This window comes from Eubacterium sp. BIOML-A2, assembly GCF_009680135.1.
GTDB lineage: Bacteria > Bacillota > Clostridia > Lachnospirales > Lachnospiraceae > Faecalicatena > Faecalicatena contortus_B.
Window position 1 is genome coordinate 1 of record NZ_WKZK01000042.1, and the last position, 57,671, is coordinate 57,671.

The 57,671-nt window shown below is 47.1% G+C and carries 57 protein-coding genes and 1 tRNA gene (1 of these 58 running past the window's edge); 16 read left to right on the top strand and 42 right to left on the bottom strand.

Going from position 1 to position 57,671, the window contains the following annotated elements; genetic code table 11:
- Positions 1-175: 175 nt before the first annotated feature.
- The 6 genes from GKG43_RS14585 to GKG43_RS14610 all read right to left on the bottom strand — a co-directional run bounded on the left by GKG43_RS14585 (position 176) and on the right by GKG43_RS14610 (position 5,666).
- Positions 176-1,069, bottom strand: coding sequence for an ROK family protein (locus GKG43_RS14585; RefSeq protein WP_050640405.1), 894 nt, complete (start codon positions 1,067-1,069; stop codon positions 176-178).
- 58 nt (positions 1,070-1,127) lie between these two features.
- Positions 1,128-1,817, bottom strand: coding sequence for an N-acetylmannosamine-6-phosphate 2-epimerase (locus tag GKG43_RS14590; protein WP_129879782.1), 690 nt, complete (start codon positions 1,815-1,817; stop codon positions 1,128-1,130).
- A gap of 2 nt (positions 1,818-1,819) precedes the next feature.
- Positions 1,820-2,449 (bottom strand): SGNH/GDSL hydrolase family protein, encoded by a 630-nt coding sequence (locus tag GKG43_RS14595; protein WP_050640407.1) that lies wholly within the window; start codon positions 2,447-2,449, stop codon positions 1,820-1,822.
- A gap of 21 nt (positions 2,450-2,470) precedes the next feature.
- Complete coding sequence (locus GKG43_RS14600; RefSeq protein ID WP_025656143.1) at positions 2,471-3,346, bottom strand: carbohydrate ABC transporter permease; 876 nt, start codon at positions 3,344-3,346, stop codon at positions 2,471-2,473.
- On the bottom strand, positions 3,346-4,260 hold the full coding sequence (locus tag GKG43_RS14605; RefSeq protein WP_050640408.1) for a sugar ABC transporter permease: 915 nt from the start codon (positions 4,258-4,260) through the stop codon (positions 3,346-3,348). Before GKG43_RS14605 ends, GKG43_RS14600 begins: the two co-directional genes overlap by 1 nt.
- Positions 4,261-4,352: 92 nt before the next feature.
- Complete coding sequence (locus GKG43_RS14610) at positions 4,353-5,666, bottom strand: sugar ABC transporter substrate-binding protein (protein ID WP_050640409.1); 1,314 nt, start codon at positions 5,664-5,666, stop codon at positions 4,353-4,355.
- A 564-nt stretch (positions 5,667-6,230) separates the two neighbouring features.
- Between GKG43_RS14610 and GKG43_RS14615 the strand changes: the two genes are divergently transcribed.
- On the top strand, positions 6,231-7,088 hold the full coding sequence (locus tag GKG43_RS14615; protein WP_025656140.1) for a MurR/RpiR family transcriptional regulator: 858 nt from the start codon (positions 6,231-6,233) through the stop codon (positions 7,086-7,088).
- 35 nt (positions 7,089-7,123) lie between these two features.
- Here the strand turns inward: GKG43_RS14615 and truA are convergent, their stop codons facing one another.
- The 4 genes from truA to GKG43_RS14635 form a co-directional block, all read right to left on the bottom strand.
- Positions 7,124-7,900 carry a tRNA pseudouridine(38-40) synthase TruA gene (gene truA / locus GKG43_RS14620; protein ID WP_050640410.1) on the bottom strand — a complete coding sequence of 259 codons (777 nt, stop codon included), beginning with the start codon at positions 7,898-7,900 and terminating at the stop codon, positions 7,124-7,126.
- Positions 7,901-8,036: 136 nt separating this feature from the next.
- Positions 8,037-8,861, bottom strand: coding sequence for an energy-coupling factor transporter transmembrane component T (locus tag GKG43_RS14625; RefSeq protein ID WP_129879780.1), 825 nt, complete (start codon positions 8,859-8,861; stop codon positions 8,037-8,039).
- On the bottom strand, positions 8,854-9,702 hold the full coding sequence (locus tag GKG43_RS14630) for an energy-coupling factor transporter ATPase (RefSeq protein WP_050640412.1): 849 nt from the start codon (positions 9,700-9,702) through the stop codon (positions 8,854-8,856). Before GKG43_RS14630 ends, GKG43_RS14625 begins: the two co-directional genes overlap by 8 nt.
- A complete protein-coding gene (locus GKG43_RS14635) occupies positions 9,687-10,538 on the bottom strand; it encodes an energy-coupling factor transporter ATPase (RefSeq protein ID WP_050640413.1) in 852 nt (283 codons plus the stop codon). Before GKG43_RS14635 ends, GKG43_RS14630 begins: the two co-directional genes overlap by 16 nt.
- 302 nt (positions 10,539-10,840) lie before the next feature.
- On the opposite strand from GKG43_RS14635, the gene GKG43_RS14640 reads away from it, so the two are divergent.
- Positions 10,841-11,548: a GntR family transcriptional regulator gene (locus GKG43_RS14640; RefSeq protein ID WP_050640414.1), complete on the top strand. Its 708-nt coding sequence runs from the start codon at positions 10,841-10,843 to the stop codon at positions 11,546-11,548.
- Here the strand turns inward: GKG43_RS14640 and GKG43_RS14645 are convergent.
- The 4 genes from GKG43_RS14645 to GKG43_RS14660 form a co-directional block, all read right to left on the bottom strand.
- Positions 11,505-12,470 (bottom strand): DMT family transporter, encoded by a 966-nt coding sequence (locus GKG43_RS14645; RefSeq protein ID WP_129879778.1) that lies wholly within the window; start codon positions 12,468-12,470, stop codon positions 11,505-11,507. The genes GKG43_RS14640 and GKG43_RS14645 overlap by 44 nt on opposite strands.
- A 6-nt stretch (positions 12,471-12,476) precedes the next feature.
- A complete protein-coding gene (locus tag GKG43_RS14650; protein ID WP_129879776.1) occupies positions 12,477-12,995 on the bottom strand; it encodes a peptidylprolyl isomerase in 519 nt (172 codons plus the stop codon).
- Positions 12,996-13,078: 83 nt separating this feature from the next.
- Positions 13,079-13,678, bottom strand: a complete 600-nt coding sequence (locus tag GKG43_RS14655; protein ID WP_050640417.1) for a hypothetical protein — start codon at positions 13,676-13,678, stop codon at positions 13,079-13,081.
- 46 nt (positions 13,679-13,724) lie between these two features.
- Entirely contained in the window at positions 13,725-14,597 is an 873-nt protein-coding gene (locus GKG43_RS14660) for a DMT family transporter (protein ID WP_202976927.1), read from the bottom strand.
- Between the two features lie 214 nt (positions 14,598-14,811).
- Between GKG43_RS14660 and GKG43_RS14665 the strand changes: the two genes are divergently transcribed.
- The 5 genes from GKG43_RS14665 (at position 14,812) to GKG43_RS14685 (ending at position 18,758) form a co-directional block, all read left to right on the top strand.
- Entirely contained in the window at positions 14,812-15,696 is an 885-nt protein-coding gene (locus GKG43_RS14665) for a hypothetical protein (RefSeq protein ID WP_055154687.1), read from the top strand.
- Between the two features lie 36 nt (positions 15,697-15,732).
- Positions 15,733-15,993, top strand: a complete 261-nt coding sequence (locus GKG43_RS14670; RefSeq protein ID WP_050640419.1) for a helix-turn-helix domain-containing protein — start codon at positions 15,733-15,735, stop codon at positions 15,991-15,993.
- A 154-nt stretch (positions 15,994-16,147) separates the two neighbouring features.
- Entirely contained in the window at positions 16,148-17,260 is a 1,113-nt protein-coding gene (gene ugpC / locus GKG43_RS14675; RefSeq protein ID WP_050640420.1) for a sn-glycerol-3-phosphate ABC transporter ATP-binding protein UgpC, read from the top strand.
- Between the two features lie 87 nt (positions 17,261-17,347).
- On the top strand, positions 17,348-18,256 hold the full coding sequence (locus GKG43_RS14680; RefSeq protein ID WP_050640421.1) for a helix-turn-helix domain-containing protein: 909 nt from the start codon (positions 17,348-17,350) through the stop codon (positions 18,254-18,256).
- A gap of 1 nt (position 18,257) precedes the next feature.
- A complete protein-coding gene (locus GKG43_RS14685) occupies positions 18,258-18,758 on the top strand; it encodes a DUF6106 family protein (protein ID WP_050640422.1) in 501 nt (166 codons plus the stop codon).
- Positions 18,759-19,236: 478 nt separating this feature from the next.
- Here GKG43_RS14685 and trxB read toward each other — a convergent pair whose 3' ends face one another.
- The 9 genes from trxB to GKG43_RS14730 form a co-directional block, all read right to left on the bottom strand.
- Positions 19,237-20,139, bottom strand: a complete 903-nt coding sequence (trxB, locus tag GKG43_RS14690; protein WP_050640424.1) for a thioredoxin-disulfide reductase — start codon at positions 20,137-20,139, stop codon at positions 19,237-19,239.
- Positions 20,140-20,443: 304 nt separating this feature from the next.
- Entirely contained in the window at positions 20,444-22,810 is a 2,367-nt protein-coding gene (locus GKG43_RS14695; RefSeq protein WP_050640425.1) for a ribonucleoside triphosphate reductase, read from the bottom strand.
- 253 nt (positions 22,811-23,063) lie between these two features.
- On the bottom strand, positions 23,064-23,759 hold the full coding sequence (locus tag GKG43_RS14700) for an anaerobic ribonucleoside-triphosphate reductase activating protein (protein ID WP_050640426.1): 696 nt from the start codon (positions 23,757-23,759) through the stop codon (positions 23,064-23,066).
- Positions 23,760-23,770: 11 nt separating this feature from the next.
- Entirely contained in the window at positions 23,771-24,358 is a 588-nt protein-coding gene (locus tag GKG43_RS14705; RefSeq protein ID WP_129879774.1) for a TetR/AcrR family transcriptional regulator, read from the bottom strand.
- Between the two features lie 660 nt (positions 24,359-25,018).
- The gene (gene proC / locus GKG43_RS14710) at positions 25,019-25,813 is read right to left on the bottom strand and encodes a pyrroline-5-carboxylate reductase (RefSeq protein WP_129879257.1); all 795 of its coding nucleotides are present in this window, start codon (positions 25,811-25,813) and stop codon (positions 25,019-25,021) included.
- Positions 25,814-25,873: 60 nt separating this feature from the next.
- Entirely contained in the window at positions 25,874-26,143 is a 270-nt protein-coding gene (locus GKG43_RS14715; RefSeq protein ID WP_129879258.1) for an acylphosphatase, read from the bottom strand.
- A 120-nt stretch (positions 26,144-26,263) separates the two neighbouring features.
- The gene (locus tag GKG43_RS14720) at positions 26,264-26,746 is read right to left on the bottom strand and encodes an ureidoglycolate lyase (protein ID WP_129879259.1); all 483 of its coding nucleotides are present in this window, start codon (positions 26,744-26,746) and stop codon (positions 26,264-26,266) included.
- Between the two features lie 81 nt (positions 26,747-26,827).
- On the bottom strand, positions 26,828-29,203 hold the full coding sequence (gene hypD / locus GKG43_RS14725; protein ID WP_055153623.1) for a trans-4-hydroxy-L-proline dehydratase: 2,376 nt from the start codon (positions 29,201-29,203) through the stop codon (positions 26,828-26,830).
- 2 nt (positions 29,204-29,205) lie between these two features.
- Positions 29,206-30,114: a trans-4-hydroxy-L-proline dehydratase activase gene (locus tag GKG43_RS14730; protein ID WP_050640432.1), complete on the bottom strand. Its 909-nt coding sequence runs from the start codon at positions 30,112-30,114 to the stop codon at positions 29,206-29,208.
- Between the two features lie 384 nt (positions 30,115-30,498).
- On the opposite strand from GKG43_RS14730, the gene GKG43_RS14735 reads away from it, so the two are divergent.
- From GKG43_RS14735 to hydF, 4 genes are all read left to right on the top strand, one after another.
- Positions 30,499-30,747 carry a TM1266 family iron-only hydrogenase system putative regulator gene (locus GKG43_RS14735; RefSeq protein WP_025656119.1) on the top strand — a complete coding sequence of 83 codons (249 nt, stop codon included), beginning with the start codon at positions 30,499-30,501 and terminating at the stop codon, positions 30,745-30,747.
- Between the two features lie 308 nt (positions 30,748-31,055).
- Entirely contained in the window at positions 31,056-32,138 is a 1,083-nt protein-coding gene (gene hydE / locus GKG43_RS14740) for a [FeFe] hydrogenase H-cluster radical SAM maturase HydE (RefSeq protein WP_129879260.1), read from the top strand.
- A gap of 57 nt (positions 32,139-32,195) precedes the next feature.
- Positions 32,196-33,617, top strand: coding sequence for a [FeFe] hydrogenase H-cluster radical SAM maturase HydG (gene hydG / locus GKG43_RS14745; RefSeq protein WP_050640434.1), 1,422 nt, complete (start codon positions 32,196-32,198; stop codon positions 33,615-33,617).
- A gap of 23 nt (positions 33,618-33,640) precedes the next feature.
- A complete protein-coding gene (hydF, locus tag GKG43_RS14750; RefSeq protein WP_129879261.1) occupies positions 33,641-34,852 on the top strand; it encodes a [FeFe] hydrogenase H-cluster maturation GTPase HydF in 1,212 nt (403 codons plus the stop codon).
- Positions 34,853-34,927: 75 nt separating this feature from the next.
- Here the strand turns inward: hydF and GKG43_RS14755 are convergent, their stop codons facing one another.
- From GKG43_RS14755 to GKG43_RS14820, 15 genes are all read right to left on the bottom strand, one after another.
- A complete protein-coding gene (locus GKG43_RS14755; protein WP_129879262.1) occupies positions 34,928-35,860 on the bottom strand; it encodes a type II CAAX endopeptidase family protein in 933 nt (310 codons plus the stop codon).
- A 123-nt stretch (positions 35,861-35,983) separates the two neighbouring features.
- Positions 35,984-38,188, bottom strand: coding sequence for a HAMP domain-containing sensor histidine kinase (locus GKG43_RS14760; RefSeq protein ID WP_050640437.1), 2,205 nt, complete (start codon positions 38,186-38,188; stop codon positions 35,984-35,986).
- Positions 38,160-38,858 carry a response regulator transcription factor gene (locus GKG43_RS14765; RefSeq protein WP_050640438.1) on the bottom strand — a complete coding sequence of 233 codons (699 nt, stop codon included), beginning with the start codon at positions 38,856-38,858 and terminating at the stop codon, positions 38,160-38,162. The genes GKG43_RS14760 and GKG43_RS14765 overlap by 29 nt, the downstream gene beginning before the upstream one ends.
- 60 nt (positions 38,859-38,918) lie before the next feature.
- Positions 38,919-39,545: a hypothetical protein gene (locus tag GKG43_RS14770; RefSeq protein WP_173020112.1), complete on the bottom strand. Its 627-nt coding sequence runs from the start codon at positions 39,543-39,545 to the stop codon at positions 38,919-38,921.
- Positions 39,478-40,788: a glycosyltransferase gene (locus GKG43_RS14775; RefSeq protein WP_050640439.1), complete on the bottom strand. Its 1,311-nt coding sequence runs from the start codon at positions 40,786-40,788 to the stop codon at positions 39,478-39,480. Before GKG43_RS14775 ends, GKG43_RS14770 begins: the two co-directional genes overlap by 68 nt.
- Before the next feature lie 62 nt (positions 40,789-40,850).
- The gene (locus GKG43_RS14780) at positions 40,851-41,360 is read right to left on the bottom strand and encodes a DedA family protein (RefSeq protein WP_050640440.1); all 510 of its coding nucleotides are present in this window, start codon (positions 41,358-41,360) and stop codon (positions 40,851-40,853) included.
- 95 nt (positions 41,361-41,455) lie between these two features.
- Entirely contained in the window at positions 41,456-42,022 is a 567-nt protein-coding gene (locus GKG43_RS14785) for a CDP-alcohol phosphatidyltransferase family protein (RefSeq protein WP_129879263.1), read from the bottom strand.
- A gap of 67 nt (positions 42,023-42,089) precedes the next feature.
- A complete protein-coding gene (locus GKG43_RS14790) occupies positions 42,090-43,496 on the bottom strand; it encodes a glutamate synthase-related protein (protein WP_129879264.1) in 1,407 nt (468 codons plus the stop codon).
- Positions 43,497-43,683: 187 nt separating this feature from the next.
- The gene (locus GKG43_RS14795) at positions 43,684-44,385 is read right to left on the bottom strand and encodes a 3'-5' exonuclease (protein WP_050640443.1); all 702 of its coding nucleotides are present in this window, start codon (positions 44,383-44,385) and stop codon (positions 43,684-43,686) included.
- A 16-nt stretch (positions 44,386-44,401) separates the two neighbouring features.
- The gene (locus GKG43_RS14800) at positions 44,402-45,073 is read right to left on the bottom strand and encodes an HAD family phosphatase (protein WP_347562060.1); all 672 of its coding nucleotides are present in this window, start codon (positions 45,071-45,073) and stop codon (positions 44,402-44,404) included.
- Positions 45,066-45,239, bottom strand: coding sequence for a hypothetical protein (locus GKG43_RS22935; protein WP_167702498.1), 174 nt, complete (start codon positions 45,237-45,239; stop codon positions 45,066-45,068). Before GKG43_RS22935 ends, GKG43_RS14800 begins: the two co-directional genes overlap by 8 nt.
- Before the next feature lie 76 nt (positions 45,240-45,315).
- On the bottom strand, positions 45,316-45,897 hold the full coding sequence (locus tag GKG43_RS14805; protein ID WP_055153646.1) for a xanthine phosphoribosyltransferase: 582 nt from the start codon (positions 45,895-45,897) through the stop codon (positions 45,316-45,318).
- A 52-nt stretch (positions 45,898-45,949) separates the two neighbouring features.
- Complete coding sequence (locus tag GKG43_RS14810; protein WP_050640446.1) at positions 45,950-46,573, bottom strand: DUF624 domain-containing protein; 624 nt, start codon at positions 46,571-46,573, stop codon at positions 45,950-45,952.
- 248 nt (positions 46,574-46,821) lie between these two features.
- Positions 46,822-46,892: transfer RNA gene (locus tag GKG43_RS14815), tRNA-Gly, on the bottom strand.
- A 145-nt stretch (positions 46,893-47,037) separates the two neighbouring features.
- Entirely contained in the window at positions 47,038-49,194 is a 2,157-nt protein-coding gene (locus GKG43_RS14820; protein WP_129879266.1) for an EAL domain-containing protein, read from the bottom strand.
- A 353-nt stretch (positions 49,195-49,547) separates the two neighbouring features.
- On the opposite strand from GKG43_RS14820, the gene GKG43_RS14825 reads away from it, so the two are divergent.
- Both GKG43_RS14825 and GKG43_RS14830 read left to right on the top strand, forming a co-directional pair.
- Positions 49,548-50,111, top strand: a complete 564-nt coding sequence (locus GKG43_RS14825) for an NAD(P)H-dependent oxidoreductase (RefSeq protein WP_129879267.1) — start codon at positions 49,548-49,550, stop codon at positions 50,109-50,111.
- Positions 50,112-50,196: 85 nt separating this feature from the next.
- Entirely contained in the window at positions 50,197-50,460 is a 264-nt protein-coding gene (locus tag GKG43_RS14830) for a DUF6465 family protein (protein WP_050640449.1), read from the top strand.
- 43 nt (positions 50,461-50,503) lie between these two features.
- Here the strand turns inward: GKG43_RS14830 and GKG43_RS14835 are convergent, their stop codons facing one another.
- Entirely contained in the window at positions 50,504-51,418 is a 915-nt protein-coding gene (locus GKG43_RS14835; protein ID WP_050640450.1) for an AraC family transcriptional regulator, read from the bottom strand.
- Between the two features lie 200 nt (positions 51,419-51,618).
- Here GKG43_RS14835 and GKG43_RS14840 point away from each other — a divergent pair, with 200 nt between their 5' ends.
- Positions 51,619-52,758, top strand: coding sequence for a PTS transporter subunit EIIC (locus tag GKG43_RS14840; RefSeq protein ID WP_129879268.1), 1,140 nt, complete (start codon positions 51,619-51,621; stop codon positions 52,756-52,758).
- Between the two features lie 170 nt (positions 52,759-52,928).
- Here GKG43_RS14840 and GKG43_RS14845 read toward each other — a convergent pair whose 3' ends face one another.
- From GKG43_RS14845 to GKG43_RS14855, 3 genes are all read right to left on the bottom strand, one after another.
- Positions 52,929-54,338, bottom strand: coding sequence for an amidophosphoribosyltransferase (locus GKG43_RS14845; protein ID WP_050640452.1), 1,410 nt, complete (start codon positions 54,336-54,338; stop codon positions 52,929-52,931).
- Positions 54,339-54,465: 127 nt separating this feature from the next.
- The gene (locus GKG43_RS14850; protein WP_050640453.1) at positions 54,466-55,257 is read right to left on the bottom strand and encodes a tyrosine-protein phosphatase; all 792 of its coding nucleotides are present in this window, start codon (positions 55,255-55,257) and stop codon (positions 54,466-54,468) included.
- Positions 55,258-55,359: 102 nt separating this feature from the next.
- Positions 55,360-56,022 carry a Crp/Fnr family transcriptional regulator gene (locus tag GKG43_RS14855; RefSeq protein ID WP_050640454.1) on the bottom strand — a complete coding sequence of 221 codons (663 nt, stop codon included), beginning with the start codon at positions 56,020-56,022 and terminating at the stop codon, positions 55,360-55,362.
- A 132-nt stretch (positions 56,023-56,154) separates the two neighbouring features.
- Between GKG43_RS14855 and GKG43_RS14860 the strand changes: the two genes are divergently transcribed.
- Positions 56,155-56,856, top strand: coding sequence for a 4Fe-4S binding protein (locus tag GKG43_RS14860; RefSeq protein WP_129879269.1), 702 nt, complete (start codon positions 56,155-56,157; stop codon positions 56,854-56,856).
- A 141-nt stretch (positions 56,857-56,997) separates the two neighbouring features.
- Positions 56,998-57,671: the 5' portion of a histidine kinase gene (locus GKG43_RS14865; RefSeq protein ID WP_129879270.1), read on the top strand. 1,093 nt of this gene lie beyond the right edge of the window; only the first 674 of its 1,767 coding nucleotides appear in the window; its start codon is at positions 56,998-57,000; the stop codon falls past the right edge of the window.

Consider the following 57,671-nt stretch of genomic DNA (forward strand, 5'->3'; position numbering starts at 1 on the left):
TTGGTTGCAAGCCATAAATACTTTATCACAAAGTGGTGTCCTCTTTTCATTTAATCCGAATAAAATTTTACGCTAGCATCGTGAACTTTTTGACAGTATAACGGTATCACTGTGATTAAACCTTTACCAAAATATTCTGCCGCCATAAGGCAAAATCTCGGCCGCCCTGACAGGTTTAACTGCATTCCAGCCTCCGCATTTGAAAGTGATAAAACGCGCCCAGCATCCCAGCGTCATTGCGCTGTTTTGCGAATTCCAGCCTGGTTTTTTCAAAGATAACCGGTTTCAAAAATCTCCGGAGCTGATCCGTAACCAATGGTTTCAGATATGCTTCCTGGGCCGCAATGCCGCCGCCCAGAACCACCACCTCGGGATTGATTACATAACAGATATTGGCTATCCCTTCCCCGAGAATCTCTGCCATCTGTTCAATTGCGGCTATACAGGCCGCATCCCCGCGCCCGGCCTCTTCAAAAATCCGGATTCCCGGCCAGGCTTTCGGATCCTCCTGTTTTTTCTCCGCTACATTTTTACTCAGTATACTGCTGGCTCCCAGCGTCTGGAAGTCGCTGCCGTACATATTCATATATCCAATCTCGCAGGCACTGCTGCTAAACCCATGGAAGACCTTCCCGTCAATCAGAATACAGCCGCCGATGCCTGTTCCCAGCGTCAGGCAGACTGCCACCCGGCTGCCGGAAGCCGCTCCGTTCTTGTACTCCGCAAGGCCCGCACAGTTCACATCGTTCTCAACCTCACAGGGGATGCCGTATGTTTCTTCGAGCACCTTTTTAAACTGTGTTCCCGTATAGTGGGGAATGAGTTCTCCCGAATAGAAGATCTCTCCTTTTTCACAGTCCACCATACCTGCCGTGGAAATGCAGATACCGGATATCTCCTGTTTCTCCCGGTACAGATCGATGATCTGCCCCGCCTTCTCCAATATTGCAGCCGCGCCCCGGTGAGCTTCCGTATCCATGCTGCTCTTTTCCAATATTCTGCCTTCTTCATCCAGCAGACCATATTTGATAGATGTACCGCCTATATCAATGCTTATGTAGTATCTCATGCTCTCACCCCGCAGTACCAGTACAGCGTTTCCAAAATAACAAAAACCCTATACCTGTCTATTTTTTTAATGCTTCCACGAACTGCTTTGTAATGATCTGCGGCCTGGTAATGGCGCTGCCTACTACCACACTGTAGACCCCCAGATCCATCACTCTGCGCACCTTTTCCGGCGTATTGATATTGCCTTCCGCTATAACCTCATGGGAAACACTGCGCATAATCTCTTTGATAATCGCAAAGTCATCAGACTCGATCTTCAGGCCCCGGCTCTGCTTTGTATATCCTACCAGGGTTGTACCGATAAAGTCAAATCCCATCCGGTCAGCATGGAGTGCTTCCTCCACCGTGGAACAGTCTGCCATCAGCAGCTGGCTTGGATAGGCACTGCGTACTTCCTGATAGAATTCCTCCAGAGTCTTCCCCTGCGGCCTCAGCGAACTTGTCGCGTCCAGTGCTATAATCTCGGGCCCCACTGCCATCAATTCTTCGATCTCACGCATCGTAGGCGTAATATACACTTCACTGTCCGCATAGTCTCTCTTCACGATTCCTATGATCGGCAGGTCAACACTCTTTTTTATCTCCGTGATATCTTCCTTCGTATTCGCCCGGATTCCTGCTGCGCCGCCTTCTTTCGCCGCCGCGGCCATCCGGCCCATAATATAGGAGGAGTGCAGCGGTTCTTCAGGAAGAGCCTGACACGAAACGATCAGCCTTCCCTTCATTTGTTCAATTCCCTTATTCAATGTCACACCTTCTCTCTGATAAATTCCGCCAGCATTTCAGCCAGTCTGTTATGGCTTTGGGCGTCCAGATGCATGTAATCAATCTGATTCATCGTGACGATATCCGCAGTATCTATAAAATCACATCCGCATGATTCTGCGCAGATTTTATATTCCGCCGCCAGCTTCTCCGACTTTTCACTGCATATTCCCATCTCCCCTGCCACGGGTGAAGTCTCACAAGCCTTTTCGATCGGCCCGGGAGCCAGCAGGAGGATCTGCGGATTATCACGCCACGCATCCGTCTGTTTTGCTTTCATAATGAGACGCTTCATCCCGTCTGCAATATTCTTTGGTGTCGCCGAAAAACGCTCTTTACAGTCATTTGTCCCCAGCATAATTATCAAATAATCTATGGGAGAATGGGACATCAGGCACGGATTCAGATAAGCCAGTCCATTCATTCCCTCATTGAGCGGATCATCAAACACCGCAGTCCTTCCGCAAAGTCCTTCTTCTATTACCGTATATTCCTCTCCCAACAGTTCCCGGAGCCGACCGGTCCATCGGATCTCATCCGGAAACCTTCCATCCGACACCGCATCATATCCCCAGGTGTTCGAATCTCCAAAACAAACAATTCTTTTCCTCATGGTTTTGCCCTTCCAATCTCGTTATCCTTTTACCGCTCCCATTGCAAGGCCCTGCACGAAATTCTTCTGTGCCGCCCATACGATCAGCAATACCGGAACCAGCGTGATGACAGCTGTAACCGCCATTGGCCCCCATTCCAGCCCGCGGTCCGTAATAAAACCGGCAATGACTACTGGCAGTGTCTTGGATTTATTGACACTCAGGATTACGGCAAACAAAAATTCATTCCACGCTCCAATAAATGCCAGGATCCCGGATGCAATGATTCCCGGTTTGGTAATCGGAAAAATGATATAGAAAAATCGTTTTGTGAATCCGCACCCGTCCAGCATGGCTGATTCCTCCAATTCATTGGGCAGCTGTTCAAAGAATCCCATCATCAGCCAGATAACAAGAGGAAGGTTAAAGCTTGTGTTCATAATAATCAGTGCAGTTTTCGTATCAATCAGATGCAGCGTCCTCATTACCAGATACACCGGTATGGCCGTCGCAATAGCGGGGTACATCTTCTGGATCATAAACCACAGGCCAAAATACTTTCTCGCCTTTTTACCGATTGACCCGCGCGCAACGGAGTATGCAGCCATACTGCCAAGAAGCACGGATATAACTGTGGATACTGCCGCAACAACAAATGTATTTAAAAAGTGCATTGCAAGCTGGTCTTTTCCAAAGACACTCTCATAGCTCTCCATCGTCAGCTGATTCGGGATCAGTACGGGAGGGCTGGCCAGATAGTCTGCCTTCACTTTAAATGAACTGGTCAGAAGCCAGTATAATGGAAAGAGGATCAGTATCATGCTGACGACAATTAAAACCACCCGAACCGGCTTTCCGGCAAAATTTCCAATAATATTGTCAATGGTTGGCAGCTTTCTGTGTTTTTTTCTGTTCATCACAAATTCTCCTCCATTCTGTCTCTTAACCTCAGGAATCCCATTGTTACCACTGTCATCACAACTACAAATATGATGGCAAGAGATGCGGAGTATCCTGCATCAAAGAATTTGAGCCCCTGCTTGTATATGTAGTTCGGCAGCATCTCTGTTGCACTGCCGGGGCCTCCGTTTGTCATAACATAAACCGTGTCAAATACTTTGAATGCATCTACGAATCTGAGCATTACGACAACAGTCAGTACCGGGCTCATCATCGGCAGGACAATCTTTCTGAAAATCTGGCCGTTGGTCGCACCGTCCACAGAAGCAGCCTCCAGACAGTCTGACGGCAGGGCTTTCAGTCCGGCTGCACAGATAATCGTTACCCAGGGAACCAGCTGCCAGACATTGACCAGTATTACAGAGAGCATCGCCGTGTTCGGACTGCTCAGCCAGGTAATACTGGGAACCCCAAGAAAGCTCAGGAAATAGTTAATAATACCGGTGGAGGAATCCAGCATCATACGCCACAGAGTACCGACAGCCACCGGAGCCATAATCATGGGGATCAGAAAAATAGAGGTACAGATCCTTGCCCACATCTTGTCGGAGCAGAGAGCCATGGCCAGAAACAGACCGATCACTACCTCCAGTGCCACCGATACAACTGCGAACAGCAGAGTATTTCCAGTGCTTGTAAGCAATGTAGGGTCACTGAACATCTTGATATAGTTGCCGAATCCGATGAATTCCGGCACCGCATTCGGCAGGTTCAGTTTCAACCTGAAAAAACTCAGATACAGGGAATACAGCAGGGGAAGCAGCGCAGTAATCCCCAGAAAAATCATGGTAGGAACCAGGAACATCCATGATGCAAACTTATCGCCTCTGCTCTTTCGGATCACAGGAGCGGCACTTTTCGTTCTTTTCATCTTAGCCATGCTTTATTTTCAGTCCTTTCTTGAAAGAAGATTACCTGCAGGTTATAAATCCGCAGGTAATCTATTCCGCAATTTTATAGTAATTACAGATTATAGTTCTTTGTACCTTCTTCAGGCGGTGCATTCTTCAATGCATCTTCTATACCTTTTTTCATTTTGCTGACAGCCGTTTCAAGATCTATCTGATCTGACATATATTCACTGACAACGGTGTTGAGCATAGTATCTACTTCTGTTGAAGCCGGAATTCTCCACCACAGGTTTGCTGTATCCAGAGCTTCTCTTACAGTATCCATATAGGTGCCTTTGATGCCGTCCTGCTCCCAGAATGCTTTTCTCGGTGACAGAATACCATAGTCTTCATAGAATTGATTCTGCTTTTCAGCACTCGTGTACATCTTGACCCACTCCCAGGCAAGTTCCTGATTCTTGGAGCTTGCAGGTATCGATAAATCCCATGCACTCAGCAGAGTAGTTCCGGTCTTGTCATAAGGAATGGTTCCCAGCGCCCATTTCCCAACTACCTTGGACTGTGACTCATCATCAGCTGCCTGTACAAGTCCCAGGGTAGGCCATGTCTCGCACACAGCTGCTTTGCCGTCCAGGAATGCCTTGATCGACTCTTCTGTTCCCCAGGATAAGATAGCGGGATCCGCATAGTCCTGAATCTCTTTCAGATGTTCCAGCGCCTCTCTTGTCTCTGGTGAGTCGATGGTTACGTTCCAGTCCTCATCCGCCCAGGATCCGCCCATGGACCAGAGCACATAGTCAAACACACCGCCAAGCTGTCCGGTCGTAGCTGATACGGAAATACCATATATGCCCTCATCCGGTTTGGTCTGTGCTTTTGCAGCTTCTCTGTACTTCTCCCATGTATCCGGGATGCCGTCCGGCATCAGATCTGTCCTGTAAGCAAAAAGCTGCGGAGTACTTGCGTTTGGAATTCCTGTAATTTTCCCCTGCCAGGTACCGGAGTTCTCCAGAACCTTTTCGATAAATTCATCCATATCGTAGTTGTCTTTTTCTATAAAATCAGTGAGTTCCGTCAGGTATGGTGCAAATTCTCCGTCCCACTGGCTGGCAACATCGATTACATCGTATGAGCCTGTTCCGCTGGTCAGATCCAGCAGCGCCTTTTCATGCAGTGTGGTATAAGGGAAGTCAACCACCTCTACCGTTGCGCCCGTCTGCTCTTCGAATTCATCCACCATGGACTTGGCTGCATCCGCATATACACTTGACATATACAGAACCGTCAGCTTTTCTCCTGCGTATGGCTTGCCGCTGTCATCCTTTGAAGCGGAAGTATCTTCCTTCGCTTTTCCTCCTCCGCAGCCTGCCAGCATCCCTGCAACCATTGCCGTACACAATAAGACACTTACAATCTTCTTTTTCATGTTTTTCCTCCTTCACCCTTTGATATCGCAGATATTTTTGAAAGAAATTTTTTTATTTTATTTTTTATGAACTATTTTTTTCAAATCTGCGATATTGTTTTTACTTGTTGAAATAATTTTATCATTCACCTTTCTTAATGTCAACAGTACATAATCAACAGTTTTTAAGGTGTTTTTTTGGTTCTTTTAACCAATAAATTATTTTTTAACTGTTTTATTACTTTAAAAATAAAATAAAAATTTTTTCTTTTTTATCTTTTTTAATATGGTTTTCAATTTTATTTTGACATCTTTTTAACCATTCTTGACGATTGACAGGAAATTTTTTTTACTGTAAAATATTACTATACCCAAAGGGCATCCCGTAACTCATGCCCTGCAGGCGGATCTGCAGCTAAGCTGCAGAATAAGGTATACCCAAAGGGCATCCCGTAACTCATGCCCTGCGGACGGATCTGCAGTCAAGCTGCAGAACAGGGTTTAAAAATACGCAGATTACTGCATACCTGCCCCGGGGACGTATATAAAGATGCCCTCGGGTATCACTATGAGGGAGGTTTCACAATGGCTACCACGAATCTTATGACCGAAATCACAAGCAGATATTCCAAAATGACTAAAGCAGAAAAGAAAGTCGCTGATTTTGTACTTTCTTCCCCCCAGACCGCTCTGAGCTCAACGATCACCGACCTGTCCAAGCTCTGCGATGTCGGGGAGACCAGTGTATTCCGTTTCTGCCGTACACTGTCATTGAAAGGGTATCAGGATTTCAAACTCTCATTGGCGCTCAGCACCTCCACCCCCGAATCCCTCTCTAAAAAGGAACTGATCGACGTGGCGGACACTGACAATTGCAAGGATACTGCCGCCAGAGTTCTCCAGGCTTACAATGTTGCACTGGACCAGGCATTTGAGACTCTGAACTTCAACGCAATCCCGAAGGTCGTGGATCTCATGTTGTCTGCCAGGAGCATCAACCTGTTTGGATTCGGCGGTTCCGGGACAAGCGCCAGCGAGGCCCGCAACAAGTTTATGAAGATACTGCCCAATGTCATCTACAACTCAGACGCACATATGCAGCTGACACAGGCCGCCCTTCTTGGAGAAGGGGATCTTGCCGTCATTTTCTGTAATTCCGGTATCACCAAGGATTGTATTGAGATTGCAAGGATATGCCACAGCGCCAGGGCATCCGTCGTGTTTATTACCATGTTTCTTAAGACGCCCGCAGCCCAGTATTCCAATATCCTGCTGCTATGCGGAGCCAACGAAGGGCCAATGGAAGGTGGTTCGATTGCAGCAAAGACGGCCCAGCTCTTTTTAATCGATATCTTATATGCCGAAGTTTACAAAAAACTGGGCGATAAAGCGTTGGAAAATAAGAAAAAGACATCTCAGATCATTACAGAAAAGATGATGTAGACACAAAAACGGCGTTATTCCATAAAGCATCTCTATTATGGAATAACGCCATTTTTATTTTTACGGGATTCCCTTTGGGTATACTCTATCCCCACCAGGACCAGCCCGTGAGGCGGGGCAGTAACTCCAGCCGCCTGCCGGTCCCTCGCTTCCAGAATATCCTTCACCTGCTCCGGCGTGTAGAATCCACGCCCGACTCTCAGCAGCGTCCCCACTATAATCCGCACCATGTTATAGAGAAATCCATTTCCGCGGATCCTTATCGTAAGTTCTTCCCCATTTTCCAGAATATCCAGATCATATACGGTACGTACAGTATCCTCTGCGTTGGTCCTGACGTTGCAGAAACTTGCAAAGTCGTGTTCACCTAGCAGATATCCCGCCGCCCTGCGCATGTTTTCCAGATCCAGGCTGTAGGACACAAAATATGTCGTCCGTCTTCTGATGGGGTCCGGCACCCTTGTATTGAGAATATGGTACTCATAAGTTTTCACAGTATCGCAGTACCTCGGATGCCAGTCAGCTGGTACTTCCTCGGATTTTACAATCACGATGTCCTCCGGCATACGCCGGTTCAGTGCGTAAGCCAGCCTGTCGGGCGGAATCGTCGTATCCGTATCAAAAACGGCCACATTCCCCCGCGCATGCACTCCCGAATCCGTCCGGCTGGCACCGATGACCCGGATCTCCTCGCCTGTCAGCTTTGATAGTTTTTTATTCAATACTTCCTCTATCGTAATTCCGTTCGGCTGAATCTGCCAGCCGCAGTAATTTGTGCCGTCATAGGCAACTGTCAGTTTGATTCGTTTCATAATCCCTCACCGAATCCCCGGAAGAACTGCCCTGTATATTGATCCATATCCGCGAACCGTACAAGAGCCCTCTGCCTCTCGTGCCGCGGCGCGCATTGCACCAAACCACTTTCTATCCGGGAACCGCATTTATTTGTTAAAATATCCATATGTGGAACGGCACATAGCGCCCCACAATAAATACCAACACCATATACAAAAGTGTGATGATATATCCCGCCCGGTCTCTGCCTTTGTATACCAGGGGCTTCATCTTGGTTCTTCCTTCCCCGCCATGGTAGCATCTGGATTCCATGGCCATAGCCAGATCGTTTGCCCGCCTGAATGCGGACACAAACAAAGGAACCAGAATGGGAATCATGGCTTTTGCTTTCTGGATCATATTGCCGCTGTCCAAGTCCGCCCCCCTGGCGATCTGCGCCTTCATAATCTTATCCGTCTCCTCCAGAAGAATGGGAATGAAACGAAGGGCAATCGACATCATCATCGCCACCTCGTGAACCGGCACCCTGATCTTATTCAGCGGATGCAGCAGCTTTTCAATCCCGTCTGTCAGGAAGTTTGGCGTTGTGGTAAACGTCATAATGGACGATCCCATGATCAGGTAAATCAGGCGGATCGCCGTATACACAGAGGTTTCAAGCCCCTTTTCCGTAATATGGAAAATCCAGAAATGCACAAGCTCCGCACCGCCCCTTGTCAGAAAAAGGTTAAACAGTACCGTAATCAAAAGCAGAATCATGATAGGTTTCAAGCCTTTCACAATAAATTTGAACGGTACCCTGCTCATGTAAATAACCGCGCCTAAAAATAAGGTTGCAACCACATACCCCAGAATACTCCTCTGTATAAAAAGGGATATCAGAAATAAAAGCGTACATACAATCTTCACCCTTGGATCCAGTCTGTGGATCACACTTTTAGCCGGATAATATTGTCCGATTGTAATATCTCTAACCATGAATACTCCTCATTATCTCTTCTGCTGCTTCTTCCACCGTTGTTGCATCCGTACGCACGTTCATACCTTTCGCCTTCAGGGCGTGCATAATATAGGTTACCTGGGGGGCCGCAAGCCCGACTTCTTCCAGTTCCCGGTAATGGGCAAACACCTCTTTCGGCTTCCCGTCAAACATTTTTGCGCCCTCATTCATCACAATAATCCGGCTCACGTATCTGGCGATATCCTCCATGCTGTGAGACACGAGAATTACGGTCATATTGGTATTCTTGTGCAGATAGTCGATCTGATCCAGAATGTCGTCCCGCCCTTTTGGATCCAGACCTGCCGTCGGCTCATCCAGCACCAGGACACTGGGCCGCATAGCCAGTACGCCTGCTATGGCCGCCCGGCGCTTCTGTCCCCCGGAGAGCTCGAAGGGAGACTGATGGTAGTATTCCTCCGGAAAGCCAACCAGCTCCAGGGCTTCTTTTGCGCGCTCCTCACAGACTTCTTTCGCCAGCCCCTGGTTCTTGGGGCCAAAGCATACATCGCTGAGAACATCCACCTCAAATAGCTGATGCTCCGGATACTGGAATACCAGCCCCACCTGATTCCGAAGCTCCTTCATGTTGTATCCTTCGTCATAGATATTCTTCCCGTCAAAATACAGTGCACCGCTGCTTGCTTTTATCAGACCGTTAAAATGCTGAATCAGTGTGGATTTGCCGGAACCGGTATGTCCGATGATCCCCACAAACTCTCCCTGACGAATCTCCAGGCTGATATCTTTGAGCGCCTGCTTTTCGTAAGCTGTTCCCGGGCTGTATACGTAATTGATATGTTCTAACTTAATTGACATAATGCTTCCACCAGCTCCTCTGTCCGTAAAATTCCGGAAGGAATCTTTAACCCCTTCCTTTTGAGTGCCTCTGCCAGCATCGTTACCTGCGGCACGTCCAGCCTGTACTTTTTCAGTTCGTCCACCCGGCTGAATATCTCCCGGGGCGTCCCATGCATTACAACATGTCCCCTGTCCATCACATATACCTGGTCTGCATCAATCACTTCCTCCATGTAATGGGTTATCAGAATAACGGTCACCTTTTTTCTTCTGCGCAGTTCCTGTACCGTCCGGATGACTTCTTTTCTTCCGTTGGGGTCCAGCATCGCGGTAGGCTCATCCAGAACAATGCATTTGGGTTCCATGGCGATCACGCCAGCGATTGCTACACGCTGTTTCTGCCCGCCGGACAGCTTATTCGGAGAATGATTCCGGTATTCCAGCATGCCGACCGCCTTCAGGCTGTCCTTTACCCTTTTCCAGATCTCATCGGTAGGTACACCCAGGTTCTCCGGACCAAATCCCACATCCTCTTCTACTACAGTGCCGATGATCTGGTTGTCCGGATTCTGGAACACCATTCCCGCCGATTGTCTGACGTTCCACAGCTCCATCGGATCCTTCGTGTCTCTTCCATCCACCCATATTGTCCCTCCCGAGGGAACCAGGATCGCATTCATGTGCTTCGCCAGCGTGGACTTTCCGGAACCGTTGTGTCCCAGAATGGCAACAAAGTCCCCCGGGGCAATGTCAATATCCACGCCGTCGACCGCGCGGTTCATGCCAATGACATTGCCTTCTTCATCCCGCTTTTCGTATTCATAAATCAGTTTTTCTGACCGGACCATCTTCATATATGGCTAACGCCTCCATTTTAACGTATTTACTGCTCACTATTGTACGGTATGAACTGGCTTTTTGCAAGGTGCAGTTTTGAGTACTGATAGCAGGCCACCGTCAATTTATAACCGCTCAGGCAAGTCTGAACGGTTACGGCGAGGGGCAGATGCCCCGAGACCATCACTTTATTGGCTCCGATGCCGTGCAGCGAGGTGCACGGCACGGTCTGAACAGTAACACGGTTACGCCAATTTTCTTGTTTTTGAATTCGTTCTATATTATAATATGCACAAAGATAATACCGGGAGGAAAATGTATGGAATTTCAGAAAATCAGTTCCCCGTCTCTCCGTGACCTTTTCGTGGAGCAGCTGGAACATCTTATTTTATCCGGGAAATTAAAAATCGGTGAAAAGCTGCCGCCGGAACGCCAGCTGGCCGAGATGATGCAGGTCAGCCGCGCCGTAGTGAACAGCGGGCTCGGCGAGCTGGAGAGAAAAGGCTTTTTGAATGTGAAGCCAAGAGTGGGCACTTTCGTGGCAGACTACCGCCGTAAAGGTACTTTGGACACGCTTCTTTCCATTATGAAATACAACGGCGGGAAAATACGCAACGAAGAAATCCGCTCGATCCTGGAGGTCCGTATCGCGTTGGATACCCTGGTTGCACAGCTGTGTATCGACCGGATTACCGAGGAGGAGATCCAGCTCCTCCGAGATAAGATAGAACAGATCAAAGACGCACAGTCTATAGGCGAAGCCTCACAGGCTGCGTTTGAATTTCAGCATGAGTTTGCCCTGCTCTCCCACAACACGCTCATCCCGCTGATTTTCCAGTCCTTCCGCGCCCCCGTGTTCACACTGTGGGAACGCTTTTGTACACTTTATGGGATTCCCGTCCTGTATGAAAACAATTATAAGCTCTGGACCTTCATCCGGGACAGAGACACCCAGGGCGCAGTCGACTGGATCCAGGACTCCGTCAGGGAGAGCATCGATGGGAACCGGACGCTGTATTACGATTAATTTTACTGCTGTTGACAATAAGGATTCCAATACTGACCAGGAGCAGGGCGGAAAGGTTTTTAACCGTTACAATCCGCTCTCCAAGGAAGATACCGGACAAAGCCACCCCGAATACCGGGATGGAAAAACCGTATATGGCCACTTTGCCCACCGGGTTATATTTAAGCAGCAGAGTCCAAAGGCTGAATGCAGCCGTGGAAATAAGCGCCATATAGACCAGAAGCACTGTGGATTTCACAGTAAAGCCATTTACATGACCGCCAAGGGCGAACCCTATTATAATAAGAAGAACGCTCCCGAACAAGATCTGATAAGCAGTAATTGTCATTGGACTTTCTCTGTCCGATATTGTTTTCAATATAACCGTACTGATTCCATAAGCAACGGTACAGATAAATACCATGCCCTCGCCCATCAGAGAAAATCCATCCCCCCAGGCGCCGGGCGACAGGTTGATCACGATGACTCCTGCAAGTCCGAGAGCACAGCCTGCCCCTTTTTTCCACGTCATCTTTTCATCTTGTAGTATAAAATGTGCCGCTGCGATTGATACAAACGCATTGGACGCATTGATAATAGAACCTTTCGTGCCGGTCGTATGCGCAAGTCCCACATAAAAAAAGAAATACTGTACGGTTGTCTGCAAGATTCCCTGTCGCAAGATACACGGGATTGATGACTTTTTCATCGTCAGGAGCCGTTTCTCCAGGATACATCCTATCACAAATGTGAGCACTCCAGAGAGGAAGAACCGGTAGCCAGCAAATAAGATCTGGCTCCCGGTTCCTTCTATTCCAAACCACTCATACCCCACCTTGATACAGGGAAAAGCGCTCCCCCATAGCGCGCAGCAAATTAACGCAAGGATGCAGATCACCGCCGGATTCTGCAGCTGATTCGCCTTCTGTGGTTTTGTTTGCATATTTCTCTACGCTCTTTCCGGTTCTTCGTACTCAACTCCAAAGGTCTCTACCGTTACTTTCTTCATAACCTGTGCTTCCAGAGGCTTATCACTGTAATCTGTAGCTGTCTCTGCGATCTTTTCCACAACATCCATTCCCTCCGTCAGTTCTCCGAATGCAGCGTATGCTCCGTCCAAAAATGGGGAACTCCTGTGCATGATAAAGAACTGGGACCCTGCTGAATCTGGATGCTGGGCACGTGCCATGGAGAGAACTCCCGGTGAATGCGGCAGGTCATTCAGAAAGCCGTTCTGTGTGAATTCTCCTTTGATTCTATATCCCGGGCCGCCCATGCCTGTCCCGTCCGGGCATCCTCCCTGAATCATAAATCCGCTGATGACACGGTGGAAAGTCAGGCCGTCATAAAACCCTTTTTTCACAAGAGATATAAAGTTATTCACCGTATTTGGGGCGATGTTTGGATATAATTTTGCCTTCATAATGTCCCCGTTTTCCATTTCAAATGTTACGATTGGATTTTCCATAATATAAACTCCTCTTTTCTATAAAAAATAATTATCTTTATTGTATCGGATTACAGTGCATTCGTCAATCAGCCATAGGTATACTATTCCATATATCTGATGAGGCCGCCCTTTTCCTCATATCCCGTATCCCACAGATCCTTCAGCGAAAATGTGCTGGCCTCCCCATATGTGGCCACCGTGATAAGCAGGTCCCCTTCTTTCTCTTCGTATCCAAAGCACAAAAACCAGTGCCATACAAAGTCTTTGTATCTTGGGTCTTTGTGCTTCAGCATCAGATACGGCACAGGGAATCCGGCGTCAATCTGCCCTTTTATAAAATCTGCTGCTTCCGTAAAGGTATGACCGCCGTCAAAGCCCGACATCTTAAGCCTTGTATCACCGCAGTCCCGCAGATATTTTTCAAACCCTTCTATAAACATGGATAGCTTTTTAACGCCGCCCACCCGCGGCCTGATGTATGGTTTCATTTTCATGGAAAACTGAATGTACTCCTCTTTGGTCAGATTTTCCACGTCAAACGGATATAAGTGTTTTTTCCCCTGATACATTGCAAAATAAATGCAGCTGTCGCAGGCAGTTGCCGCCGCGCAGCCGCCAACATGCATCACCACATTGGTGAACCAGTCCTGGTCCCCTCCTACCTCGCCGTCTATCATAAAATAGTCTAATAATTTCTTCATCCTTACCTCCAAAGTGCTCTGCCGTCAAGCTCATGTTGTTCTGCCGTTACTTTGTCCGGCGCCCGGCTGATGCAAACGTAGAATAAAATACCACGCCAAGTATGATCACACCGCCGGCAAGCTCTTTTATCCCCGGCTTTTCTCCCAGAAACAAAAATGCCGCCAATATGCCGTAGACCGATTCCAGACCGGATATAATACCTGCCGTCTGCACTTTCACCGTTCCCAGTCCGTCAATATACATAGTATGTGCCACGGCCGTGAATACTACTCCCAGCAGAAGAAGCACCAGAATATCTTTCCCATTAACCTCGGGTTTCAGCAAAAAGACGGAAGGAAGCAATACGATGCCTGCCGTGGCCTGTTCATAGAATGCCGTAAGGCTGCTCGTATATTTCTCCATGAACTTCCGGTTCATTAACGATAATACCGCATAGGACAAACTGCCGGTCATCCCCCAGACTACGCCCTGCGTCATGGTATTTCCCAGCTGGAATTCCGGTACGATAAACAAAACCCCGCACAGCATAATAACTGCAGAAACCACACTGGAAAGCCGTATCTTTTCCCGAAAAAGAACCGGTTCCAAAAACGTTACGAATAACGGAAACGTAGAGAATGTCAGTGTCCCAATGGCTACCGTAGATGTCTGTATGGACTGCATAAAAGTGGTCCAGTGTACAGCCAATACAATCCCCGCCGTAATCATCAGCAGGTAATCCCTGCCCGATAAGAGACGCAGACGTTCCTTTTTTATCTTCAGCAAAAACCACAAAAACAAAGAGGAGAATATGACCCTCCCCAGTACGATAATCACTGCCGGCAGATCCACCCACTTCGCAAAAAGACCTGCCAGGCCGAATAAAAGCACTGCAATATGTATCGATGCAAGACCATTCCTCCGGCTTTCCATCCCCATTTCCGCCTTTCCTTATATCTTTCTCGATCTATTAGATCGCACCACCGACTATGTTATCAAACAAAATATAGTATAGCATAAACCGCACCGGCTTCAAAGGGGTCTGACCCCTTTGAACTTTTTCTTGCATTTTCACTGTTTTTGTTGTATATTTAAATCGTAAGTAGTAAGTAATAAGTAGTAACTTAATACACGATAAAAAAGGAGGGTTCTTATGTCAGAATTAACTTTACAAGAACGTTTTGCCCTTATTGCTCTTAACGCACAGGACAGTCTGCATATGACGACAGCTAAAAAAGCCGCCCTGCGCTCTATCGCAGCAGCGGAGATTTTAGAAAAGTATTTGGATGCTGTCTGGCCGGACCAGGATGCTCTGGAACAGGAATTAAAATCTGCTGCAGATGGTTCTTCCCGTACACTCAAACAGACTGAAAAAGAGATCAAGGCTATACTGGCTGAAAAGAATCTGCTGACCGAAATTCCTAATCTTCTGGCCTGTGATTTATTTTATGTAACTGCCGGAGTTAATATTTTTGAATACTGCAGCAATGTGGAGGAATACACACGACAAACGGAGGGCATGCGCGCGGAACTTATGGAAGACGGTAATGTTACCGACGATGTCATCTGCCTGTTTTGGCTGCTGCGCGAAAGCGGATGCTTTTATGATCTCTTTACCCGCGCGGAGCAGGGTTACCTTGCCACACGGATCAACCAGCTGTATCTGGAGTCGCCCTTGGCAAAGCAATTATTCCCCATCCAGACCCGTCACGCGTTTGAAGCCTTCAGCCAAAAGTTTCTGAAGAAAAAGGAGGATATTTTTACAACGCCCTTTGGAACCGGACTTCTGTTCGCCTGCCCGTTTTTCGAGCGCTCCCAGTCCATCTTCATTGAGGCAGACGCCTGGTTCTCGGGCAATGATAAGCGGCTGGAATGTGTCATCCGCCGGCTGGAAGAGAAGGGGCACGAGGTGCATGTCCTGCGCGCCGGCACCGTGCCGCTCCTGAAAGTGGATAATTTCCATTATGAGTGCATTCCCACACAGATCGTGGTTAAGGCCCCCGTTCAGGGCGTCCGTCTGCGTCGTTATGTCATGTAGCAGCCCGTACATTAAGAAAAGTAAGGAGAGATTCTAATGTCAAGACAACGTTCTATGGAAACTATACTTGCATCTGAATACGTCTCCATCGGTGAACTCGTCCGTATCACCGGTGCGCGTTACAGCACCCTGAAGTATTATACCGAGGAAGGCATGCTGCCCTTCGAGCAGGCTGAGGAGAACCTGACCCGCCGCTTTCCCCGCGAAAATGCAGTTAGACAGATCGAACGCATCCGGGACTTGCGCCTGCAGGGGCTTTCCATCCCTGAAATAAAGGAACAGCTGGACCGGATTTAATGCCTATGGTCGAAATGTACACATTTTTTAAATTTTTTTGGTTACTCGTGATATTGTCCATTCGGGGTTTCTTTATTATACTGAATTCAGAAAGCAAGGCAATGCTGTTTTAATCTAAAATACAACGAAACAATATTTTAAGGAGGCTATACAAATGGCAAGTTTATCATTAAAGGGAATTCAGAAAGTATATCCAAATGGATTTCAGGCAGTAAAAGATTTCAACCTTGAGATTGATGATAGAGAATTTATCATCTTCGTAGGACCATCAGGATGCGGAAAGTCTACAACACTTCGTATGATCGCAGGTCTGGAAGATATTTCAGGAGGTACTCTGGAAATCGACGGAAAAGTTATGAATGACGTTGAGCCTAAAGACCGCGATATCGCGATGGTATTCCAGAACTACGCTCTGTATCCGCATATGACTGTATACGATAACATGGCGTTCGGTCTGAAGCTTCGTAAGATGCCGAAAGACGAGATTGACAAGAAAGTTCGTGAGGCTGCCAGAATCCTTGACCTGGAAAAATTACTCGACCGTAAGCCAAAGGCTCTGTCAGGCGGCCAGAGACAGCGTGTTGCCATGGGACGTGCTATCGTTCGTAATCCTAAGGTATTCCTGATGGATGAGCCGCTCTCCAACCTGGATGCTAAACTGAGAGTTCAGATGCGTATCGAGATTTCCAAGCTTCATGAAAATCTGAAAGCTACAATCATCTACGTAACACATGACCAGACAGAGGCTATGACACTGGGAACCAGAATCGTTGTTATGAAAGACGGCGTTGTTCAGCAGGTAGATACACCTCAGAATCTTTACAATACACCTTGCAACCTGTTTGTTGCCGGATTTATCGGTTCTCCGCAGATGAACTTTATGGATGCAGTTGTAAATGTTGCAGGCAGTGATGTTACACTGACCGTTGGCGAGCATGTGCTCAAGGTACCTGCTTCCAAGAAAAAAGCTCTGATCGATGGCGGTTATAATGGTAAGACAGTAGTTCTCGGCATCCGTCCGGAGGACGTACATGACTCAGAGGCATTTATCGCAAGCTCACCTGACAGCGTAATCAAATCCAAAATTAAAGTATACGAGCTGCTCGGCGCAGAAGTATATCTGTATTTTGACGTAGAAGGCACTCAGATGACAGCCCGCGTTAATCCGCGCACAACACTGAGAAACGGTGATGATGCTGTATTTGCACTGGATATGGAAAAGATTCACGTATTCGATAAAGATACAGAGTTGACGATTTCCAACTAATGCTTTAGAATAATATTATAATAATTAAGAGAGGGGCTGTACTATAAAAGTGCAGCCTCTTCAATTCTATCTATACGAGGGATGATTATGGAGAACACACCAGAGCTTGTAAAAGCTTTGTCCGAACTGAAAAGAATAACCGGCATGACGCTCGAAGTCCGCGCAGACACGCCGGAAGAGCTTGAAAATGCGCTGACGCAAGTCCGCTGTCTCACCCAGGCATACAGGGAAAAGTACAACAAGAACCATTTCCTGCAAAGCCTGATGACGGATAGCATTCCGGCGTATGACATCTACGAGCGGGCCGTCCGTCTCCACATCGATCCGGAATCTCAGAGGACTTTATTTCTGGTGGAAACCAAAAATACCCTGGATGACACTGTCATAGAGATTCTTAAGAATTTGTTTCCTTCACAGGCCAAAACTAACCTTGTTTCCATGGGTGAAAAGAACCTTGTGATACTACGCCCAAGGAAGTCCTCGGACACCGATGGCGACATCAGCCGGATTGCACACATGATCGTCGACACACTGAACATGGAGGCGCTGACACACGTGCAGGTTGCCTACAGTGGATGTATCAGCACGCTCATGGAACTGCCCGGCGCTTTTAAGGAAACCAGCCTGGCGCTGCGTGTCGGTAAGTTGTTTTATTCCGAGCAGACCGTATTTCCGCACGATCAGCTGGGTATTGGAAGACTGATCTACCAGCTGCCGGTAAGCTTGTGTGAAAATTTTCTGAAAGAGATTTTTGGAAGCGATATTCCGGACGCATTTGATGAGGAGACAACATCCACTATCAACAAGTTTTTCCAAAATAACCTGAACATAGCCGAGACATCCAGACAGCTGCATATGCACAGAAACACCCTCATCTACCGGCTGGAACAGATTGAAAAAAGGACAGGCCTGGACATCCGCAGATTCGAGGATGCCATGACCTTCAAAATTGCCACCATGGTCATTAACTATTTACAAACAGAAAGGAACTCCTGATATGAATGACGCTTTTTACGAACAACTTGTAGCCCGCAAATCCCGACCGCTGGATACCATAATCCGTATCCTCATCATCGCGGCCCTCGCCCTGATCCTCGTGTTTTCCATGATGTTCATCGGTTTTCTGGGGGTAATCATCACAGTCGTACTCGCTTTCCTGGCATACTATTTTGTCTTCCCTAAGCTAAGCGTGGAATACGAATACACACTGCTGAACCATGATATGGAAGTAGATGCCATCTACAGCAAATCCAAGAGAAAAAAACTGCTCACATTTGACATCCAGCAGGCCGAAATTATAGCGCCAAAGGGTTCACCGCGTTTGAACTCCCAGAACCCGGAAAAGACCCTTGATTTTTCCTCACAGGATGCCAACGCAAAAGCTTACTCCATCATGATCCAGCTGAACCAGAAAAACACATGCATCATCATAGAACCAGACGAAACCATGCTAAACCACATGAAATCCTGGATGGGGATGAAGCTTTATTTGGATTGAGGGAAGGTATATAGGGATTGGCTAAGGGGGCGCTGTATGGGGGCGCGGTTCAACCAATCGGCAGATAAATATTCCAAATAAGAAGGAGCTTCCTGTAACGGTGTGCGGTGTATATTTAATTGCTGCACGGAACCTTTCTTGCCAACGGCTTCTACCGCCAGGATGCACCCAGCCTGTCTTGGATGTTGTATGCGGGGCGGGATGGGATGTCTTCCGGTGTTTTTGGATGCCTCAGAGTGTGCCGTGCGTTTCCCTTGGGATAAAATAGAAAAATCTGATGGACAGACTTTGCTTTACCAAGCAAAGTCTGAAGCGACTAAGGCCCCAAATCATCGGATTTGGGGCCGCATGTCGCTGGTTCCATCAGATTTTTCTATTTTATCCCTAGGGAAACCAGGCTAAACGGCCGGTATCCAAAAACACCGGAAGACATCCCATCCTGCGCCGCATACAACATCCAAGGCAGGCGGACAGACCATCAAACCAAATACTTACAAGCCGCTAAAGCCGCTACCGCCCCATCTGCCGCTGCTGTTGTGAGCTGGCGCACTTCTTTTGTACGGCAGTCTCCTGCTGCGAACACACCTGGACGGGAGGTCATGCAGTCCTCAGACGCCAGTATGAATCCATCTGCATCCAGTTTTACAAATTCGGCAAAAACCTGGTTCTGGGGGATCTGTCCGATTGCCACAAATACTCCGGCGACTTCTATGTTGAAATCTTCTCCGGTCTTTTTATTGTTCAGGGTCAGACCCTCTACCATGGTTTCGCCTATGATATCTTTCACTGTGGCACTAAGCACAAATTCTACGTTATCTCTTGCCTTCAGTGCGTCTACCAGGCTGCTGTCACCGCGGAATTCGTCTCTTCTGTGTACCAGATATACCTTTTTACAGTAGTTGGAAAGAAATTCCGCATCCTGAAGCGCCGTATTTCCGCCTCCAATGACCGCAACATCACGGCCTTTGAAAAATGCTCCGTCACAGGTAGCACAGTAAGATATGCCTGCGCCGGTGAGCTGGATCTCTTTTTCCAGCCCTAAGTGCCGGTGCGTAACTCCTGTGGCGATAATCACGGTTCTGCACGGGTATTCTTTTCCTGCAGTCTCTATGATCTTTAAGCCGTCCTCATCCCGGATACCCGTAACCTGTTCCATCACGGTCTCTGTTCCCAACTTCATCGCCTGATCCAGCAGATTCATAGAAAATTCGCTTCCGCTTACACTGGCAATCCCGGGGTAATTCTCTACATTGTGGGAAGAAGTAATCTGCCCTCCGAAATTCATACTTTCAATAATTAATGTACGTTTCCCGGCTCTCTGTCCATATATTGCCGCAGTCATGCCAGCCGTACCTCCGCCGATAATTCCGATATCATACATAATCAACCCTCCTTGTTGTTTCAATAACACGCCCGGTAATTTCACAGAGTACGACTACATCCTATAAAGATGTGTAGATTAAGCTCATTTCAGTGGGGGATACCGATTCCTCTCCGCCCGCCACTGCCGTTTATCTGTTATACTCTAGTATACCGTAAAATAAGTAACTGACTCATAAGCTGAGACAAACTTTCGAGAGTGCTGCTCCACAAACGCAGGCGTAGTGGGCTACGCTGAGGCTTGGGGAACATTGCTATCGGAAATTTAGGTCGGCTTATGTTGCAGTTAATTATTATATGATGTACTAGTGTGTCTCAGCATACGCTTTTATATTCGAAGCATTTGCCATTTTCTGCACGCCATCCTCACCGACTACAACCAATGTGGGAGCCTGCATTACACCGTATTTCTTCACAAGTTCTTCATTTTCTTCTGCATCTACTATCTCATAGGCTATATTTGCTTTTTCCAGAGAACTGGTTGCAATCTTACAGTTCGGACAGGTCTTGGTTGTAAAGAGGAGCGTTTTCATTTCTCCCGCCGGTACAGCCACTTCTTCTGCCGCCTTCTGTGCCTCATGTGTCCGTATGCTCATCTTGGAATTGCTGATATCATATACCTTGCGATCCTTGAATTCCTGTGTCTTACCATCGTTCCAGTTCTTTACAGGACGGTAGTACCCCGTAATACGGCTGTATACTTCCGTTTCCTCTCCGCAGTGCGGGCATTTGTATTGTTCTCCGGAAATATATCCATGGTTCTTACAGATGGAGTAGGTCGGTGACATTGTATAATATGGCATTTTGTAGTTCTCTGCGATCTTCTTAACCAATGATGCCGCTGCTTTCCAACCCGGAAGTTTTTCTCCGAGGAAGGTATGGAATACAGTCCCTGACGTATAAAGTGTCTGAAGCTCATCCTGAATATCAAGTGCTTCAAATACGTCTTCGGTATAGCCAACCGGCAAATGCGAACTGTTTGTATAATATGGTGTTCCATCTCCTTCAGCAGCAGTAATGATATCCGGAAACTGTTCTACATCATGTTTTGCCAGACGGTAGGTGGTTGACTCTGCCGGAGTTGCCTCCAGGTTAAACAGCTCTCCGTACATTTCCTGATAATCAGAAAGTCTTTCCCTCATATGGTTCAGTACATCTTTGGTAAACTGCTGGGTCTCTGCGCTTGTCATGTCTTTTCGGATCCATTTTGCATTCAGGCCGGCCTCATTCATGCCGATCAGCCCGATTGTGGAGAAATGATTCTCAAAAGAACCAAGATATCTCTTTGTGTAAGGATACAGTCCTTCCTCCATGAGCTTTGATATAACAACACGCTTTGTATGGAGGGAACTTGCTGCAATATCCATCATCTTATCCAGGTGTTTATAGAATCCGGCCTCATCCTCTGCCAGATATGCGATACGCGGCATGTTGATCGTAACTACGCCAATAGAACCCGTACTCTCTCCGCTTCCGAAGAAACCGCCGGATTTCTTGCGCAGTTCACGCAGATCCAGGCGCAGACGGCAGCACATACTTCTGACGTCGCTTGGTTCCATATCGCTGTTTATATAATTTGAAAAATAAGGAGTTCCGTACTTCGCTGTCATTTCAAAAAGGAGACGGTTATTCTCTGTATCAGACCAGTCAAAATCATTTGTAATGGAATACGTAGGGATCGGATACTGGAATCCTCTGCCCTCGGCATCCCCTTCGATCATCGTTTCGATAAATGCCTTATTGATCATATCCATCTCTGCTTTACAGTCCCCATAGGTGAAATCCTGCTGAACGCCTCCTACTATAGCCGGAAGGTTCGCCAAATCCCCCGGTACTGTCCAGTCCAGTGTAATATTGGAGAACGGAGCCTGGGTCCCCCAGCGTGACGGTATATTTACGCCGTATATAAAGGATTCGATACATTTCTTTACTTCCGGATATGTCAGATTGTCTTTCTTGACAAAGGGCGCCAGATAGGTGTCAAAGGATGAAAATGCCTGCGCGCCTGCCCATTCATTCTGCATGATTCCCAAGAAGTTGACCATCTGGTTGCAGAGTACGCTCAGATGCTTGGCCGGAGCCGACGTGATCCTGCCCGTTATGCCGCCCAGGCCATCCTGGATCAGCTGTTTCAGGGACCATCCTGCACAGTAACCGGTAAGCATGGACAAATCATGAATGTGAATATCCGCATTCTTGTGCGCTCTCCCCACTTCCTCGTCATAAATCTCAGACAGCCAGTAATTCGCTGTGATCGCGCCGGAGTTGCTGAGAATCAGACCGCCGACAGAATAGGTCACTGTAGAATTCTCTTTTACACGCCAGTCGGTAATCTTCACATAACTGTCCACAATTTCTTTGTAATCCAGCAGGGTTGAATTCAGATTCCGAATCTTCTCCCTCTGTTTTCTGTATAAAATGTAACCTTTTGCAACATCTGCATATCCTGCCTTTATCAGCACGGACTCCACACTGTCCTGAATATCCTCCACGGATACCAGGCCTTTTTTAATCTTTGGTTCAAAATCTGCCGTAACCTTCAGCGCCAGCAGATCGATTATGTCCTGATTGTATTGCTTTTCCTGGGCTTCGAATGCCTTCCTGATTGCCTCCCCTATCTTGGCAAGATTGAAGTCAGCTACCTTCCCATCTCTTTTTGTAACCTGATACATATTGTACGGTCGCCCCTTTCTCTAATCAAAGTCAGATAATTTTTGCCCAACCGGATACAGTTGGGCATCTGAAAATATTCTATCACCATATATTTCACTTGTCAACAAAGAACAACAATATCTAGTATGCAACTTTTTTGTTTCCAACTAGATATAGTTACAGTTTCCTATGTAAGGATCTGACCTTTAACGCTGTAACAGTCCGTCCCTCGCTGTTTCATCATCCCATGCAGTCTGCCTGAGGGAATAAATATCACTCAACCCCTCTGAGTTCAGCATTGGGAATATTTCTTTTTACAATCTCCAGCGCCTGTTCCATAATCTCTTTTGTATAGGCGCGCAGCCCCGGCCTGATTAAATCCCCTGAATCCACAAATCCCTGCAGATAATATCTTTCAGCTCCCCGGAGCCAGCGTCCAATAGCCGCAAAGTCCTCTCTTTTATGAAATTCCCTTACTACCGTGGTACGAAATTCGCAGGGCACCGCACCCGACATCAGGAAATCCACGCTCTGCAGAATATCCTCCAAGTGATAGCCTTCGATCCCGATGGTCATACCATATTTATTCGGAGCATTTTTTATATCCATCGCCACATAATCGACCAGACGCTGATCCACAAGCCGCTTCAGACGGGCGGCACTGCTTCCGTTAGTATCCAGTTTTACCGCGTAGCCCAGATCCTTTACCTCTTTTATAAAGTCCTCTATATCCGGCTGTAACAATGGCTCCCCGCCCGTGATACATACGCCGTCCAGAACCCCCCGGCGTTTCTTAAGAAAAAAAAATACTTCTTCCTCTGGTATGTTAAGATTCACATCTACATGCGTTACCAGAGAAGCGTTATGGCAAAAAGGACACCGGAAGTTACACCCTGCGGTAAAAATCGTACACGCCACTTTCTCCGGATAATCCAAAAGTGTCAGTTTTTGCAAACCCTGAATATTCATCTGCTTACTCCTCAAATTTTAAAATATCCCATCATGACCGGCATATATTCCCGGCTGTATTCTCCCAGTGAATAGTCCCCCCTGCTCAGACACCAGTCTGAAATCAGCGCACGCTCACACAGAGAGTAATACTTGGTAATCTCATTGATAGACTTATCCTGGCGGATCTCCCCTTTTTTCTGGCCCTCCTCCACGATACCTGTGATCAACCGGTAATAAACTCTGTTCCTGTCCAGAAGGTGTCTCTGTCCCTTAGCGGTCAGCTGAGTGGAATACAAAGACGCCAGCAGATCTATATTGATCTTCTCCTCGATCATAGAATGTGCTCTGTAATTCAGGTACAAAAGCTTATCGTAATTATTCATTTCCGGATCTATTTCCGCAGAAAGCTCTTCGTAAAAATCATCCAGCACTGTAGATAAAGTACTGAGCAATTCATCCTTTGTGTCAAAATAGTAATAAAACGAGCCTTTGGAAGTACCCGAAAGCTCAATGATATCGTCTACCGTTGTATGGTCATATCCCTTATCGTGGAACAGCTGCCATGCAGCGGATACAAGCCTTGCTTTCACACCCTTATTTTCTTTAGATTTCGCCATAATCTCCAGCCCTTCTTTGATAGAATTCTTAATAACTATTTTAACACAAAATTCAATGAGTGGAAAGAAAACCTCAAAGCTGGCTCATCCAATCGGCAGGAAAACCCGCCAACCGGGTGGGATCCCGGACCAGGGCAGCGTATGTGGATTGGCTATGCGTGTCTTTTCATCTTCAAGATGTGTATTGAATTATTTTGATACTGGAACCGTATCCCTTTGCTTATGTACACCTACTGGGGACATAAAAGTCCCGCCAATTCAATGCCATACGCTGCCCCCGCTTGAGGCCCCTCCTTAGAAACGAGCTTTTTCCTGCCGGTCGGATGCACCAGCTCCATAAAGGGATAGCTGAAAGCCTCCCGGAGAACATCCATGTCCTTTCAAAAACGCTCAAAGCGAACCTTAGAAATTCTTGGTGGGAAACAGCCCTGAAAATGGAGAGATTTTTGGATTCCGAATCCAAAAATCAGCTGACCCAGCGCGAGAAATCATCGGGATTTCTCGTGATGTGTCAGTGGTGCTCCATTTTCAGGGCTGTTTCCCGCCTAGAATTTCTAAGGCCCGCGGCCGCGTTTTGAAAGGACATGGATGTTCTCCGGGAGGTTTTCGGCTATCCCTTTATGGAGCGTCCCCATCCGCTGCTGATTGTTAGTAAAAAAATCACATATTTTTAGATATCTCAGCGCAGGCTTTCATTGCCTCTATTACCGCGCTTCTGAATCCATTCCTTTCCAAGACTCTGACTGCTTCTATCGTAGTTCCTGCAGGAGAGCACACCATATCTTTAAGTTCTCCAGGATGTTTTCCCGTCTCCAGGACCATCTTGGCGCTGCCGTATACGGCCTGTGCAGCGAACTTATATGCCTGTGCCCTCGGCATGCCATCGGCAACTGCTGCATCTGCCATTGCTTCAATAAACATGAAGACATAGGCCGGTGAACTTCCGCTTGTTGAAACAACAACATCCATCAGTCTTTCCGGTACTACTTCCACTTTTCCAAACGCACTCAGGATACTGACTGTATGCTTCAGTTCCTCTTCTGTCACATACTCATTCGGACAGGCAGCCGTCATCCCCTCTCCTACCATTGCCGGTGTGTTCGGCATTGTACGGACTATTTTCACCTTTTTGCCAAACTGTTCCTCCAGCCAGGCCAGTGTTTTTCCAGGCGCAATCGTAATGATGATCTGGTCATCTCTGACAAAATCTTTGATTTCCTCAATTGCTGATGCATAGAACTGCGGTTTTACAGAAAGAACAACCACCTCTGACTTCTCAACAACTTCCTTGTTATCTGCTGTTACGTTAATTCCATATAAAGATCTGGCCTTTTCTCTCCCCGGTTCAAACACATCCGAACCGATGATCTCTTCTGCACTGAAAATCCCCTCTTTAATAATGCCACCCATAATAGCGCCTGCCATGTTGCCTGTTCCAATAAATCCTAATTTCATAATCGTCCTCCTTGTTTATTTTTTGTCAATCAGGGGCAAAGGGGTCAGACCCCTTCACTTTTACCGCACGGTGAAACTGCTTTCTTTCTCCAGAGGAATTTCTTCCGTATCCATCCATTCTATTGTTATAAAATGTCCCTGGTTCAACCCCACCAGCAATTTGTTTATCATTGGCTCCCGCCCCTGGATTTCCATGGTTACCGTGCCGTCCCATTCATTTTTCACCCATCCGGTCAGCTGCAGTGACTGTGCAAGATATTTGGCGGTGTAACGGAACCCTACGCCCTGGACACGGCCATAAAATACGATGCGCTTTCTAATTTCTGACATATTCCCACCTTTTTACTTTCCTCTTATCTGTTACAAAGGTCAGGCCCCTTTACAGCCGGAAAAGAGACTGCGCCGGAAAACCAGACAGTCTCTCTTTTATTCATGGCTGCCTGCTGTATTCTACAGTTCGATCTCAATCCAGTCTTCCTCCGGATAATCCACCACGAAGCAGTCATTCGCATAAACCCTTTCCGGCAGAACAATCAGTACATGTACCACATCTTCTTCCACCGGCATCGGCGCGAGGTGCCATACGCCCGTATTCAGCTTCACCACGGTTCCCTTCGGCACAACAAAGGCTTCTGTCAGCTGCGGTACCGGGTCTTTTGTCGGAGGCGCTGCATGAATCACAACATCTCCGTCCAGCGGAAGGATCCCTTCCCCTGTATAATTATGATATTCTGCAGAATTAATGATCATCTTGTCTGCTTTTTCCATGACAAGAGATGAGAAGGTGACCGGAACCCTTCCGGAAACAGGAAGCGCTACTTTGTCATTATAGAATGCTCCAAGAGCGTTCCCCTCCGGCTCCACCAGGTTATAAAACTCCCCATACTTTGAAAATGCTTCCGCTGTCAGTTTCTGTGCTTTGATTGTTCTCATCTTCTACCTCCAAGGATCTTATATTTTTCTTATATCTTACCACTTAATCCTCAAAAGTGAAACCTGTCATCAGACGAATTATCAGTGAAAATTCTGTTCCGTCCTTTCAATAATCTCATCCTGCAGCGCTTTGCTCAGATTTCTGAAATGGTCGCTGTAGCCTGCCACACGCACAATCAGGTCCTTGTAATCATCGGGATGCTTCTGTGCCTGGATCAGGGTTTCTCTGTCAATTACATTGAACTGGATGTGGTGTCCATCCATGTTGAAATACGTGCGCACCAGATTTGCCATCTGCTCCAGACCCTCGTCTCCCGACACCACGCTTGGTGTGAACTTCTGGTTCAGCAGTGTCCCTCCTGTCTGCAGGTGGTCCATCTTCGCGCAGGACTTCACGACAGCTGTCGGTCCGTTGGTATCCGCCCCCTTCTCCGGAGAAATTCCTTCGGATACCGGTTTGTGCGCCAGACGCCCGTTTGCACTCGCCATCATCACATCACCGAAATACACATGGCAGGTCGTCGGCAGCATATTAATCCTGTACGTCCCCCCCAGCATATTCGGACGCCCCGTTACCTGGCTCCTGTAATATTCAAACACAGAGCGCATAATATCATCTGCATAGTCATCGTCATTCCCGTATTTCGGGGTCTTATTGCGCACCAGATTCGCAATTCGGTCATGCCCCTCGAAGTTATCATCCAACGCCTGCATCAATTCTTCCATGGTAAATGTTTTTTTGTCGTAAACATGATATTTCACAGCGGAAAGACAGTCTGTAATCGTACCGATACCTACGCCCTGCAGGTACTTCGTATTGTACCTTGCACCACCGCCGTTATAATCTCTTCCCTTGGAAATACAGTCGTTCGTAATAATTGAAAGAAACGGCACGGGCATATATTCGGCGTAAATCTTTTCGATCACATTACTTCCCTTGATCTTGATATCAATAAAATACTTCATCTGTTTCTTAAATGCATCAAATAACTCGTCATAAGAAGCAAAATCTGCCGCATTGCCCAGCTTTAATCCCAGCTGCTTACCGGTCATCTTGTCAAACCCATTATTCAATGTCAGCTCGAACACCTTCGGTATGTTAAAATATCCGGTCAGAATATAAGCTTCATTTCCAAAAGCCCCCGTTTCCACACAGCCGCTGGTTCCCCCGCGTCTTGCATCCTCCAGCGATTTTCCTGCGTTGAGAAGCTCCTGAACGATAGCTTCAGTATTATAAAATGCGGGCTGTCCCCAGCCTTTTCTGGAAATCTCGCAGGCACGCTTCAGAAACTTCTGAGGCGTTTTTCTGCTGATCTGTACATTGGAACTTGGCTGCAGCAGCTTCATCTCATCCATACAGTCCAGAATCAGATAGCTGACATTATTCACACCATTTTCTCCGTTCGGTGTAATACCGCCCGTATTCAGATTTGCAAAATCCGTATAAGTGCTGCTCTCCTTCAGTGTAATACCAACTTTTGGAGGCGCTGGCTGGTTGTTGAATTTAACCCAGAGACACTCCAAAAGTTCCAGCGCTCTGTCATCATCCAGAATGCCGGACTCCACATCCTTTTCGTAGAACGGATTCAGATGCTGATCCAGGCGTCCCGGGCTGTAGGCATCCCAGGGATTCAGTTCACTCGTCACGCCAAGATGCACAAACCAGTACATTTGGATTGCCTGCCAGTAAGTCTCCGGCTTGTGAGCGGGAACTACATCACAGTTGGCTGCAATCTGAAGAAGCTCTTCTCTGCGGCCTGCATCTTCCTCCTTTGCCGCCAGTTCACGTGCATATGCAGCATATCTTTCCCCAAGTATTATGATGGCATCGCAGGCCAGCTTCATGCCTTCCAGTTCATTCTTCTTATCAAATGCTTCGGTATCGTTCATAAAATCCAGCTTGTCGATCGCATTCTGAATATCTTCTTTGTAATCCACAAAACCTTTTTCATAAATTTTTACTGAGCCGACCGTATGTCCCGGCCCCCTCTGCTCCATAAATTCCGTAAAAATGCCGGCCTCATAGGCGTCTTTCCACTCCGGTGTCATCTGGCGGAGAATCCGGCTCCTCATAGAACGTTTTTCCCAGTATGGAATCATAACTTCTTCCTGTACTTTATAGTCTGTTTCCTTCACCTTAAAATTAATCAGGTCCCGGTCGTTCATGACATGCATATCTTCCACTGTATGACAGCACAGTTCCGGAAATGTCGGCGCCGCCTGCGGGGAATCCCCTTTCTCCCCCACAATCAGCTCGCCCTCACCGATATACAGCGTCTTTGTTGAAAAATAATCCTTTAATACCTGTCCGCGCAGCTCGGGCACAGACAATTCGCCCTCATATTTCTTGTAGGTAGCGGTCTCACTGAGCGCCCGCTCCAGATCAATATGCGCAGGTGTATCCAGGCTCAGCTTTCTAAGCGCCTTTATGCGTGCATTCATTCCTCTTTCTTCCATACTTAACCTCCTATTTTTACATCCTGGAATCCGGCTTTCCGGAATAATTCCACAAAATGATTCATTTCTTCCCTGTCGGGTGCATGCATGTCTGCCCCTTCGTAGCAAATACCCGCTTTCATGTATTTACCGGAGCCCGTGTTATGATATGGCAGCAGGTTCACTCTTGCTGCATGAATGTTTTTCTCCTGAAGATAACGGATCATCGCCTTCATCTCTTCCTCATTGCCGTTCACTTCTTTGATGACCGGAATACGAATATAGATTCTGGCCCCGTCCCGGCTCAGCTTTTCCAAATTTTCCAGAATCAGCTCATTGCCGGACCCCATATACTTTTTATGCAGCTCCGTATCCAATGTCTTGATGTCATACAAAAAAGTGTCCGTATATGGCAGAATCCGTTTATAATTTTCATACGGCGCCTGCCCGCATGTATCGATTGTGACAGAGATACCGAAGTGATACAGCTTTTTCACAAGCGCTTCCACAAATTCTATGTCAGCCGCCATCACTTCTCCGCCGGAAAGCGTAACCCCTCCGCCGGATTCCTCGTAAAACATCTCATCTTTCCTGAGCTCCTTCACAAGTTCATTGACCGTATATTCTTTTCCCGCTATCTCCCGAAGGTTCCGGTTGCAATAATCCGTACATTTCCCACAGGCCGTACATTTCGCCCTGTCGGTAATGGCTTTTTGTCCGGACATTTCAATTGCCCCATTCGGACAGGCAGCCGCGCAGCCTCCGCAGCCCACACATTTTTCACTGTCGTACAGCAGCTCCTTCTTAAAACTCTGTGTCTCCGGGTTGTGGCACCAGACACACCTCAAATGACAGCCTTTGAAAAAAACCGTCGTACGTATCCCATCTCCGTCATGGATCGAATACTTCTGAATGTTCGTAATCAGACTCATGATTCCAACCCTCGCTCGCCTTATTCTGTGCTTACAAAAAGCGCAGTTTGGACTAATGTTTGTACTATAGTCTAAATTTATCACACGCCATTCGTTTTGTCAATAAAAACGCTAGTACAGCAGGTGCTTATTGATGAATTGTTAGTGCAATACTGTACTAGAGAAAGAAAATATGTTGTTTATATTTATTTGTTGTGCTATAATTTATTAAAATTCGTTCTGATTATAAAGGGTTACACCTGAGTAAGAAGGCGCACAGAGATGATTGATACGGGATTTTTTCTCGTTTCTAAGAGGGGGAAGATTGCCCCTTTTTATCGCCTGCGCCTTTGGTGCAGGTATTTTTTTGCACTTGTCTATATTCTGAGGATATAAGGAGGTTTTATGGAGACGAGAATTGCTTTGATTGGAATCGTTCTGGACTGTACCGATTCGGTGGAGGAGCTGAACCATCTGCTCAGTGAATACGGGCAGTACATCGTGGGCAGAATGGGCATTCCATATCGGGAAAAGAATATTTCCATTATCAGTATTGCCATGGACGCGCCGAATGACGTTATCAGTGCTCTTTCCGGGAAGCTGGGTATGCTGCCCGGTGTCAGCACGAAAACGATTTATGCCAAGACGAAGTAGGGAACTGGCAGCCCCGTCTGTCAGGGTATGTGTTACGGGATGCCCTTTGGGTATACCTTATTCTGCTGCTTTGCAGCAGACCCGCCCGTCAGGGCATGTATTACGGGATGCCCTTTGGGTATACCTTATTCTGCTGCTTTGCAGCAGACCCGCCCGTCAGGGCATGTATTACGGGATGCCCTTTGGGTATACCTTATTCTGCTGCTTTGCAGCAGACCCGCCCGTCAGGGCATGTATTACGGGATGCCCTTTGGGTATGAAAGAGTCCGGGTACCGTTTTGGAGTGCCCATGAAAAGGAGAATTTTCTATGAAGCATTTGATTGATAAACTGGAACAGACCGGTGCGCTTTCCAGGGAAGAATGGACGGCTCTTATCCGCGGCCGCACGCCGGAACTGGCAGAGTATTTATTTGAACGTGCGCGTACAGTCCGGCATAAATACTATGGACACGATGTGTATATCCGCGGCCTGATTGAGTTTACGAATTACTGTAAAAATGACTGCTACTACTGCGGCATCCGCAAGAGCAACCGCAGCGCCCGCCGTTACCGGCTGGATAAGGAGGCTGTACTGGACTGCTGCCACAAGGGGTATGGCCTTGGCTTTCGTACTTTTGTACTGCAGGGAGGGGAGGATGGATACTTTACCGATGAAATTATGGCGGATATCGTGCATAATATACGGCAGCATTTTCCGGATTGCGCCATTACGCTATCTCTCGGTGAGAGGAGCAGGGAGAGTTATCAGCTTCTTTTTGATGCGGGTGCGGACCGCTATCTTCTCAGGCATGAGACTTTTGATGCCGCCCACTATCGGCGGCTGCATCCACAATCCCTGTCCGCAGCCCACCGCCAGCAGTGTCTCTGGGATCTGAAAGAAATCGGCTATCAGACAGGTACCGGTTTTATGGTTGGTTCTCCCTTCCAGACGCCGGAAAATCTGGCCGACGATATGCTTTTTATTAAGGAGCTGGATCCGCAGATGGTAGGAATCGGTCCCTTTATTCCTCACCATGAGACACCCTTTGCCGAATACGCAGCCGGAACGCTGGAACTGACGCTGTTTATGCTGGGTCTGCTACGCCTGATGCTGCCGAAAGTACTGCTTCCCGCAACTACTGCCCTTGGAACCATTGCTCCGGACGGCAGGGAAAAAGGGATTTTGGCCGGCGCCAATGTGGTCATGCCCAACCTTTCGCCCGTTGAGGTGCGGGGAGATTACCTGCTCTACGACAATAAGATCTGCACCGGGGATGAAGCAGCGGAATGCCGGAAATGCCTGGAACGCCGTATGGAGTCGATCGGCTATCAAATTGCTGTTTCCCGGGGCGACTCACTCAACACGGCGGCTCTGTTGCGTAGTCTGAGCGCTGCTGTTGCTCCCGAGTGACGCCTGAACCTGTTACTATTAAATATATCTATACAATCATAAACGGAGGATACCTAAATGTATGATGTAAATTCCAAACACGCCGAAGATTTTATTAACCATGAAGAAATTCTGGAGACACTGGCTTATGCCAACGAGAACAAATGTAATGAAGCCCTGATCGATTCTCTTATTGAGAAGGCAAAGAAAAGAAAGGGACTTACCCACCGTGAGGCCTCTGTGCTGCTGGCCTGTCAGATCGAGGAGAAAAATGAGGAAATTTTTAAACTGGCGGAACAGATTAAAAAAGACTTTTACGGCAACCGCATTGTGATGTTTGCGCCTCTTTATCTGTCCAACTACTGTATCAACGGATGTACATACTGCCCTTATCACAGCAAGAATAAGCACATTGCCAGGAAGCAGCTTTCCCAGGAGGAGATCCGCAAAGAGGTGATCGCGCTGCAGGATATGGGGCATAAACGCCTGGCTCTCGAGGCGGGGGAGGATCCGGTCCGTAATACGATGGATTATTATCTGGAATCTATCAAAACGATTTACAGTATCAAGCATAAGAACGGCGCTATCCGCCGTGTAAACATCAATATAGCGGCTACTACTGTAGAGAACTACCGCCTTCTGAAGGAGGCCGGCATCGGCACTTACATTTTGTTCCAGGAGACGTACCACAAGGAGAGCTATCTGCAGCTTCACCCAACAGGGCCGAAGCACGACTATGATTATCACACGGAGGCTATGGACCGCGCAATGGAGGGCGGCATCGACGATGTAGGCGTTGGTGTGCTGTTCGGACTGGATAAATACCGCTATGAGTTTGCCGGTCTTCTTATGCACGCGGAACATCTGGAAGCGGCTTTTGGTGTAGGACCTCATACGATCAGTGTCCCTCGCCTGCGCCATGCTGATGATATCGATGCAGATTCCTTTGACAACGGAATCGATGACGACACCTTTGCCAAGATTGTTGCCTGTATTCGAATTGCAGTCCCATACACAGGAATGATCATTTCCACAAGAGAGAGCCAGAAATGCCGTGAAAGAGTGCTCCATCTGGGTATTTCACAGATCAGCGGAGGGTCCCGCACAAGCGTGGGCGGTTACTGCGAACCAGAGCCGGACGATGCCAAATCCGAACAGTTTGATGTCAGCGATAAAAGAACGCTGGACGAGGTTGTCCGCTGGCTGATGCAGATGGATTATATTCCGAGTTTCTGTACCGCATGTTACCGGGAAGGGCGTACCGGCGACCGTTTCATGTCTCTTTGCAAGAGCGGCCAGATTCAGAACTGCTGCCATCCGAATGCTCTGATGACTCTGAAAGAATATCTGATGGATTATGCTTCCCCTGAGACAAAGGCTCTCGGAGATAAACTGATCGATAAAGAAGTGTTGAATGTGCCTAACGAAAAGGCGCGTGCAGTTGTAATTGATAATCTGCGTCTGATTGAGCAGGATAACAGAAGAGATTTCCGCTTCTAAACTAAATTACAGGGGGTATTTTTATGAGTTTAAATGCAGCACCTTCTTCAGACAGAGTGCATATCGGCATCTTCGGCAGGAGAAATGCCGGGAAGTCCAGTATCATCAACGCGATTACCGGTCAGAATCTTGCCATCGTATCAGACATCAAAGGCACGACCACCGACCCGGTTCTCAAGGCGATGGAACTGCTGCCGCTGGGCCCCGTGGTTATAATAGATACACCGGGGCTTGACGATACCGGGGAGCTGGGAGAGCTCAGAATTCAGAAGGCATACCAGATCCTGAATAAGACAGACATCGCAGTTCTCGTCATTGACAGCGTTTCCGGCATGACAGATGTGGATGCCGGGATACTCGATCGGATTTTGAAAAAAGAAATCCCTTATGTGGTTGTTTTGAACAAATCCGATCTGGCACCTGGCTCCAATACCGATTTTACCGGATGTATGCCTGCTGTTCCCTCAGACAAAGTCATTGCAGTAAGTACCGTTACCGGGGAGAATATCCACGAACTGAAGGAACTGATTGCCCGGCAGGCGCCGGTAGAGAATGAGCGCCGGATCGTATACGGCATGATTAAGCCATCCGACTTTGTGGTTCTGGTCGTTCCGATCGATAAATCAGCCCCCAAAGGACGGCTGATCCTGCCGCAGCAGCAGACAATCCGTGACGTTCTGGAATCCGGCGCCGTTTCCATCGTCACAAGAGAAACCGAACTGGAAGAAACGATGGAGAAGCTCGGTCATCCCCCCGCACTCGTAATCACTGACAGCCAGGCGTTCGAAAAAGTAGCTGCTATGGTGCCTTTGGATATACCACTGACTTCCTTTTCCATCCTTTTTGCCCGTTATAAAGGAAATCTTGAGACAGTTGTAAACGGGGCAAAGGCTCTTGATACATTGGAAGAAGGAGATACAATCCTGATATCAGAGGGCTGTACCCACCACCGCCAATGCGAAGATATCGGGACAGTAAAACTGCCCCGGTGGATTACCAGTCATACAGGTAAAAAAATTAACTATGAATTTTCCAGCGGAACTGAATTTCCCATAGACCTGTCAAAATACAAACTGATCATCCACTGCGGAGGATGTACTCTCAACGAGAGGGAAATGAAGTACCGCCTGAAATGCGCCCAGGATCAGAATATTCCTATCACGAACTATGGAATCGCTATCGCTCATATGAAGGGAATCCTGGAGAGGAGTATCGAGATCTTCAAAGGGGTCTGACCCCTTTGAGTACCATATTCAGAATCGTTTTACAATATAAAAACCGGTTCCCGTGTTTTTTCACGGAACCGGTTTTTATATCGTCTGTAAAGAAATAAACCCATACACTGCAAGGCCCGCGCCACAGAAGAATAATACGGCAGAAATGACAATCAGCCCTATTACAATTCCTGGTTTTCCTTTCGGAAACAGTTTATCCCGATACCCCGGCGTTCGACTATGCAGCAGATAATTACCGATGTACATGCAGGCCGGAGCCGCCGCACACATCATCATATACAGCCCTGCGCTCATCATGGGGATCGATGTAGACTCGTACCCAATCTCGTTCCACACCCCGAGCTGCGCATAAACATCTTTCATTCCAAAGAGCAGGATAATAGGCAGAAGATTATTTATAAAATGAAAGAAACAATTATAGAACATATTTCCACTTTCCAATATAATCCAGGCCATGACAACTCCGCCGATGGCAGTCGGGATAAACCGGAAAATGTCTCCGTGAAATGCGCCAAATACAACTCCGCTAATCAATATAGCTACCCATTTATATTTGTGTGGCTTCAGGCTTTTGAAGAAAATACCGCGAAAAATTATCTCCTCACAGACTGCCGGTGTGACCGCTACTATAAGTACTGCCGCCAGAAAAGGTATATTCATCATCTGGGAACTCAGGCCCGCATTCACTCCTTGCATTTCTTCCATGAAGAAAATGCTCACAAGCAGAACAAGTGTCATTTCTATAAGAAACGCTCCCACCCACATCAAAAAGGTGCCAAAAACACCGGCGCCTGCCGGTCTTCTGAATGGAAACAGTTCTCTCGGATTCCCCCTGAACGCGAGAACCAGCCCCAATGCGGCGGCAAGCATCAGCCATTCCGCCAATAATGAGCCATAAATGCCAAAGGGTGACAGTACCGTAGGCGAAACTATAAATATTACAACTGCAGCTGATACCAAAACTACCAGTCCCTGCCAGACCTTGAGTTGTTTATAATTCTTACTCATTCATTAACTCCCCCTCTAAAAACCTGTTTGTTAATCTTAAAATGTAAAACAATTCTGAAAACGGAGTTCAAGGGGGTCAGACCCCTTTGCAGAGGGGTCTGACCCCCTTAAAGCAGTTGGAAACTAATTGTTTTCTTTATTTCCATCCTGCGCTGTTTCATTTTGTCCTGCTCCCTCTCCCTGGGGCTCCGATACTTCGGGCCGTTTTGGGAAGGTGATTTCTGCCTTATACAGATCCGCCTCTGTCGAGATCTTTAGGCTGCCATGCTGCAGCTCGGTAAATGTTTTCGCAATTGCCAGCCCCAGTCCGGAGCCTTCTGTATTTCTTGATGCATCACCCCTGACAAATCTGTCCGTTATTTCGTCTGTATTGAAGCTCAGCTCCGTGGCCGAAATATTCTTCATAGAGATATACACCTGGTGGTCCAGATCCTTCATCTCCACATATACACGGGTATGCGGCATCGCATATTTTGTAATATTCACAATTAGGTTCTCAAAAATCCTGTATGTTTTCTGGCTGTCCAGCCACAGCACGATCTTGTGTTCCGGAAGGTTCCAGCGGAAATCCAGGTTTGTTTCTTTTATTTTATTATCATACTCCAATCCAACCTGTTTTAGCAAGTCAACGATGTCAACCCGCATAAAATTCATAGTTATATTCTTACTGGTTGCCTTGCTGATCTCAAATAAATCCTCGATTAGTACCTTCAGCCTAAGGGACTTGCGTTCCAGCACGTCAATGTACTCTTTCCTTTTATCATCGTCTGTTTCGTTCTTTACCAAATCCGTATACGTGATAATTGCAGTCAGAGGTGTTTTTAGATCATGGGAAACATTCGTGATCAGTTCTGTTTTCATCCGCTCACTCTTAACTTCCTCTTCCACGGCCTTTTTAAACCCGTTCTGAATCCTCTTAATCTCTTCCTGAATAGGGTTGAATATCCCCATATCTCCTTCAATTGGTGTGTCCAGATCTCCCTCTGCGAGCTGGTTTGTCGCACTGAGGAGCAGCTTATACTTTGATTGGATATCATTAAAATATTTTTTCAAAAAGATAAAAAGTGCAACAGAATAAATAATGAGTGCTACGATTCCATAATACCACAGGCTGCATACGACTACCAGAACAACAAAATTGATTGCGATAATCTTAAAAATCGTCCTGTTTGTTTTATCCTGGAAATCCAGGTGCATAAGCACGTCATACTGTCTTTTGCAGAACCGCTTAATACCGCCCCATATACCACCTGCTCCTTTCTTTACTTTTTCCCCATATTCATCACCGCCTTGTTTCATCCAGCGCAGAAACCTTACACATAAAGATCTCTGCTTCCAATATTCTTTTTTCATAGTTAACATCGCGCTCAGACTGACAAAACCCCAGAATGCAATGCCAAATATCAAAAACCACATAGCCACATTCATTATGGCTGACATTGCTGAATTCGGCGCTCCGCTGCTGCCTGTTATATACTCTGCAGCCCCGCCCCCCAGCGTAATCCAAACAACCTTGGCCGGATAATACATAGCACTTGCCAGTATGCACAGAACAATCACAACGATTTCAAACGGTGCACTGAATACTTTTTCTCCTCCGAACGCAAAACTCTTTTTCACAGAAAGTAATACCGCTGTCACTGCCAATACGGCTGCAAACAGGAACAAAAAACCACTGAACATAGAATTTGAGATCAGTGCAGCTACCGAAGTATCGATATGCAGCTCATTGCTATCGATATAAGAATTCAAGTTCTCCGCTGTCACACCATAAACGATCTGCACCTCTGTCGGCTCGGAAATCCCCCGCCATTCATAATTTATCACCTGCTGATCCAGAAGATACTGCTCAATCTCATATTCTGTCCTCTCGTCCAGCATATTCCCGTTCACCTGGATATCGGAGAGTTCTCCGTCATCCTGGAAAGTAAATGCCGCGCGAAAGGCATAAGCGGTATCCTCCTTTTTCACCAGATTTTCAAGTACTGACTTACTATTGCTCTCCAGAAGTGCGTTTCCATCCCAGTCGAACACTTCATAATCCATATATTTTCTCAAAAGGTCGAACCGGTCGCCGCCATACTTCTGTAATACATATGCTCTGTCAGTTTCCTCATATACCTCATTGTATAGTATATAATTCCCCTCAATAAGCCCGCCGGCTATCTGGATCACCTCGTCATTACTTACCTTAGTCTCATCCAGCCTATCCTGCATTTCCCTCGAAAATACAGGGTAAGCCAGCACCATCCCCACGGAACAGATAATCAATACCGCAATTGCCAGCAATACAGCCAGTCTATGACTGTTTCTCAATTTTGTATCCAACGCCCCACACCACCTTCAAATATTTTGGATTCTTTGGATCCACCTCAATTTTTTCCCGGATATTCCGTACGTGAACCATAATCGTATCCGTACTTATAGCCTTTTCCTGCCATACCCTTTCATAAATTTCTTCCGCAGAAAAAACACGCCCCGGATTCTTTGCCAGAAGCAGCAAAATCTTATACTCAATCGGTGTCATTTTAACCGGATTACCATCCACAAATACTTCCACCGTATCCTCATTGATCTCCAGGCCGCCGATTGCATGCACATTTTCCTTTGGTTCCAGCTTCTCCATGAACCTCCGGTAACGCCGCAGCTGTGAATTCACCCTCGCCATCAATTCCATTGGCGTAAACGGCTTTGTTACGTAATCATCTGCCCCGATATTCAGGCCCATGATCTTGTCTACTTCCTCGGACTTCGCTGAAAGCATAATCACCGGAAAATCATACTTCTCTCTCAGCTTCATTGTCATCCTGATTCCATCCATCCTTGGCATCATCACATCCACGATTGCAAGGTGAATCTCCTCTTTCTCCATAACTTCCAGGCCTTCCACTCCATCCGCAGCCTGAAACACCTTATATCCCTGGCTTTGCAGGTAAATCTGGACACCTTCCCTGATTTCTTTGTCATCCTCTACGATTAATATATGATTCGTTTCCATAACTTCCTCCTGATATTTTTTTTCAAAAGGGTCTGACCCTTTTGCAGAGGGGTCTGACCCCTATACGTTTAACAGTATACCACATTTCGGAATATTTGCATTCGTTGGAAGCTCAGGAATGTTCTTTTTATTTACTTCACCGTAATTATGAGCTGCGACAGTCACTGTGGAGAACGGCAGCGGTATCACGTATTTATCCCATCTCCAGGTCATTCTGAGTTTTGCAGAATAGGAAACGGAGATACCGACAAAGTCTTCTTCTGCCTGTTCAGACAGATAAAAGGCCAGTTTTTTAGGTTCATGCCTTGGCCCCAGGGGACCGTCAAGCGCTACGGCGATGGAACGGGTTCTTTCGTATGCGTTCTGCATGATTACTTTGAGCGCCCCGAAGCTGGCAAAACCGTCCGGCACTCTCAGGGCGTGGCCGCCGCTGCGCTCTATCATATTCTGAATATAGTCTCCTCTTTTATCAGCAGTCACAATTACATCGACAGGACTGGTCTGTTTCGAGATTTCTGAAAGTATCATGTTCATAAAAAAACTGTCCTCGTGCCAGAAACCGAATATCTGACTTCCGCCGCTGATCGAATTTTCGGCCCACTGTATTGTAACTGTTTTATTAAGAAGCTTTAAATAACCGATAAATAGATGCCCCAACACGTTCTGCCCGATTTCTCTCATTTTCATATGCGGATTCCTCTTTCTCTCTCTGATTTATACACTGTGCGTAAAGCATTTCTTCGTAAACGGCCAGTCTGGATGATCTGAATCCGGATGCAGTCAGCACGGCCTGCTCTTTCAATCTGCCATAGTTTTCTATTTCCATTGCCTCCATGATTCTCGCTGACCATTCTTCCGTGTCTTCCGCCGTCGCATATCCGTTTTTCCCGTTCACTACAATGTCCTCCACTCCGGTAGCATTGACCGCCACAACAGGAATACCTGCTGCAAAAGCCTCTGCCAGTACAATTCCCTGCGTTTCCGATTTGGAAGCAAACAAAAACAGTTCACAAGCCCCGAGAAAATGTTTCATTTCCTGATTCTCTACATTTCCTACAAATACAGTTTCCTCGGAAATCCCCAGTTCGGCAGCCATCTTTTCCAGTTCGGATCTCATGCTTCCTTCTCCGATAAACAATACCCGGAACGACTCATCCATCCGCTCTTTCAGCCTTGCGATCCCCTTCAGCATAAACCGCGGATTTTTCTCTTCCTCCAGGCGGGATACTGTACAGAACAAGTGCTTTCTCCCCTGCAGGTACTGCTGCCTGAGAGCCGTACATTTTTCTTCATCCTTTATATAAAAGGAATCTTCCAGCCCCGTGGGGAAAATCGCCGTTGGAGTCCTCGTTCCGCTCTTTCGCATCGCTTCCTGCATACTGAAGGTGGGCGCCAGTATCAAATCGCATTGGTTTGTAAACCACCTCATATATCCCGGCACTATCTTTTCTTTTCCCAGGCGGAATATCTCCTGACGCACGGCGCTCTTGTCCTCTACGGACTGAAACGGGCGTATATAGTGAAGATAATCCTCGTATTTTGTATGATACGTGTATATGACAGGCAGATCATACTTTTTCCCCAGGTATAAAGCAATCGGCCCCACAAACATCGGATGATGCACATGGATGCAGTCAAACTGTTCTTTTTCAAAGGCCTGAATGATCTCCCTGCTGATTATCCTTGGATATACCATACCGTTTTCCATTTTTCTGCTGCTGGTTTTGTAGCGGATGACACGCTCCCTGCGTGTTTGCTGCGGATCTTCGAACTGTTCTCCGGGCCGGATGTCTTCCGCCTGTTTATATTCCGGAGCAAATACCGTCACCTCATGTCCCAGCTTTGCAAGTTCTTTTGCCTGCCTTTCAACGGAAATGGGTACCCCTCCTACGAAAGGTTTATAATTATTTGTCAACATTGCAATCTTCATTCCTAACTCCTCCTCTGTCTGCACTTCTTCTGCCTTTTCACTGCGCCGCTTCGTCTCTCTGTCTATGCCAGCAGCTTAATTGCTGCATCGCCGAAAAAGTATCCGGCCCCGACAAATACCAGATTCCACAGGAAAATACCTACCGTTGAACTTACCGTATATTTCAGGAAATCCATCTTAACCATCCCTGCAGGTATGGAAATGATGGTCCGCACCATGGGCAGCAGCTTGCTGACAAACACACCGATGCAGCCCTTCTCACGCAGCATATCCATCTTCTCCTCTATCACAGCCTGATGTTTCGGAAATTTTTTGAAATAGAATCCCATCACCTTCGGGCCTCCCAGCCTTCCCAGAAAATACAGGAGCCAGCTTCCGGTCAGTCCCGCAAATACTGATAAAAGCATGACGATCGGAAAACTGATTTCCCCCTTTGCTGCCCAGATCCCTGCCAACGGCATGATCAGCCCTGCCGGGAAACCTGGAAGATTCATGTATTCCAATAAAACGATCAGGTAGATAAAAAAGGCACCATATTCAAGAAAATATTGAGTCAATGTTTGGATATTCATAGAAACAGCCTCCTTTAACTGTTTATAGAATAAAACAGATTTCTAAAGGAGGCTGGCATAAGAAGCAAAAGAAATTCTTAAGAAGTTATAAGATTTTATGAATCACGCCCCATCTTCCAAAACACCGGAATATAGGCCACAAAGGAATACAGCATGAATCCCCCGCAGAGAAGGATCATCCCATTCGCCGCACTTTCCGGCAGCTGCGGGAACAATATCAGCAGGAACATCACCACATACAGCACAGCGGTACACACTTTACCAAACCATTTTGCCCCATCCAGCATCTTCCCTTTCCGGAGCATTATGATCCCCATAATCCCCATAAATCCTTCTTTTACCACAAACAGTACCATCAGGGCAATCATATAAGGATACCGGAAACATAAAGACAGTACAATCGCTCCCTGGGTCAGCTTATCTGCGATCGGGTCCAGTGCCTTTCCCACCTTTGTAATCATATGGAATCTGCGCGCCACAAAACCGTCCAGGAAATCCGTGATCCCGGAGATCCCTATCATGACTGCCGCTATATAATAATCCGTCACAGTTTCCGCTGTCACATACCGCCATACGATTACCGGAATCAGCAGAATCCGGAAATATCCCATTAGGTTGGGTATTGATAACAGCTGTTTGCGTATTGGTGTGTCTTCATTCATATTATCCCGCTTCCTCTCTGCTCATTTTCTGCCATGCTTTTCTTCCCGATGCACTGCACCGAAGGGATCATGCATGCGGTATATCCGTGTACTCTGAGATTTCCCTGCTGATCGTGCACAAATCATCCACGCTCAGATCATGAATATCTTCATGTCCGGTAATCCGCGCAAATGTCTTCAATTCTTCAAAACTGCAGTTCAGGAAATTCCCAACTCTCCTGGCCGCTGCATCTGACTTAAACCTTTCCCTCAATTCCGGATTCTGCGTTGCAACCCCTACCGGGCAGTTACCGCTTCCGCAGATGCGGAACTGCTGGCATGCGGCGGCAATCAGGCCCGCCGATGCAACAGCAACGGCATCCGCGCCCATCGCGATTGCCTTTGCAAAATCAGAGGACACCCGCAGGCCTCCGGTGATCACAAGGCTGATATCATCTGCCCCATTTTCCCTCAGATACTTTTTCGCACGGTAAAGTGCATAGATGGCAGGCACGCTGGTAGAATCCCTGACCAGCCTCGGGCTTGCGCCTGTCGCACCACCCCTTCCGTCGATGGTGATAAAATCCGGCTCCGCGTAAACGCAGAATTCCAGATCCTTCTCAATGCGCCCTGCGGCGATTTTAATCCCAATCGGACGCCCGCCGGAGGCCAGGCGGAGCTGAGCCACCAAATCTTTCAAATCCTCTTTATTGTTGATTTCTTCGAACTTTGATGGGCTGATCACATCTTTGCCCAGAGGCTTATTCCGAACCGCTGCAATCTCCGGCGTCACTTTTCCTCCCGGCAGGTGGCCTCCCATTCCGGGCTTGGTTCCCTGACCGATCTTCAGTTCAATGGCATCCGCGTTCCTTAGATTCTCCGGGGTTACGCTGTATTTATTCGGAACATATTCAAAAATATACTTATGCGCTGCCTCCATCTCTTCCGGGAGAATGCCTCCCTCTCCGCTGCACATGGCTGTCCCTGCCATTGCAGAACCTTTGGACAGCGCAATCTTTGTCTCCCTGGATAATGCTCCAAATGACATATGGGATATGTAAACAGGACCTTCCAGCACCATGGGCTTTTCCGCTTTTTTTCCGATCACCGTTTTGATACTTACAGGAGCATGTTCATCCAGCGGAGGCGGATTAAGCTGTGCACCCAAAAGCAGGATATCGTCCCAGCACGGCATCGGCATCTTCGTACCCATCGCCTCGATGATGGTTTTTCCGCTCACTGCCATTTGATGGATTTCTTCCATATACCGGCAGGAATCGTCTTTCCGGTAGAACTCAGGAGGATACGCCAGCGGATCTACATTCTTTTCCACAGAAGGAATCTCATGTTCCTTTTTTTCCTCTGCCTCCCCTTCCATTTCAAATACACGGACCGGCTGTCTGCACACCGGACAGACCGTCAGTTCTGAAAAAGGCGCGTCTTCCTTCTCCTCATCATAAATAAATCCACACACTCCACATTTATACTTTGCCATATTGTATCCTCCTCTTTTCTGCATTTCTCTGCCGTTCTGATACCAGTAATTAGTTCTATTATAGCTGTTAAAATTTTCCGGGTCAACACAAATCAGGAATTATTATTATTTTTATACATTTTCTAAAAATAAAGCCCGCCGCAGAAAGACAGGATCTTTCCGGGCAGGCTCCTTATATAACCGGTTATCAGATTCGCTTATTTATGATATCGTCAATCATTTTTGACGCCTCATTTTTTGTAATTGTATCAGGATCCCACTCCAGCTGAATCCCATTGTTCAGGATCAGTTTCTTCAAAAAACCAATCTGTTTGGGAGTTGCAGGCATGGCTTTTTTCTGTTTATAACTTAGTGTTACCGGCTGAAAAAGTTTTGGCTCCTTCTCCTCAAAATAATGTGCCAGTGTCTGATAAAGCTTTGCCGTAGCCAGCGCATCATGATAGGCACGGTGGGCGGCACGATTCTCGATGTGGTAGTAATCACACAGACAGCCCAGGCTTTTCGATTCCATATCTTTATGTACTTTTCTCGCAATCCTGAGCGTATCAATTCCGGCGCGTTCAAAATCCAGTCCTTCTGCCATGGCGCCTACTTTCACAAAACTGTAGTCAAAAATAACATTGTGCCCGATCAGAATATCATCCCCGCAGAAATCCAAAAAGTCAGGAAGCACATTCCTGCTGCTTCTGGCGCCCGCGACCATCTCGTTGGTGATTCCGGTCAGCTCCGAAACAACCGGAGAAATGTTCTCTGTGGGGCGGACGAATTCCATAAAACGTTCCTGCACCTTACCATCGCGCACTTTCAGTGCGCCAATTTCGATGATTTCATTCTGTTCCGGGTTCAGCCCGGTCGTCTCCAGGTCAAATGCGATATATGATTTCAGCATACTGTTTCTCCTGTAATTATCCTTCCTGCAACAGCCTCAGGACATCGAAAAGGGTGTCAAACCGATGCCATGCCATTTCCAGAATCTTCTCGTCGGGTTCTACCAGATCCGGCACCATAATGGCGCGCATCCCCGCCGACACTGCGGACCGGATACCGGAAGGGGCATCCTCCAGCGCCACTGCATTGGCCGGGTCAACCCCGATCGCTGCGCAGGCTTTCTGATAAATCTCCGGACTTGGTTTGCTGCATGTTACCATATCTCCAAATACCGCGCCGTCAAAATACTCCCACAGCCCCTGCTCCATCAGGAGCGTGCGTGCATGCTCTCTGCGTGAAGAAGTGGCGAGTGCTATTCTGTACTGCTTATCCGCCGCATATTTCAGGAGTTCCACCACTCCAGGTTTTATTTCCAGCCCCTCTTCAGCCACAATTTTATGGTATTCGCTGCGGGTCATCACTGAAAAATCCGCCATCGGGAAATAAGGATCCACATTTTTCCTAAAATATTCTTCGCGCCTCTTTACGTTAAACCCAATCGTATGATAGATATGATCCCCAAAATGTTCATAGCCCAGCACCGTCCCCACCCGTTCCCAGGACCGCTGCACGACTCTTTCCGAATTGAAAATGAGCCCGTCCATATCGAAGACAAGCCCATATACTGGTGGGTGAATTTGACTACTCAAAATAAATCCCTCTGCCGGTACAGTCATTGATATAGGTTACAACTTCCTCCAGTTTCTTCGCGGCCGACTGCATATCTTCCCAGTCATCACCGCGCAGTTCTTTGGAGACTATTGATTTTTTAACATCCTTCAGTTTATGGATCAGTTCCTGATTCTTTTCCCCCATGAAATACAGCTCCCTTCTATACAGGCATTGCCTTGTTGGTGCCTATTGTAACATCTTTTTCGTACAAATCCAATTCCTACTGTTCACGGAATTTGATCGTCCCGCTCTCAGCATCCATACTTTCCACGATGGCCAGAGACTCCAGCTGGAAACCCAGATTCCGGATCATACGCCCGCCGGACTGGAAGCCCTTCTCAATCGCAATTCCAATCCCTTCAACCACGGCCCCCGCAGACTGCACAATCTGAATCAGTCCCTGCAGCGCGCAGCCATTAGCCAGGAAATCGTCGATTATCAATATATGATCCTCCGAAGAAAGGAACTTCTGAGCAACGATCACATTATTCTTGCACTTATGCGTAAAAGACTCCACCTCAGCCACTAACATCTCCCCTTCCAGGTTAATGCTCTTGGACTTTTTAGCAAAAACAACCGGAACATCAAAATGCTTCGCCACAATGCATGCAATCCCAATCCCGGATGCCTCAATCGTCAGAATCTTATTAATCTGCTTATTCGCAAAGCGTTTTCTGAATTCCTTCCCCATCTCATCAAACAGGTCAATATCCATCTGATGGTTCAGAAAACTGTCCACCTTCAGAACATTCCCTTCCTTCACAATCCCGTCCTTTAAAATTCTCTCTTCTAAAAAGTTCATCCTTGTCCTCTCCTATTCAAAGGGGTCTGACCCCTTTGCTTTCCATTTTCTCCTAATTCTTGATTGTATGAAATATTTCAAAAACTTTACGCAATAAGAATGAGTTCAGCCAGGCTACCAGTGACACGCCGATGATCAGCCATACTGCAATGCCGATCAGAAGATTCCGTGTGTTCAAAAAGGTGATGATAACCGGCCCAGCCGTGATGATAAGCATTAATACTGTATATGGAAGCTTTGCTACGGATAACAGTACTGCATTTTTGAATGTATTCTTGATCGTGTTCTCATAGCGCGCCGTCAGAGGGAATACATAGATTACCATACACAGCCAGACTACGCCGAGCACTAAGAAGATGCTCTGGAATATGGTACGCATCGTTGACTCCATGACCGCGGAGAAACGGATATCGATTCCGATTATGATTCCAACGACCAGCAGAATCAGCCACATTATGGTGCTCTTTTTGAAGTTCTCCTTAAATGCCCCCAGAAATCCTTTTACAATATAACCTTCTTCGTTCTTTACCAGCTTCAGCATGACGGTATACATAGCGGTCGTGGATGCCCCGATTGTGATGATCGGAATGGAGCATATGATCCACATGATGTTCAGCAGCATAAAATCGCATACCCTGCTAAGCGCCCTCATTACAACGTTATCGGTCCAGTTCATTAAATCTTCCTCTTTTCTTTTTGTAGTATCCGAAAACCTCCCCCCTGAAGTATTTCGAAACATTTATATTTTGGTTTTACATAGAATAAAGTAATTATACTTTAAATGGAGTAACTTCTCAACTTCCTTTTTGAGAAAATCTGTGAAATTATCTGGTTATGTGATAGGAACGTGCTAATCTCTTTCCTATTATACAAAAAAGCCTTATATCAAAACCGGATCTCCGTTTGATATAAGGCTGTTCTTTAAGCGGGTGATGGGAATCGAACCCACGTATCCAGCTTGGAAGGCTGGTGTTCTACCATTGAACTACACCCGCGTCATCTCTGACACGAGTGATATAATATCATACCTTCCCACAAAAAGCAATACCTATAATCTAATTTTTTAATTTTTTTAAATCATTTCTTTAAAATCCCGTAACTGTTCCGGCCTGCCTGAACAACTACAGGCTCTCCACACAATCAGCCTCCCTTGGGAATACCGCCGGTTTTCCCAAATTTCCTGAAAAACTCATCTCTGGGCAGAGGATGAGAAAAAAGAAATCCCTGCCCCATGTTGCAGTTAAAGCCTTTTAGAATGTCCAGCTGTTCATCATCTTCAATGCCTTCCGCGGTGGAAATAACCTGGTTCAGCTGTCTGCACATCTCGATCGAATTTTCCACCAGCACCCTTGCTTTCGGATTGTCCTTCAGGTTCTCTACCAAACTTTTGTCCAGTTTTAATTCCACAAAATCCATGTTTGACAAAATCGCAAGGTTTGAATACTGGTAGCCATAATCATCCAGCGACACAACAAAATGGTATTTTTTAAGTTCGTCTATTAACCCTTGTAATGCTGAAGGTTCCATCTTGCTGATGCTCTCCGTGATCTCCAATACAAGCAGTCCTTCCGGAACCCCATATCTCGCCCTGATTTCAGCAAGACTCTGCACAATCCCCCGCTTCATCAGGCTGATACGGGAAAAGTTTACCGACACGGGAACGGGCTTCCCTCCTGCTGCCATCCATTCTTGCAGCATCCTGCATACTTCCTCGAACGCAAAGCAGTCCAGAAATGGGATCACGCCTTCCTTTTCATACAGCGTTATAAACTGTTCCGGCAGATAATACTCTCCGTCTTCCCCTTTCTGCCGAAGCAGGGCTTCCGCCCCCACCATCTCTCCTGTCTCCAGACAGATCTTTGGCTGCAGAAACACCTCAAACCTGCCTGTCTCTATCTCCCTGACAAGCTGCCTTGCCACAGCCTTATGATAGGCCGGCTTTCCTGAGATCATGCTGCCATAATAAGTCTGCTTCTCCAAATACATCATATTGTCGCTGCCGCCAATAAGCTCTTCCACATCAAAGGTTCCCTCTCCAAAGTTAACCCCCATAGAGAAATCACAGATGCATTCATTTTCTGCATACTTCTTCAGGGCTTCCAAACGGCTGTTAAATTCCGCCTTTGTACCATTCACATACAGCGCGATAAACTCGTCGCCGCCGATTCTGTATGCATTCTCCGGAAATGTCTGCTTTATCCCTTGTGCCACACTTCGGATCATTTTGTCGCCATAAGCATGACCATAGTGGTCGTTCGCATATTTCAGCCCGTTAATGTCACAGAAAACAACCCCCATCGATTTCAGTTTCTGTCCGCCCAGCTCCTTTAGTTTTTCCATATAAAAATTTCTGTTTCCGAGGCCGGTAAGCGCATCAATCCTGCCCATTTCCCCGAGTTTCATAATCATACGCCGCTTCTGTACGTCATTATATATAAAATGCGCAACCGACTGAAGAAGCTTGATATGTTCCACTCCGCGCGTCGGATCATCCACACCTATGAATCCATACAGCGTCTTCTCTCCGTCCTTCTGCAGTTCCGCCTCCCATATAGGCGCTGCCATCAGGCAGCCAATCCCCTGTTGATTGAGTATGTCCGCTTCCGGAGCCTTTTCCTCTACCCGGCTGCTAACAGACGGCAGATATACCGCCCCTTTATTGAGGAAAAGCTCCATCCAATGGCCGGTTACATCTCTCGGAACACGCTGCAGATTCTCCTTCTGGGGAATGACGCCCTCATTGCACCACTCATATGTATTGACCAGGATGTCGTCCTCATAATTGCATTCAAATATATAGGATCTGTCCGCCTGGAAAAATTCCCCAATAATGCGCAGCAGACCATTGATTGACATATCAATATCCTGATTCTCAGAAAGCATATGAATACACTGCACCAGGGTCTCTTCGATCGAAAGCTTTCTTTCCAGATTTTTATGGAGCTCCTCGCTCTCTGTGATATCCACGCAGATCTCCAGGCGGAACAAATGCCCGTCGATCTCAATCAGCTTATCCCGAAGGCTGAAATGCCTGCCCAGCTTTTCATTATAATGCTTCCATGTATAGAACTTATCTCTCATCAGATAACCATTCGTACAAAACTTACACGGTGCACTCTGCCCCTGCAGCAGTTCATAGCAGCGTCTCCCCTGGTAATCTTCGCCCGGTTTTAAATCCAGCGTATCCCTCATTGCCTGATTCAGATAAATGACCTCATATGTCTCAGGATCTGATATATATACAATATTTTCACTCTCATCTACAATAACGGGATAAATCTTATCCTTCTCAATCATTTATGTTCACCTGTCTTTTTCAATCATTCGCCATTGCCCAGCCCCTCCGGCGGCCGCCGTACCGGGCCTTTCATCTGCGTTAATCAAACCCATAAACCTTTTGCTTTATTATACAATACTTTATTGAGATTGGATACTAAAAAACAGATGTTGCGGTTATCTTTTTTCCCCGGACAGCACAGATAAAACACAAGAAATCGTCGCCCCCGGTTATTTTTCCGGCCGCAGAAATCTTTGAAATATGTATCCAGTCACAGGACCCCGTAAGAGACGGGCACCACTGTGCCCCATTTGGGATATAATACCTTAGAATCTCCTGAAAAGCAAAACAGAAACTATTACGGAGGAAATATATGAAACTATTATTCATCAACTCATGTGTAAGAGCAGAATCCAGAACATTGCAGCTGTGCAGGGCTTACATGGAAGGCTTACAAAAAGAATGGACCATTCAGGAAGTGGATCTGCAAAAAGAATCCCTTATGCCGTATACGGAACAAATGCTGGAAAAGCGGGCCGCAGATATCCAAAACCATGATTACTCGGCTCCCGGCTTCCAGTATGCCAGAGAGTTTGCACTGGCCGATGCGGTTTTGATAGGCGCACCCTATTGGGACCTCTCCTTTCCCTCTTCCCTGAAGGTATATTTTGAGCATATCTGCGTAAACGGAATTACATTCCGCTATTCCGAAGCCGGGCTGCCGGTTCCCATGTGCAGAGCCAGGGAACTTATGTATATCACCACCTGCGGCGGCTATATTGGGGAACGTAATTCGGCGGATCAATATATAAGAGATCTTTGCGGGATGTTTGGTATCGGTAAGGTTCGATTCTTTGCAGCGGAAGGGCTGGATATTGCGGAAAACAATGCAGCACTTATCATGGCCGGGACCAAAAATGAATTAAGTAAATTGTAATTCCGGCTGCCAGCCATTGGTTTTTGACTTCTTGTCCCAAAAGTACTATAATTCATAAGACATTATAAAAAAGGGAGCTGAAAACATGAGCAAAAGAATTGAGAAGAAAAAACAGAAGAAGCAAGCAGTAACCGCGGCGTCCGCTGTACAGGTACCGGCTGGCAAAGCCAACTTATATATTCAATATCAGGATCAGGAATACCTGGCTGATGAAGTCATAGAAATGGTAAGAAAAAAGTGCATGAGTGAGGGGTTACCTGAATTGGAGGATCTCTCGATATATCTCAAGCCGGAAGAACGGAAGGCTTATTATACCTGCGGCGGAAACAGCGGGGCAGTGGAGATTTAAACGCAATCGACAGGACGGGGCAGCCGCAGACTGCTCCGCCCTGTTACGTTTCGTCATTGTCAATCACTCTTTTATTTTCCTTTCGGTATTCCTGTGGTGTGCATTTCATAATGCTGCGGAATACCTTTGTATAATAACTCTGGCTCTCAAATCCGGCCATCTGCGCCACCTGCATGATACTGCAGTTTTTATTTTCCAGAAAATCCAGGCTTCTTTTGACTCTGTACTTCTTCACATATTCCATCGGGCTCTGCCCCACCTGCCTTTTGAACATCCTGCAGCACTCCGTATTGCTGATGCTGCAAGCCCTGGCTATGTCGGTCAGATAGATTTTCTCCCCCATATGTTCCCGTATGTATTTGACTGCCTTATATATCAGCTCATTCTTAGGATTTTTACCGGGCCTGCCGGCTCCGGCGCATAGTACTTTTTCATACAGAATCCGCCAGCATTTGAGCAGCAGTATCTGTATATCCATTTCATACCCCGCTGCCCCGGCCGCAGAATATGATTCTGCCTCCAGCAGAATGGAGGCAATTTCTCTGTGCCAAAGTTCCCTCCCGGTAAGATGAATATCCGAAAATGCCTGGTCTCCGGAAAAATATGGGAAGATATAATTTTCAGAAATACGTCCCTCTGCATTGTATCCAATCAAGGACGGATGAAAGATTACGACCAGATATCTGCATTCATTCGTCCTGTTCCGCCGGTACGAATGGAGAACATTTCCATTTACCAAAACCCCTTCTCCTTCTGTCAGTGTATACTCTGAATCCTCCCCGATATAATCCAGGCGCCCCTCCAGAACAAGTATATATTCCAACTCCACATGCCAGTGCGACAGCACCTCACCATCCCTGTAATCCGAGATCTGCTTATAAGAAATAAAAAATGGGAAGTCCTCGTCTAAAAACATACCCGTCTCCATCTTCACTTCATTCCGTTCAATAAATTCCATAAATATCCTCCACAAATCGGCATCATCTGCCGGCGGTATTCTAATAGTCCGGTCTCACTTTACTTCTATTCCTACAGCGGCTTTTAAGCCCGCTTCAATTTGGTAAGATTTTTATAATATCCGTGCTGATAATTATATATTATCACCCTATACTTCATTATAATTATAATCAGAGAAAAAAGAAAGAGGTGAATAGGATTATGAAAAGATATGTGAACGAGAACCCCTTTTCCAGATTATTTGATACCATATCCGCTTGTATGAAACCTGTAATCCCGATACTGATGGCGGCAGGCATTTTAAAACTTTTGATCATCCTGATTGGATATACCGGTTTATTTACCCTCTCTCCCCAAACCGAAGATGTCCTTTCCGCGGTCAGCAATGCGGCCTTTTACTTTCTGCCGGTTTTTACGGCTTACTCATCGGCCTGCCATTTCAGAGTCAATCCCCTTATTGCCATGGTATCTGCGGCGGTTCTTCTGCTGCCCGATTTTATCGAGCTTTTAAACACGCAGGGAATGATCCGTTTTCTCTTTCTCCCTGTATACAAGGCTTCGTATGCATTTTCCGTATTGCCTGCTATCCTTTTGGTATACGTGATGTCAAAACTGACCGGGCTTCTGGAAAAAGTTTCTCACAAAACATTCCGGACATTTTTTATGCCGGTTATCACTATTACTTTGACATCTGTAATTGGAATTCTGTTCGTGGGGCCGCTCTGTACGGTCATGGGAAATAGGATTTCTTCGTTCATATTTGAATTGCAGGATATCAACCCGGTACTGTCCTGGGCCGTTTTTTCTGCACTTTCCCCATTTCTGACAATTACAGGGACGAGCTGGATCTTTACGGCTATTGTGCTGGAGAGCTTAGGGAATACCGGCATGGAGATCGGCTATATGGTGAGTTCCTTCATTTGTGTGACATCGATAGCCGGCGTGGCTCTGGGCACATTTTATACTGAACCCGGCTCACTGGAACGGCCCACTTACCTCTCCGTCGGACTCGTTGCGCTGTTTGCCGGCATCACAGAGCCGGCGCTTTACGGGATCTGTATCCCCCAAAAATCTCTGCTTGCCGTGGCTTCTGCAGCCAGCTTTGCGGGTGGGATTTATCAGGGAATCTTTACACCGTGCAGTACGGTATACTCTTTCCCATCGGTGTCAACAGTACTCATGTTTTATCAGGAAGGCAATCCCTCCAATCTCTTCCATGCCATTGCCGCCGCTGCCATCGGATTTATAACAGCCTTTGCACTGACTATTACCGTCAAATATATCCGCGGATTAGCCCAAAGCAGGCAAGCACACCTCAGCTCCCCGCCTCCTCACTCATGAGGAGCTTGCACACTTTGGCGCCGCCGCGATGCCGCTTTGAGGCTATATAACTTATCGCGGCGTGTGCATCCCACGAAGGGTTTTATATAATAGGAAAGCCGCACACGTAAGTCATCATACTTCGTGTGCGGCCTTCACCTTTGCCAAGGCATTGCCTGCCCGGCAATTTTCTATTCTTTTCCGTCAAAGCAGTACGTACAAAGTTTGCACGGTGACAGCCCAATCGATGCAACCAGATCATCCAGCCTGTGGTAGCGCAGCGTTGTAAAATTCTGGCGTCTGCGCACTTCCTCTACCATATCATGATACCGGCTGCAGCAGGGATTGGCATACTCTTCCAACACTTCCCCCGTCACTTCCTCTTCCCTTTCCTGGATAATCCTTCGCGTGATTAGATCCAGCTCAGACTTGGAGCGGGAAAAGTTCAGAAATTTACAGCCAAACAGAAGCGGCGGGCATGCCGGACGGACATGCACTTCTTTTGCTCCGCTCTGATACAGGAATTCGGTTGTCTCATGAAGCTGGGTTCCTCGTACGATAGAGTCATCGATCAGCAGCAGCTTCTTATTCTCAATCAGTGCCTGCACCGGAATCAGTTTCATCTTGGCGATCAGATCACGCTGGTTCTGGTTCGTCGGCATAAAGGAACGCGGCCAGGTTGGCGTATACTTAATAAACGGCCTGGCGTAGGGGATTCCGGATTCATTGGCATAGCCGATGGCATGCGCGATGCCGGAATCCGGCACTCCTGCCACGATGTCCGGTGATACGCTGTTCCCGTCCCGCTTCGCAAGCATGCTTCCGCACTTGTACCGCATCTCTTCGACATTGACTCCTTCGTAGGAAGAAGTCGGATAACCGTAATACACCCACAGGAAGGAACACATCTTCATCTCCTCCCCCGGCGGGCTTACTGTCTCTACGCTCTCCGGTGTGATAAATACAATCTCAGCAGGCCCCAGCTCCTTATAATCCGTATAACCCAGATTGATGTACGCAAAATTCTCAAAGGAGACACAGTAAGCGCCGTCTTTTCTGCCGACTACAAGCGGCGTGCGTCCATATCTGTCTCTCGCCGCATACAGCCCCTCTGTGGTCATTAACAGCAGCGTCATGGAACCATCCACAAGCTGCTGGACGTACCGGATTCCCTCCACGATGGAATCCTTTTTGCAAATGAGGGATGCGATCAGTTCCGTTGCGTTGATCTGTCCGCCGCTCATCTCCTGAAAATGTGTATGTCCATTTTCATATACTTTTGACAGAAGCTCCTGCATATTATTAATCTTTCCGACCGTCGTGATTGCAAAGCTGCCCAGATGGGACTGGATCAGCAGCGGCTGCGGTTCGTAGTCCGATATGCAGCCGATTCCGAAGCATCCCTTGAGCTCCTCTACATCTTTCTCAAACTTGGTGCGGAACGGTGAATTCTCTATGTTATGAATCGCACGCTGAAATCCGTCTTTCCCAAAAGTTGCCATCCCGCCTCTTCTTGTCCCAAGATGTGAATGATAATCCACACCATAAAACAACTCTAACGTACAGTCCGTTTTTGAAGCTACGCCAAAAAAGCCTCCCATGTTTTTGTCTCCTTCTAAAGTAAAATTTCTTTTGCATATAACAGGCAGCGTCAAAAAGCATGTCCTCACAGCCTGTTTCCGCATCCAGTTTAACACAAACTGATTCCCAGCGTAAAGACTGTGATGATCAGTTTTCCAAATATTTTTTTCTGAGCTTCTCCTTGTCCGCATCGCTGAGCAGGATCCGGCTGCGCAGGTATTCATCCATAGAGCCATACTCCCTGTCAATCACATCCAGAGCCTTAACCAGGTGCTTCACCTCTGCTCCCGCCGTGGAGCGCGCGGCCTGTACCGCTTCGTCCCCTAAACCTTTTGTTCTCAAAAACTGCTCCATGGCTTTTATATTTTCCTTATAATAGTGGTTAGTTATCTCATAATCTTCCAGAATGACGCTGCGCTCCACCCCCAGTGCGGCCAGCACCAGCACGGAACCGAATCCGGCTCTGTCTTTGCCCGCTGTACAGTGCCAAAGAACCGCCCCCTGCTCATTTTCCAAAAGAATCCGAAAGAACCGGGCATATCCTTTTTGGGAAAATGGTGTCGTGGCAATCTCCACATACATATCTGCCATCGCGCCGCTCAGTAAGTATTTGATGGCCTCTTCCGGCGTAAATACGCCGCTCGCTGCAACTGCGGCCATACTTCCGTTCTCCTCGTCCAGAATCGGTACGTGATAATTCTTCACCCCGTCTATCTCCGGATCCGGCGCCTTGTCCCGCTCCGGTGTCGTCCTGAAATCAACCACATCCGTCAGGCCGTATATGTCCCGCAGCCTTTTCAGATCTTCCGGCAGGGCTTCTGCCAGCTTCCCCGTCCTCAACAGCGTGTTCATTTTGATTTTCCTGTTATCGGCTCCGGTGTATCCGCCAAGCTGCCTCGCATTGCCAACACCGTTAAGCCCTATTGATTTTAAATCCATATGATTCCTTCTCTGCCTCCTGTTTCCGCCACATTTACCGCATCGTATTTTATTATAGACCTTTTCACGCTCCCGCACAAGATTCTTACACACCACTTTTCCTTACTCCCCCTGCAAAAGGATAAAATGATTCTTATGATAGTGAAGCAGACCGTCCCTCTGCATTTTGGAGAGTTCATTCGAAAGGGCGCTGCGGTCCACAGCCAGGTAATCCGCCATCTGCTGCCTGTTAAATGGAACTTCAATCTCTTTTTTCCCCTGCTTTACCGCTTCAGACGAAAGGTAGGATAACAGCCTTTCCCGAATGGATTTGGGCGTAATATGATTGATCTTCTGTGCCAGATTCAAATTCTTGGACGCCATAATCATAAGCAAGTTGCGGACAAGCCTGGCATGATGGCTGCAGGAGGACGCACAGCTTTTGACCACCTTTCCCACGTCCAGAAACAGCACCGTTGTCTTCGCCGTTGTCATGACGTCCGCCATCATAGGAGCCCTCTGGCTGCACGCGTAGGTCTCCGCAAACACTTCCCCAGGCAGTATATGCCCAATAATATTTTCATTTCCCCAGATATCCGGCCTCACAATATTAACGCCGCCCTCCAGCAGCAGCCCCATCCGTCCGATATGCTGCCCTGCATGGTAAATGACCTCCCCCCGTGCGTATGTCTTCTCCTGTGCCCCCAGGCACCCAAGCATGGCTTCGGCCTCCTCCACGGTAACCCCCTCAAACAGTTTCGTCCCCACGATAAATTGATAATCCATAAATTCTCTCCGTTTCGTTGTAATAACAACTTTTTTTATATTTAAATTATAGTATAATGCCACTATAGATACAAGGAAAGGATTTAAATCCCGGAACAGTTATATACCGGCAAGTCAAAAGGAGGAATTGAAATGATAAGGAGAATTATAGAAATAAATGAAGAAAAATGCAACGGATGCGGATTATGTGCAGAAGCCTGCCACGAAGGGGCAATCGGCATGGTGGACGGGAAAGCCCGTCTGCTGAGAGACGATTACTGTGACGGCCTGGGAGACTGCCTTCCTGCCTGTCCGGCAGACGCGATCCGCTTCGTGGAACGGGAAGCCGCCGCATACGATGCCGAGGCGGTCAAGGCTCATCAGAAACACAAAAATACAGCTCCCCTGCCCTGCGGCTGCCCGGGCACCCAGGCAAGGGAGCTGAAGCCGCACACTGCTGCCAAGGCCTCCGCACCTTCTCCGTCCCCCACAGAATCTCAGCTGCTCCAGTGGCCGGTACAGATCAAACTCGTCCCGGTCCAGGCCCCCTATTATAAAAATGCAGAGCTGCTCATCGCCGCCGACTGCACCGCGTACGCCTATGCCGGCTTCCATCAGGACTTCATGAAGGGCAAAATCACCCTCATGGGCTGCCCCAAACTAGACAGCGTAGACTATACGGAAAAACTAACCGAAATCCTCCGTCAGAATACCATTAAAAACGTCACCGTCGTCCGCATGGAAGTCCCTTGCTGCGGCGGAATAGAACAGGCTGTAGTAAATGCAGTCCAAAACAGCGGAAAAAAAATCCCATACCGAATCATAACCCTGTCGACTCAGGGCGTGATTCTTTGAGGAGCGGAGGCGTCCCCCACCCGCCATATAATAACATGATTGGAAATAATTAGATGCACGTACACCTTGTTAAATCAGCGCTACTATGATAAAGTTTAAACAAAAGCCGCATATACATAAGCAGCGAAGTGAGGGATAGGAATGGGGAAAAAGTCCAGAAGTATCGCCTTTTCGATTTCAGTATTTTTTATTCTTTTAAATGTTCTTAGTTTTAGTATTATATTTTATCTGACCGAAGCTCAGTATTTTAAAATGGCAAAACAGAATATCCAAAAGAGTAATGCTATGGCAGCGGCAGCCATGCAAAGGAATTTCGATGATGTACTTTCTTATATGAATGACCTCACTTTGAAAATTTATTCGGATGAGGCACTTAACGGGATCTGCTCCGCAATATTTAGGGAAGAATATAACGGCAATTCTGAGAAAGAGAACATGGCACTTCAAGCGGAGGGGATTTGCTATGATTACTTATACTATTACGGCTTTTTGCAGTCTATAGGCATTTATCTGGAAAATAGTGATAAAACAGACATTCAGCTGCGGAAGACTCATAACCCACAGCTCTATAATACACTGAGGGCGTACCGAGAGGAAATACAGGAGGAAGTCATTTCCAACCAAGGAGTGATCAAATGCTTCGACGTTGGGAAGGAGCATCAAATTGTATTTGCGAGAACCTTGAAGGATTTTAAAAATGTGCTTAGAGAAGATCAAATAATCGGGACGGTGATGCTGACGATTTCACCTAAATACCTGACGGACGCGTTGGCAAATACACTCGTAACACCTCATGGCTATGCAATGTTAGAGAA

Bases quoted from the DNA above. Each gene is read 5' to 3' on its own strand.
- GKG43_RS14585 (WP_050640405.1), bottom strand. From the start codon at position 1,069: ATGAGATACTACATAAGCATTGATATAGGCGGTACATCTATCAAATAT.
- GKG43_RS14595 (WP_050640407.1), bottom strand. From the start codon at position 2,449: ATGAGGAAAAGAATTGTTTGTTTTGGAGATTCGAACACCTGGGGATAT.
- GKG43_RS14600 (WP_025656143.1), bottom strand. From the start codon at position 3,346: ATGAACAGAAAAAAACACAGAAAGCTGCCAACCATTGACAATATTATT.
- GKG43_RS14605 (WP_050640408.1), bottom strand. From the start codon at position 4,260: ATGAAAAGAACGAAAAGTGCCGCTCCTGTGATCCGAAAGAGCAGAGGC.
- GKG43_RS14610 (WP_050640409.1), bottom strand. From the start codon at position 5,666: ATGAAAAAGAAGATTGTAAGTGTCTTATTGTGTACGGCAATGGTTGCA.
- GKG43_RS14615 (WP_025656140.1), top strand. From the start codon at position 6,231: ATGGCTACCACGAATCTTATGACCGAAATCACAAGCAGATATTCCAAA.
- truA (WP_050640410.1), bottom strand. From the start codon at position 7,900: ATGAAACGAATCAAACTGACAGTTGCCTATGACGGCACAAATTACTGC.
- GKG43_RS14625 (WP_129879780.1), bottom strand. From the start codon at position 8,861: ATGGTTAGAGATATTACAATCGGACAATATTATCCGGCTAAAAGTGTG.
- GKG43_RS14630 (WP_050640412.1), bottom strand. From the start codon at position 9,702: ATGTCAATTAAGTTAGAACATATCAATTACGTATACAGCCCGGGAACA.
- GKG43_RS14635 (WP_050640413.1), bottom strand. From the start codon at position 10,538: ATGAAGATGGTCCGGTCAGAAAAACTGATTTATGAATACGAAAAGCGG.
- GKG43_RS14640 (WP_050640414.1), top strand. From the start codon at position 10,841: ATGGAATTTCAGAAAATCAGTTCCCCGTCTCTCCGTGACCTTTTCGTG.
- GKG43_RS14645 (WP_129879778.1), bottom strand. From the start codon at position 12,470: ATGCAAACAAAACCACAGAAGGCGAATCAGCTGCAGAATCCGGCGGTG.
- GKG43_RS14650 (WP_129879776.1), bottom strand. From the start codon at position 12,995: ATGGAAAATCCAATCGTAACATTTGAAATGGAAAACGGGGACATTATG.
- GKG43_RS14655 (WP_050640417.1), bottom strand. From the start codon at position 13,678: ATGAAGAAATTATTAGACTATTTTATGATAGACGGCGAGGTAGGAGGG.
- GKG43_RS14660 (WP_202976927.1), bottom strand. From the start codon at position 14,597: ATGGGGATGGAAAGCCGGAGGAATGGTCTTGCATCGATACATATTGCA.
- GKG43_RS14665 (WP_055154687.1), top strand. From the start codon at position 14,812: ATGTCAGAATTAACTTTACAAGAACGTTTTGCCCTTATTGCTCTTAAC.
- GKG43_RS14670 (WP_050640419.1), top strand. From the start codon at position 15,733: ATGTCAAGACAACGTTCTATGGAAACTATACTTGCATCTGAATACGTC.
- ugpC (WP_050640420.1), top strand. From the start codon at position 16,148: ATGGCAAGTTTATCATTAAAGGGAATTCAGAAAGTATATCCAAATGGA.
- GKG43_RS14680 (WP_050640421.1), top strand. From the start codon at position 17,348: ATGGAGAACACACCAGAGCTTGTAAAAGCTTTGTCCGAACTGAAAAGA.
- GKG43_RS14685 (WP_050640422.1), top strand. From the start codon at position 18,258: ATGAATGACGCTTTTTACGAACAACTTGTAGCCCGCAAATCCCGACCG.
- trxB (WP_050640424.1), bottom strand. From the start codon at position 20,139: ATGTATGATATCGGAATTATCGGCGGAGGTACGGCTGGCATGACTGCG.
- GKG43_RS14695 (WP_050640425.1), bottom strand. From the start codon at position 22,810: ATGTATCAGGTTACAAAAAGAGATGGGAAGGTAGCTGACTTCAATCTT.
- GKG43_RS14700 (WP_050640426.1), bottom strand. From the start codon at position 23,759: ATGAATATTCAGGGTTTGCAAAAACTGACACTTTTGGATTATCCGGAG.
- GKG43_RS14705 (WP_129879774.1), bottom strand. From the start codon at position 24,358: ATGGCGAAATCTAAAGAAAATAAGGGTGTGAAAGCAAGGCTTGTATCC.
- proC (WP_129879257.1), bottom strand. From the start codon at position 25,813: ATGAAATTAGGATTTATTGGAACAGGCAACATGGCAGGCGCTATTATG.
- GKG43_RS14715 (WP_129879258.1), bottom strand. From the start codon at position 26,143: ATGTCAGAAATTAGAAAGCGCATCGTATTTTATGGCCGTGTCCAGGGC.
- GKG43_RS14720 (WP_129879259.1), bottom strand. From the start codon at position 26,746: ATGAGAACAATCAAAGCACAGAAACTGACAGCGGAAGCATTTTCAAAG.
- hypD (WP_055153623.1), bottom strand. From the start codon at position 29,203: ATGGAAGAAAGAGGAATGAATGCACGCATAAAGGCGCTTAGAAAGCTG.
- GKG43_RS14730 (WP_050640432.1), bottom strand. From the start codon at position 30,114: ATGAGTCTGATTACGAACATTCAGAAGTATTCGATCCATGACGGAGAT.
- GKG43_RS14735 (WP_025656119.1), top strand. From the start codon at position 30,499: ATGGAGACGAGAATTGCTTTGATTGGAATCGTTCTGGACTGTACCGAT.
- hydE (WP_129879260.1), top strand. From the start codon at position 31,056: ATGAAGCATTTGATTGATAAACTGGAACAGACCGGTGCGCTTTCCAGG.
- hydG (WP_050640434.1), top strand. From the start codon at position 32,196: ATGTATGATGTAAATTCCAAACACGCCGAAGATTTTATTAACCATGAA.
- hydF (WP_129879261.1), top strand. From the start codon at position 33,641: ATGAGTTTAAATGCAGCACCTTCTTCAGACAGAGTGCATATCGGCATC.
- GKG43_RS14755 (WP_129879262.1), bottom strand. From the start codon at position 35,860: ATGAGTAAGAATTATAAACAACTCAAGGTCTGGCAGGGACTGGTAGTT.
- GKG43_RS14765 (WP_050640438.1), bottom strand. From the start codon at position 38,858: ATGGAAACGAATCATATATTAATCGTAGAGGATGACAAAGAAATCAGG.
- GKG43_RS14770 (WP_173020112.1), bottom strand. From the start codon at position 39,545: ATGAAAATGAGAGAAATCGGGCAGAACGTGTTGGGGCATCTATTTATC.
- GKG43_RS14775 (WP_050640439.1), bottom strand. From the start codon at position 40,788: ATGAAGATTGCAATGTTGACAAATAATTATAAACCTTTCGTAGGAGGG.
- GKG43_RS14780 (WP_050640440.1), bottom strand. From the start codon at position 41,360: ATGAATATCCAAACATTGACTCAATATTTTCTTGAATATGGTGCCTTT.
- GKG43_RS14785 (WP_129879263.1), bottom strand. From the start codon at position 42,022: ATGAATGAAGACACACCAATACGCAAACAGCTGTTATCAATACCCAAC.
- GKG43_RS14790 (WP_129879264.1), bottom strand. From the start codon at position 43,496: ATGGCAAAGTATAAATGTGGAGTGTGTGGATTTATTTATGATGAGGAG.
- GKG43_RS14795 (WP_050640443.1), bottom strand. From the start codon at position 44,385: ATGCTGAAATCATATATCGCATTTGACCTGGAGACGACCGGGCTGAAC.
- GKG43_RS22935 (WP_167702498.1), bottom strand. From the start codon at position 45,239: ATGGGGGAAAAGAATCAGGAACTGATCCATAAACTGAAGGATGTTAAA.
- GKG43_RS14805 (WP_055153646.1), bottom strand. From the start codon at position 45,897: ATGAACTTTTTAGAAGAGAGAATTTTAAAGGACGGGATTGTGAAGGAA.
- GKG43_RS14810 (WP_050640446.1), bottom strand. From the start codon at position 46,573: ATGAACTGGACCGATAACGTTGTAATGAGGGCGCTTAGCAGGGTATGC.
- GKG43_RS14820 (WP_129879266.1), bottom strand. From the start codon at position 49,194: ATGATTGAGAAGGATAAGATTTATCCCGTTATTGTAGATGAGAGTGAA.
- GKG43_RS14825 (WP_129879267.1), top strand. From the start codon at position 49,548: ATGAAACTATTATTCATCAACTCATGTGTAAGAGCAGAATCCAGAACA.
- GKG43_RS14830 (WP_050640449.1), top strand. From the start codon at position 50,197: ATGAGCAAAAGAATTGAGAAGAAAAAACAGAAGAAGCAAGCAGTAACC.
- GKG43_RS14835 (WP_050640450.1), bottom strand. From the start codon at position 51,418: ATGGAATTTATTGAACGGAATGAAGTGAAGATGGAGACGGGTATGTTT.
- GKG43_RS14840 (WP_129879268.1), top strand. From the start codon at position 51,619: ATGAAAAGATATGTGAACGAGAACCCCTTTTCCAGATTATTTGATACC.
- GKG43_RS14845 (WP_050640452.1), bottom strand. From the start codon at position 54,338: ATGGGAGGCTTTTTTGGCGTAGCTTCAAAAACGGACTGTACGTTAGAG.
- GKG43_RS14850 (WP_050640453.1), bottom strand. From the start codon at position 55,257: ATGGATTTAAAATCAATAGGGCTTAACGGTGTTGGCAATGCGAGGCAG.
- GKG43_RS14855 (WP_050640454.1), bottom strand. From the start codon at position 56,022: ATGGATTATCAATTTATCGTGGGGACGAAACTGTTTGAGGGGGTTACC.
- GKG43_RS14860 (WP_129879269.1), top strand. From the start codon at position 56,155: ATGATAAGGAGAATTATAGAAATAAATGAAGAAAAATGCAACGGATGC.